This window comes from Curtobacterium sp. MCPF17_003 (assembly GCF_003224385.1).
Lineage (GTDB): Bacteria > Actinomycetota > Actinomycetes > Actinomycetales > Microbacteriaceae > Curtobacterium > Curtobacterium flaccumfaciens.
The window spans coordinates 1-57,671 of the sequence record NZ_QKLC01000010.1; the positions used below are offsets into that span (position 1 = coordinate 1).

A 57,671-nucleotide genomic window follows, 5' to 3' on the forward strand; every position below is an offset into this window, starting at 1 on the left:
CCCCCCCGCCCTCCGGGGGCCCCCCCCCCCCCCCCCCCCCCCCCGCGCAACACTCCGTCGTGTCAGCAAGACGCCGCATGCCCGCCGAGACGCCGCCGAATCCGGCGGCGTCTCGCGCACGTGGCGGCGTCGAACGAAGACGCCGGCGTCTGCGCACCCGATGCACCGCGGCCCGCCCGGTGGAGACGCCGTCAACGCAGGTTGACGAATGTCGGTGCGTCAATGTAGGTTGACAGGCATGGACCGACCGACCATCACGAGCCTCGCGGCCGGAGCATCGGGGGACGACCCGTTCTCCGCCCTCGCCAACGTGCGGGAACTGCGCCGTGAGCTCGACCGGACCGAAGAGCTCGCCGCGCGACGTGCCCGCACCGCCGGCGCCTCGTGGCAGGAGATCGCGACGCTGCTCGGTGTCAGCCGACAGGCAGTGCACAAGAAGTACGGCAGAAACTAGGAACACGATGAGCTTCCCCTTCGCACGCCCGAAGACCTCCGACGGCCCCCGCGCCACGTTCGGCCGCCTGCTGTCCTACCTGTTCGAGAACAAGCCCGCGATGGTCGTGATCATCGTGCTGAGCGTCCTCGGTGCGGGGGCATCGCTCGCGCAGCCACTCCTGGTCAATCAGGTCATCACCGCGGTGCAGCAGGGCAACACCCTCAGCACGCTCGTGTGGCTGCTGGTCGGGCTCGTCATCGTCGCGGGAGTGCTGAACGGCGTGCAGCACTTCCTGCTGCAGCGCGCGGGCGAGGGCGTCGTGCTCTCCACCCGCCGCAAGCTCATCGCCCGCATCCTCAACCTGCCGATCTCGGAGTTCGACACCCGCCGAACCGGCGACCTGGTGTCCCGCGTCGGCAGCGACACCACGCTCCTCCGGGCCGTCCTGACCCAGGGACTGATCGAGTCGATCGGCGGCGCGCTCACGTTCATCGGCGCCATCGTCGCGATGGCGATCATCGATCCACTGCTGCTCGGCATCGTGATCGTCATCGTCCTGATCGCCATCGTCGTCGTCGGCGGACTGAGCCGTCGCATCCGGGTCGCCTCGAAGCGTGCGCAGGAGAAGGTCGGCGACCTCACTGCCGCCGTCGAACGCGGGATCGGCGCGGTCCGGACCATCCGAGCGGCCGGCGCCACCGAGCGCGAGGTGCGCGAGGTCGACGGCCACGCGACCGAGGCCTACAAGCGGGGCCTCGACATCGCGAAGATGTCCGCCTTCGTCGTCCCCGTCGCCAGCATCGTCATGCAGGTCGCGTTCATCGCCGTCCTGGGCGTCGGCGGGGCACAGGTCGCAGCCGGCACCATCACCATCGCGACGCTCATCACGTTCATCCTGCTGCTCTTCATGATGATCATGCCGCTCGGCCAGGCGATGGGCGCGGCCGTCGCCGTCGCCCAGGCGCTCGGCGCGCTCGGCCGGATCGAGGAGATCCTGCACCTGCCGACCGAGTCCCAGGACGACGAGTCGGCCCGGCCGGCCGCAGCCGTCGCCACCGACGACGCCATCGCGTTCGAGCACGTGTCGTTCCGGTACCGCGCCCAGGCGGACGCATCGGGTGCCGACGGCGCGGTCGCGTCCGACCCCGCGGACCGCCCAGGAGGCCCGGATCACGTCGACGACGAGCGCCCGGCCGACGACGTGGTGCTCCACGACGTGTCGTTCCGGGTGCCCCGCGGCTCACGCGTCGCACTCGTGGGCCCGTCCGGCGCCGGCAAGTCGACGACCCTGGCGCTGATCGAGCGGTTCTACGACCCCTCCGACGGCGTCATCCGCCTGGGTGGCATCGACGTGCGCGGCATGGACCGCGACGAGCTCCGTGCCCAGATCGGCTACGTCGAGCAGGACGCGCCCGTGCTCGCCGGCACGATCCGCGCCAACCTGCTGCTCGGGTCGCCGAACGCCACCGAGGACGACTGCGTCCGGGTGCTCGAAGCGGTCAACCTCGGCGAGGTCCTGCACCGCGATCCCCGCGGTCTCGACGCGCAGGTCGGTGAGGACGGCGTCATGCTCTCCGGTGGGGAACGGCAGCGCCTGGCCATCGCCCGCGCGCTGCTCGCCGCTCCCCCGATCCTGCTGCTCGACGAGTCGACGTCGTCACTCGACGGGGTCAACGAGCAGAAGATGCGGCTCGCGATCGACGCCGTCGCCGAGGACCGCACCCTGCTCGTCATCGCCCACCGGTTGTCGACGGTGGTCGACTCCGACGTGATCGTCGTGCTCGAGCACGGCCGCGTCGTCGGCAGCGGCACGCACTCCGAGCTCGTGGAGTCGACGCCGCTCTACCGCGACCTGGCGAAGCACCAGCTGCTCGTGTGAGACCGGGTACGGCCGCGTGCACCGCGGCCGTACCGCCGACTCGGGCTCAGGCGGCGAACGGGTCCGGCGTCAGCACGTAGACGGTCTCGAGGTACTCCTCGATGCCCTCGTGCGATCCCTCGCGGCCCAGGCCCGAGGACTTCACGCCGCCGAACGGGAACGCCGCATTGGACACGACGCCCGTGTTCAGCCCGAGCATGCCCGTCTCCAGGCGCTCGGCGAGCCGCTGGCCGCGCCGGAAGTCGGTTGTGAAGGCGTAGGCGATGAGTCCGTACTCGGTGTCGTTCGCGAGCCGGATCCCCTCGTCCTCGGTGCTGAAGCGCGTGACCGAGGCGACCGGTCCGAAGATCTCCGTCGTCATGATCTCCGAGCCGGGCTGCACGTCGTCGATCACCGTCGCCTCGTAGAACGTGCCCGGGCGGTCGATCCGGTGGCCACCGGTGACGAGCCGGGCACCGCGACCGAGGGCGTCGTCGACGAGCGAGGCGGCCTTGTCCACGGCGCGGTCGTCGATGAGCGGTCCGAGCGTCGTGCCGTCCTCGGTTCCCCGGCCGACGCGCAGGGCGTCCACCTTCGCGGTGAGGGCCGCGACGAACGCGTCGGCGATGCCGTCCTGCACGAAGAACCGGTTCGCCGCGGTGCACGCCTCGCCCGTGTTGCGGAACTTCGCGAGCATCGCCGCGTCCACCGCCTCGTCGAGGTCGGCGTCGTCGAACACGAGCAACGGGGCGTTGCCGCCGAGCTCCATGCTCGTCTTGAGCACGTTGTCCGCCGCCTGCTTGAGGAGCGCCGAACCGACCGGGGTCGAACCGGTGAACGTCAGCTTGCGCAGGCGCGGGTCGGCGATGATCGGCTCGGACAGCCCCTTGGCGTCACTCGACGGGATCACGTTGAGCACACCGTCCGGCAGCCCGGCACGGCGGAACAGCTCGACCAGGAACAGGGTCGTCAGCGGGGTGAGGTCGGCCGGCTTCGCGACCACCGTGCAGCCGGCAGCCAGGGCCGGGCCGATCTTCCGGGTCGCCATCGCGAGCGGGAAGTTCCACGGCGTGATCGCGTAGACGGGGCCGACCGGACGCTTCAGCACGATCGCGCGCCCGGTGCCCTCGGGGTTCGTGCGGTAGTCACCGGTGATGCGGACCGCTTCTTCCGAGAACCAGCGCAGGAACTCGCCGCCGTAGACGACTTCGCCGCGGGCCTCGGCCAGGGGTTTGCCCATCTCGAGCGACATCAGGGCCGCGAGGTCGTCGGCGTGCTCGTGCACCAGGTCGAACGCCCGGCGCAGGATGTCCGACCGTGTGCGCGGGGCCGTGGCTGCCCAGGACTCCTGTGCGGCGGCCGCGGCGTCGAGGGCGGCGATGCCGTCCTCGGGTGTGGCGTCGGCGACCTCGGCCAGGACGGCACCGGTCGACGGGTCGTGCACGGCGAACGTGGACCCGCTCGACGAGGCACGCCAGGTGCCACCGATGAAGAGTCCGGTGGGGACGCCCTCGACGCGGACGTGCTCGTCGGCGACGGTGGTGGTCTCGTTCGTGGTGGTGTCGGTCACAGTCGTGCTCCTCCTGGGTTCGCGAGGCCCTCGTCCATGTCGCTGCGGTCGACGTGTCCGCCGGCCGCCCGGATCTCGTCGAGCGCCCGGGCGCTGCGCTCGGCGTCGACGCCGGCCACCAGGTCCTCGTACACGGCGACGTCGAGTCCAGCGGCACGGGCGTCGAGTGCCGAGGCTCGGACGCAGTGGTCGGTCGCGATGCCGACGACGTCGATCGTGTGCACGCGGCGCTCGGCGAGCAGGTCGGCCAGTGGGACGCCCGCTTCGGTCACGGCCTGGAACGCCGAGTAGTCCGGCGTACCCTGGCCCTTGAGGACGTCGACGTCGATCAGTGCGGTGTCGAGATCAGGGTGGTAGTCGGCGCCGGGCGTCCCGGCGACGCAGTGCACCGGCCACGTGTCGACGAAGTCGGGTCCTTCGGCTCCGGCGAAGTGTCCGCCGTTGTCGTCGTCCCCGTGGTGCCAGTCGCGGGACGCCACGATGAGGTCGTACTCGTCCCCGTGCCGACCGAGGAACGCGGTGATGCGCTTCGCGAGCGCCGCTCCCCCGGTGACCGCGAGCGCACCGCCCTCGGTGAAGTCGTTCTGGACGTCCACGACGAGGAGTGCTCTTGCCATGGGTCCATCCAACACCCGTCGGCTCAGGAGCCGGTGAGCTTGCTCCCGCACGAGTAGGTCGCGGCGGTCACCGCGTCGAGTGCCGGCAGTGCCGCCGCCCGCGGCGAACCGATGGCGTAGAAGGCGAAGGTCAACCGAGACCCGTCGGCGGCGTCGATGTAGCCGCCGAGGGTGTTCGCGCTGTCGATCCAGCCCGTCTTCGCGTGCACCTTGCCACGGGCGACCGCGTTCGCGCCGGTGAACCGGCTCGCGAGCGTGCCGGACTGCCCGGACACCGGCAGGGCGTTCGCGAGCGTCCCGAGGCCCTTCGCGCCGGAGGCGACCTGCACCATCAGGTGGGCGACGAACTCCGGCGACACGGCGTTCGAGGCGCTCTCGCCCGAGCCGTCCTTGATCACGATGCCGGCCGGGTCGAGGCCGTACGAGCGCAGCGCCGACTGGTACACGGACGACAGGGACGCCGCCGAGCCGTTCGACCCGGACTCCTTCGAGGACACCCGGGCGAGCATCTCGGCCAGGGTGTTGTCCGAGTTCGGGATCATCTGCCCGATGAGTGTCGACACCGGCTGCGAGGACACCGTGGCGATCGTCTCGGTGCCCGTCGTCGCCCGCTTGACGATCTGCGCGGAACCGGCGCCCGCGACGCCCGCGTTCGCCAGCGCCGTGCGGAAGGCGACGCCCGCGCGTCCGACCGGGTCCTCCGACCGCGGTGACGTCGCCGCTGCGGGGTTCGCTCGGTCGCCGTCGACCATCAGCGCGGTGACCTCCGGCTGGTACCCGATGGTGCGCTCGGAGACCGGCCACGTGGGGTCCCAGGCGTCGGCATCGCTCCAGTAGGAGTCATCGGTGACGATCGTGGTGACCGGGGTGCCACCCACCTTCGCCTTCACCTGCTGCGCGAGCTGGGCGAGGGTCGGGGCGCCCGGGTACACGGTCCCGCCGCCGGCGGACAGCGTCGCGTCGCCGTGCCCGACCAGGGCGACGGTGTTCGCGGACTCCCGTGTGACGGTCGTCGGGATGCGGTGGTCGCCCCCGAGCACGGAGAGCGCGGTCGCCGAGGTCAGGGTCTTCATGACGCTGCCCGTCTGGGCGGCCCGTTCGCCGTGCTTCGAGAACAGGACCTTGCCCGTCTCGGCGTCCATCACGTACCCCTCGAAGTCGCCGAGGCCGCTCGCCGACGCAGCCGTCGCGATCGAGCAGGTCCGGAGGGCGGACGGGCCGGCGAGGTCGTCCGGCACCGCGCGGGCGTCGGCGGTCGGCGTCGGGGACGGCTTCGCCGTCGGGCGCTTCGTGGTGGTCGTCCGGTCCGGAGCCGAGGACGCGGTCCGGGTCGAGCTCGGCGCGGCGGCCGTCCGGGAGTCCGGGGTCGTGGCTGCTGCGACGGCGACGGCCCCACCGGAGCCGACCACGAGCAGCGCCGCGAGACCACCTGCGATCCAGGGGACCGGGCGTCGTGCGGCGGAGGCGCGCACCGCGGTGACGGCGGCGCGGAACCGCTCCGGGACGGAATGCGGGGTGGGCTGCTGCTCGGACATCGCGACCGATCCTACGGAACTGCGGCAGGAGCCTCCAGGCCGGGGGCGGGATCCGTCGAGGACGGGCGCCGGATCAGGGAGCCGCGACGGGACCGTCGGCGGGGTACCGGACCCCGACCTGGCGACGCGCCTCGTCCAGCACCGCCATGATCGCGACGGTCTCGTCCGGGTCCATCGGGCCGTCGTCGTGGCGGCCCGACGTGATCATCGCCTCGAAGGCACGGGCCTCGTGCTCGTAGCCGGCGAGTTCCTCGCGACCGTCGAACTCCTCGACCACGGCACCGTCGCGGTCGCGGATCCGCCAGGTGGTCGGCGTGTACCAGGTGGAGTCGAGGTCGATGCGGCCGGTCTCGCCGATGATCGACGCCGTGTTCGGACTCCGCAGGTCCATCCCGAAGTGGATCATCGACTGCGCGCCGCCCGTGTGCGTCATGACCAGGCCCATCTGCTCGTCGACGCCCTGCTCGCTCAGCGTGCCCGCTGCGACGAGCGCGGTCGGCACGCCGAGCACGTCCACCGCGAAGGACACCGGGTAGATCCCGAGGTCGAGCATCGCTCCCCCACCGAGTGCCGGGTCGCGCAGCCGGTGACTCGGGTCCGTCGGGAGGGCCTGGTGGTGCGTCGCCTCGACGACCATCGGGCGACCGATCCGACCCTCCGCGACGATCTCGCGGATCATCGCCATCTGCGGCAGGAAGCGGGTCCACATCGCCTCCATCACCGCGACACCCGATCGTCGAGCGGCGTCGACGACCGTACGGGCCTCCTCCGCGGTCATCGTGAAGGCCTTCTCGACCAGGACGTGCTTGCCCGCCCGGATCGCGAGCAGGGCGTCCTCGGCGTGCCGGACGTGCGGGGTCGCGACGTAGACCGCGTCGATGCCCTCGTCCGCCACCAGGTCCTCGTAGGAACCGTGGGACCGCTCGATGCCGAACTCCGCGGCGAAGGCCTCGGCGTGTCCGCGGGTGCGGCTGCCCACGGCGGTGAACACGATGCCGGCCGCGGTGCAGTCACCCACGAAGGACCGTGCGATGCCGCCTGTGCCGATGACTCCCCAGCGAACCGTCATGCGTCCTGTCTACCAGCGCGACGTGGGCTGCGGCGGTGCTGTCAGCGGCGGTGCTTGCCGAGCGCAGCGTCCGGGGCGGCCATCGGGTGGTTCCGGAACCAGCGCAGGAGCTCACGGGCACGGCTCGTGTCGGCGCTCGCGTCGCCCTCGGCGAGGAACGAGTCGAACCCGTCGGGCAGCTCGGCGTCCGGCTCGCGGTGGAACGCCATCTTCCACTCCCCGAAGCGCGGGGTGTGGATGCGCTCCTCGACCAGCAGGCCGACCTCGGTGTGCCGCGGGTCGTCGATGATGCGCTGGTACGTCTGGAGCACGGCTCCTTCCGGACCCTCGAGCAGCTGCATGAACCGGCCGTCCTTGTAGACGAGCAGACCGGACAGGCCGGACGCCGCGTTGCGGAGCCGTGCGTGCTCGAGCAGTGCGTCGAGCCGCTCCTGGTCGAACACCTCTTTCGCTGCGCTCATGTAGACCAGGGACAGCAGCATGACGACCTCTCGGTGACGACGGAACGGGTTCCCTCTCATCGTGGACCGCGCCGACGCCGTCGGGCAGCCCCAGAACGGGGATCGTCCCCGTCCGCGCACCCGCGTCGAGGTTCGGGTCATCGACGCGAGCACACGGGTGTCGGGTCGTACGACCGGACTGATTCGGAGCCCCCGTCCGGGGGGATTGGTCTCTCACCTGTCGTAGGTGCGGACCCAGTCGATCTGGACGTGCCCCGGGTCGCCCCAGTTGCCGATCTGGAACATGTACCGATGCGGAGTGGTGGGCACGTTGCGCGGCACCGTGAACACGAGCTTGCCGTCGAGGTAGTACCGGACGCTCTTCCCCGGCACCCACTCGGTCGTGTACGTGTGCCAGTCGTTCCAGGACACCCGGGTGTTGTAGTGCTCGAAGCGGCGCTCCAGCCCCGGCAGCATCGAGTGGTGGAAGACGCGGGGCGACCCGTCGAACTGTCCCTCCGGGTAGCTCACCTCGCCGTCGGCCCAGACGTTCGACGTCGGCCAGAGCATGACCGCGATCCCGTTGCCGTCTCCGCCGGTCGCCCGCGCACGGATGCTGAAGGTGCCGCCGACGTGTGACCACGCGCCGGTGGGCGTGCCGAACGTTCCGGCAGCACCGTGCTCACCGTCCATCGCGACGTCCAGGTAGCCGTCGTGGGCGCTGACGAGCCCGTTCGAGTAGTACTTGCCGCCGGTGCCGTCGGGGTACGGCTGCCACGAGTTCCGGTACGTCTCGGCGAAGGGGCCGCCGGCTGCGGCGGGGGTGTCGAAGTCCTCGGAGAAGGTCGGCTCGCGGTCCGCCAGGTACGCGGGGCCGGTCGCGGACGCCGTCGGGGTCGCGGACGAACCGGTGCTCGGCGACGAGGTCGACGCCGACGTCGCGCCGGACTCGGGCACTGCTGCCGCGGTCACCGCGAGGGCTCCGGCAGTGGCGGCGACCACGACGATGACCAAGACACGCTTCAGCACGGCGTCATCGCCGGTGGAGCGCTGGGCTGGTGGTCGGTCATCGTGTCCCCCGTATCGCGGACAAGGCTAGCCCGCGATCACGCCGGACGTCTGCCCCTCGGGCGAGGGACACGGATTCGTCCGGAATACGAAAACCCCGGTCAGAGCCACTTCGAGTGGACCTGACCGGGGTGTTCACGGAGCCGCCTGTCGGAATCGAACCGACGACCTATTCATTACGAGTGAATCGCTCTACCGACTGAGCTAAGGCGGCGCACACTCCATGTCCGGAGTGGCACGAGCAATGACTATACAGGTTCAGACGAGTGAACGCGAAACCAGCACGCCGAGCTCGGAGAAGGACCGTTCGAGCTCGTCGACCAGGTGCGTTCCGGCTTCGGAACCCGACCACTCCCACCAGGCGTGGCGCAGAGCGGCGAGGGCGACGATGGCCGCGAGCCCCGCGCGACGACGGAGCGCCTCGGGGTCCGCGGCGAGCTCCGGGTCGGCGTCTTCGAGCCGCCGCGCGATGGCCGCCTGCAGCTCCGCCTGGAACTCCTTCATGGACGCCATCCGACGGCTGAACAGCTCCGGGTTCGCGCGGAGGACCTGCTGCCGCTCCTCGATGAGCCCGCGCTCCTCGATCAGTTCGCGTGTCGAGTGCACGAGCAGCGCGCCGATGTCGGCGAGCAGGTCGCCGCTCGGACCACCGTCGACGAACGCCTGCAACGCCGCGTCGTCGGGCAGCTGCGGGTCGTCCCCGAGGATCGCCTGCTCCTTGCTCGGGAAGTAGTTGAAGAACGTCCGGGGCGAGATGTCGGCCCGCCGGGAGATCTCGTCAACCGTGACCGCGCCGAGGCCGTCCTCGATGGCGATCCGGAGCGCAGCCTGCTGGATGGCGCGCCGGGTGGCGCGGCGCTTCCGTTCGCGCAGGCCGGGTTCAGCGTCGGGCATGCCGTGATTGTCGCACGCCGTGACTCAGCGGCGGGCGCGGGCGATGGTGACGAGCAGTGCTTCGAGCGCCAGGAGTGCCGCCACGTTGGCCGCGATGCGCTGGCGGGCCAGGGCCACGGCGTCGAGGACCTCGAGCGCGGCAGCGGGCGGTATCGTCGGCAGCGCGTGCTCGAGCTGGTCCTGCATCGCCAGGTTGACCGGTTCCGCCGGGGCTCCGAGCCCCAGCAGGAGCAGGTCGCGGTACAGCGAGGAGACGTCCACCAGGATCCGGTCGAGGCCGTCGCGCAGGCTGCGGGTCGCACGGCGTTTCTGGTCGTCCTCGAGGGCGCGGAGCTGCGACCGGAGCGCCGGCGGGATCGTCCCGCCGGGTTCGACCCCGAGCGAGCGCAGGGCTGCGTCGCGCTCTTCGGAGTCCCGCTGCTCGGTGATGGACTTGGCGTCCTCGTCCGCGACGGCGAGGAGTTCGGCGGCCGCCATGACGGCGTCACCCACGCTCCGCACACCGAGCACGGTCGTCAGGGTCCGGCGACGACGGTCACGTGCCGGCTCGCTCGTGGCCAGGCGCTGTGCCATGCCGATGTGGCTCTGCGCCTGACGAGCAGCATCCACGGCGAGGGCGCGGTCGACACCGGTCCGGGCGACGAGCAGGTCGGCGACGGACTCGATGCCGGGCACCCGCAGACGGACCGAGCGGACGCGCGACCGGATCGTCGGCAACAGGTCGGCTTCACTCGGGGCGCAGAGGATCCAGACCGTACGCTCCGGGGGTTCCTCGAGCGCCTTGAGCAGCAGGTTCGAGGTGCGCTCGGTCATGCGGTCGGCATCCTCGATGATGACGACGCGGTAGCGCCCGACCGACGGCGAGTAGTACGACGAGGTGACGAGCTGCCGGATCTCGTCGATCGTGATGATCACGCGCTGGGTCGTGAGCACCGAGACGTCTGGGTGGGTCTTCGCGGTGATCTGCCGCAGTGTGTGGTCGTCGTCGGGGCCGTCGCCCACGAGCGCCGCGGCGAAGGCGGTCGCCACGTTCGACCGTCCCGACCCGGGCGGGCCGGTGATGAGCCACGAATGCGTCATGCCGCCGGTGCCGTCGGTCGACTCGGCTGCGTTGCGCAGCGACGCGACCGCTTCGTCCTGCCCGGTCAGGCCGTCCCACACGCTCACGGGACCATCCTGTCAGTGACCACCGTCATGCCGGGTCGATCCCGACGAGCGGGGCGACCGCTCGACGGATCGCGTCCTGTACGGCGTCGGTCGGGTCCGAGGCGTCGACCACCAGGAAACGTGCCGGCTCGGCCTCCGCCATCGCGAGGAAGGCCTGACGGACGGACTCGTGGAACGCCGCGGCTTCGGACTCGAGGCGGTCGAAGGTGTCCCCCCGCGCCGCGGCCACCCGGGCGCGTCCGACGGTGACGTCGAGGTCGAGCAGGATCGTGAGGTCCGGTGCCAGGCCGTCCGCTGCCCACTCCGAGACGGAGCGGACCTGCTCGGCGCCGAGCCCCCGCGCGACGCCCTGGTAGGCGACGGACGAGTCGATGTAGCGGTCCTGCAGGACGACCTCGCCGCGCGCGATCGCCGGACGGACGATCGTCTCGACGTGCTGGGCACGGTCGGCCGCGTACAGCAGCGCCTCGGCCCGGGGTGCGACGTGGCCCCGCTCGTGCAGGACCATCTGCCGGATCTGGACGCCGAGGTCGGTGCCGCCGGGTTCGCGGGTGCGCACCACGGTTCGACCGTGCGCACCGAGCCACGCCGAGAGCAGCTCCGCCTGGGTCGTCTTTCCCGCGCCGTCGCCGCCCTCGAGCGTGATGAAGCGACCGGTCACTTCTTCTTGGCCGCCGTCCGACGAGCCGGGGTCTTCTTCTTGACCGGCCCCTTGGCACGCTTGTCGGCGATGAGCTGGACCGCGCGGGCGTGGTCGACGGCCTCGACGTCCTCGCCCTTCGGGATGGTCGCGTTCGTCTCGCCGTCGGTGACGTACGGGCCGAATCGGCCGTCCTTCATCTTGATCGGCTTGCCGGACACCGGGTCGGCGTCGAACTCCTTGAGCGCGGCGCTCGCGGTGCGGTTCCCGCCGTACTTCGGCTGCGCGAACAGCTCGAGTGCGCCGGGCAGGTCGATGTCGAAGATCGCGTCCTCGCCGGGCAGGGTCCGGGTGTCGGTCCCCTTCTTCAGGTACGGCCCGTACCGGCCGTTCTGCGCCGTGATGTCGTTGCCCGTCTCCGGGTCCTGGCCCACGACGCGTGGAAGGTCGAGGAGCTTCAGCGCCGTCTCGAGGTCGACGGTCTGCGGATCCATCGACTTGAAGAGCGAGGCGGTGCGTTCCTTCGGCGCCGCGGCCTTCTTCGTCGTCTTCTTCGCAGGCGCCTTCTTTGCGGGGGCCTTCTTCGCCGTCGCCGTCTCGCTCGTCGCGGTCGCAGCAGCTGCCTCGGCCGCCGGGGCCTCCGCCACTGCGGGCGCCTCGACGACCTCGCCGGTCTTCGGGTCCACGGTGGGTTCGGGCTCGGGGGTGCGCTCCGTGACGTAGGGGCCGAAGCGGCCGTCCTTCGCCAGGACTTCCTTGCCCGTCTCCGGGTTGATCCCGACGACGCGATCGCCGATCACCGGGGCGTCGACGAGTTCCTTCGCCTTCTCGACGGTCAGTTCGTCGGGAGCGAGGTCCTCGGGGACGTTGACGCGCCGCGGCTTCTCGGGGTCGTCGCTCGGCACCTCGATGTAGGGGCCGTACCGACCGATCCGGAGTGTGAGGCCCGGAGCGAGCTCGACCGAGTTGATCTCGCGGGCGTCGATCTCACCGAGGTTGTCGATGACGGTCCGCAGGCCGCGCTGGTCGTCGTCGCCGCCACCGAAGTAGAAGCCCTTGAGCCAGTCCACCCGGTCGGCGTCGCCGCGGGCGATGCGGTCGAGGTCTTCTTCCATCTCGGCGGTGAAGTCGTACTCCACGAGCTCGCCGAAGTACTCCTCGAGCAGCCGCACCACGCTGAACGCGATCCAGTTCGGCACCAGCTGCGTACCGCGGAGCGAGACGTAGCCGCGGTCGATGATCGTCGGGCTGATGGTGGGGTAGGTCGACGGACGCCCGATCCCCAGTTCTTCCAGCGTCTTGATGAGGCTCGCCTCGGTGAAGCGCGGCGGCGGGGTGGTGTCGTGCCCCTTCGCCTCGACGTCGCTGACCGCGAGGTGCTCGCCCTGGGCCACGTTCGGCAGGGCGACGTCCTGACCGGCACGCTCGGAGGACTCGTGGCGGTCCTCGTCACGGCCTTCTTCGTAGGCGCTGAGGAAGCCGCGGAACGTGATGACGGTGCCGGAGGCGGTGAACTCCGCGTCGGTGCCGTTCGCGGTTGAGGCGATGCCCTCGACCGACTCGGCGGAGGAGATGCCGAGCACGATCGATGCGGTCGAACCCTTGGCGTCCGCCATCTGGGAAGCGATGGTGCGCTTCCAGATGAGGTCGTAGAGGCGCCACTCCACACCGGTCAGGGTGCCCTGCAGGTCTTGCGGGGTGCGGAAGGAGTCCCCGGCGGGACGGATCGCCTCGTGCGCCTCTTGCGCGTTCTTGCTCTTGCTCGCGTAGAGACGGGGCTTGTCCGGAACGGTGGCCGAACCGTACAGGTCCGCTGCCTGCTTGCGAGCGGCGTCGATGGCCTGCTTCGAGAGCGAGACCGAGTCGGTACGGATGTAGGTGATGTAGCCGTTCTCGTACAGGGTCTGCGCGGCACGAGCGGTCTGTCGCGGGGACAGACGGAGCTTGCGTGCGGCTTCCTGCTGGAGCGTCGACGTGGTGAACGGGGCGGCCGGACGTCGCGTGTACGGCTTCGAGTCGACGCTGCGGACGGTGGCGTCACCGGCGCGCTCGAGGACCGTCGTCAGCGACGCGGCAGCGGCCTGGTCGAGCCGGACGACGTCTCCGCTGAGGGTGCCGCGGTCGTCGAAGTCACGACCGGAGGCGACGCGGGTGCCGTGGATCCGGGCGAGTCGCGCGGAGAAAGAGGACTCGCCGGCCTTCTCGAACCGGGCGGAGAGGTCCCAGTAGTTGGCGGAGACGAAGGCCAGGCGCTCGCGCTCACGGTCGACGACGAGACGGGTGGCGGCGGACTGCACACGACCGGCGGACAGACCGGGCGCGACCTTGCGCCACAGGACCGGGGAGACCTCGTACCCGTAGAGACGATCGAGGATGCGGCGGGTCTCCTGCGCGTCGACGAGGGCGGTGTCGAGCTCACGGGTGGCTTCCTGCGCGCGCTGGATCGCCTCCTTCGTGATCTCGTGGAACACCATCCGCTTGACGGGCACCTTCGGCTTCAGGACCTGCAGCAGGTGCCACGCGATCGCTTCGCCCTCGCGATCTTCATCTGTTGCGAGGTAGAGCTCGTCGGCGTCCTTGAGGGCGCGCTTCAGCTCGGAGACGGTCTTCTTCTTGGCGTCGGACACGACGTAGTACGGCTCGAAGCCGTTGTCGACGTCCACCGAGAACTTGCCGAGGGAGCCCTTCTTGAGCTCGGCCGGCAGGTTCTTCGGCTCGACGAGGTCGCGGATGTGTCCGACCGAGGCCTGGACTTCGTATCCGTCACCGAGGTATTGCGCGATCGTCTTCGCCTTCGCAGGGCTCTCGACGATCACGAGCTTCTTCGTGCCTGGCACGTGTCTCCTTGATCGATGGTGCTGATCGGCCCTGTCCACGAGCGTGTCCGGGTCGACCGGGACATCGGTGACCGCGGGCCGACAGGCACACCATACACATAGTGTTCGGACGGGTCGCCTGCCGGACCGGCCACCGCGAGTGCGCCGACGACGAACGGACCGGTGCCCACGACCACGCGGACCCGGGCCGTGGTGGCGACGAGTTCGCAGGCGTCGAGGGTGGCCCCGTTCGCGGTGGCGATCCGGGTGGCGACGGCGCAGGGCTCCCCCGGCACCAGACCGGTCGCGGACGCCGCGGTGCCCACCGCGGCGGCGTCGGCGGCACCCTGGGCCCGGATGCCCTGCGTGCGGTGACCGGCTGCGGCGAGCGCCGACGACCCGACGAGGACACCCACGCCGAGGACCGCCACGAGCAGCACGGTCGCCGAGCCGCGTTGGCCGTCGAGACTCGTCACGTCAGCCCCCTCGGGCCACGGCGCACCCCGTCGCGGTCAGTGGGAGCGCCGCGAAGGGACCGGTCCCGCCGCGCGTGGCGTCGACGCAGACCAGGTCGCCGTCCGACCGGACGACGACCGAGACCCCCGGGACGATCCGGTCGGCCGCGGACCGGCCCTGGCTCTCGTCGTCGCGCCCGATCGCCCGGGCGGCCGTGGCTGCGGCGAGTTGCAGGCGGCCCTGCGCATCGACGACGAGCACCGCCGCGACGAGGGCGGTCAGCACGAGCGCCACCACGGGGAGCGCCACCGCGAACTCGACGGTCACGGAGCCGCGCTCACAGCGAGAGCGCACCACGGACGAGGTCGGTGAGGATGGTCTGGACCTCGCCGGAGCGCATGACGGCGACGAGCACGCCGGCGAAGGCCACGGCGGCGAGGATGACGACCGCGTACTCGGCGGTCGCCGATCCCCGGTCGTCCCGCAGTCGTGACCGCCACCGGGCGACGAGGGGACGCGGGCGACGGTGGCGGATGGCCCGACGGGTGCGGTTGCCGCGGGATGACGTGGTGCTCATGGTGTCCGTCCTTTCTGTTCGGTGGGTCCAGCCTGTCCGGGCTGCGGTGGCGACGAGGGGTCCCGGTGGCATCTGTGGAGAGGTCACGCGGTACCGCCCACCGTGGAGGAGAGGACCCCCACCACCACGGGCACCACCCCCACGAGCACGAACGCCGGCAGGACGCAGACCCCGAGTGGCAGCACCAGCCGGACGGCCAGGCGTTCCGCAGCCACGAGCCCGTCGGCAGCGGCCTCGTCGCGCACGTCCTCGGCAGCGCGGCGGAGCAACCCCGCGGCGGGGACCCCGGCGCGCCGGGCGAGGTCGAGGACCTCCCGCAGCCGGTCCAGGTCGCCGACGGGCGCGGCGGCTCCCGCGGACGCCTCGGCGACGGCCTGCCCGGCGGTGGTCCACGACCCGCCTCCGGCGACCGCCACGGCCCAGGCGTCGAGGAGCACCCCGGGCACGCGGCCGTCGGGGGTCGCGGAACGGACCAGCCGGGCGGTCCACCCCCGACCTGCCAGGACGAGGGCCGCCGCGGTGCACGAGCACGCCCAACCGGCCGGTGAACCGACCAGGACCTCGACGGCGCCGGCACCCCAGGCCGCGCCGAGGCCCAGCCCGAAGAGCGGCAGCGCGAGCACCACCCGGGCGCTCGTCCGCGGACCGGCCAGGGCGACCCGGATCGCGCGGTCCGAGGCGGCAGCACGGCGGAGCGCCCCGGCGAGCCCGCGGAGGGTCTCCGCGACGGGCGCTCCCGTCCGGTCCGCCACGCGGAGGACGACGGCGATGTCCTGCTGCGCGGGTCCCCCGGCCCCGGGCAGTCCGCCGACGAGCCGCCAGGCCCGCGGCGGCGGGACCCCCGCTGCGACCAGCGTCGCCACCCGGTCGAGCACCCCGGCGACCCGCACCGGACCGTCGGGTGTGGGTCGGCTCACCGCAGCCCGTCCACCGGGCGCACCTCGAGCCTCCTGTCCGGGCCGACGTACAGCGTGCCCACGCCACCGAGCCGCCGCTGTCCTGCCCGTCGCTCCACGTGCAGGACCAGGTCGAAGGCGCTGACGGCCTGCCGGGCGAGCGCCTCGGCACCGAGGCCGGCGAGTGCGCCGAGCGCTTCGAGACGTGCGGCCACGTCGGCGATGCCGTTGGCGTGCACGGTGCCGGCTCCCCCGTCGTGCCCGGTGTTCAGGGCGGAGAGGAGTTCGCGGACCTCGGCGCCGCGACACTCCCCCACGACGATCCGGTCGGGTCGCATCCGCAGCGCCTCGCGCACGAGCCGGTCGAGGCCGAGCGCGCCGACCCCCTCGGCGTTCGCCTGCCGCACCTCGAGCGCGACGACGTGCGGGTGGGCGATCCGGAGCTCGGCGACGTCCTCCACCGTCACGATGCGCTCGTCGACGGGGACGTTCCCGAGCATCGCCGCGAGCAGGGTGGTCTTGCCGCTGCCGGTCGCACCGGTGACCAGGACGTTCCGGCGCGCGGCGACGGCGTCCTCGACGACCGACCGCGGGACGAACGCGAAGGTCCCGCCGCGCTCGAGGGCGGCGAGGGAGGGTCGCTGGACCTGCGGCAGTCGGATCGACACGGCGGTGCCCCCGACGGACACCGGGGCAAGGACGACGTGGACCCGGACGCCGTCGCCGTGCCGGACGTCCGCGCACGGGGTGGTCTCGTCGACGTGTCGGCCGCCGAGCGCGACGAGCCGGGTCGCGAGTTCGCGGGCTCGCGCTTCCGTCAGTCGCGGCTGGACGGCTTCGAGGCCGGTCCCGCGGTCGACCCACGTCCCCACACCGCCGAGCACCAGGACGTCCGTCACGGTGGCATCAGCCACCAGGGCAGCGAGTTCCTCGAACTCGACGACCACGGCGGCCCGGCGGCGAGCCGGCGGCGCGGCCCCGGGCAGGAACGGCGCGGACGGTGCAAGTGGTCGCGACGGCGCGGACGACCGTGACGACGGGCGGGACGAGGGCGAGGGAGGAGCACGGTGCAGGGGCATGCCGCCGACGGTAGGCAGTCGGCACCCGCGCCGATCGGACGGTCCCCACATCTGTGGACAACGTCGGAGTGTCCGACCAACGGACCGATTTGTACCCCGATACGGAAAGCCGTACCCCGGTCGATGATGCGACACCGAATCCGCTCGAGCCACCGATCACCCCTGCACCCCACAGCAGGACTGGGCGGAGCAACTGCTCCGCAGGTACATGCAGAATGCATGCACGAGCATGGACCGGTCTGTCCACGCGACCGGCGTCCCTGCGCGGATCGGGGCACACGACGAAGCCCGACGAAGCACCGTCGCTCGAGGCGGACCCCGGAAAAGAGAAGAGGCGGCACCGGTTGGGGGGAACAGGTGCCGCCTTGACACCGAGGGATTGGGGGGAATCCGATTCGATGCCGCCGGAAACGAGTCCAGCGAGAACCACTGTACCCCACGATCGGCTCTCCAGGGCAACCCCGGACACGACATCCGGGCGTGCCGCGCCCCGACCCGGCCGAGGGGTAGTCTCCGGATGCACGCAGGCACCGGCGACGGATGGACGCACGCAATCGCCCCGGATGCACGCACGCAACCACCCCGGATGCACGCACGCAACCGCCCCGGATGCACGCACGCATCCACGACGGATGCCACCAGAGGCCGCAACGACGCGAAAGGACATCGATGTCCACTCCGACCCAGACCGACCCCCGAGGCGACGACGGAGCGACCTTCGCGCCGCCGCCCGAGTTCGTGGCCGACGCGGTCGCCGGCGAGGACCTCCACCACGCGGCAGCAGCCGACCGCGAGGCCTTCTGGGCCGAGCAGTCCCGCTCCCTGCTCGACTGGCGCACCCCGTTCACGCAGACCCTGGACTGGTCGGGCGCCCCGTTCGCGAAGTGGTTCGCCGACGGAACGCTCAACGTCGCCGAGAACTGCCTCGACCGGCACGTCCGCGCGGGCAACGGCGACCGGGTCGCGATCCACTTCGAGGGTGCACCAGGCGACACGCGTCGGATCACCTACGCCGAGCTGACCGCCGAGGTGCAGCGCGCCGCGAACATGCTCACCGACCTCGGCGTGGGCCAGGGCGACCGGGTGGTCGTGTACCTGCCGCTCATCCCCGAGGCCGTCGTGACGATGCTCGCCGTCGCCCGCATCGGTGCCGTGCACTCGGTCGTCTTCGGGGGGTTCAGCGCGGAGAGCGTCCGCGCCCGCATCGAGGACGCCGGCGCGAAGCTCGTCGTGACAGCGGACGGTGGGTGGCGGCGCGGCGCCGTCTCACCGCTCAAGCCCGCCGTCGACGAGGCACTGACCGGCGAGGGCACCGACACGGTCGAGCACGTCCTGGTCGTCAAGCGCGGCGGCAACGACATCGCGTGGAACGACCGTGACGTCTGGTGGCACGACGAGCTGGCGAAGGCGGCACCGACCCACGAGGCCCAGGCGTTCCCGGCCGAGACCCCGCTGTTCATCCTGTACACCTCGGGCACGACCGGGAAGCCGAAGGGCATCGTGCACACCTCCGGTGGCTACCTGACGCAGGCGGCCTACACGCACAAGAACGTCTTCGACATGCACCCGGAGAAGGACGTCTACTGGTGCACCGCCGACATCGGCTGGATCACCGGCCACTCCTACGTCGTCTACGGCCCGCTCGCCAACGGCGTCACCCAGGTGCTCTACGAGGGCACCCCCGACGAGCCGAAGCCCGGCCGCTGGTGGGACCTCGTCGACGCCTACGGTGTCACCGTCCTCTACACCGCACCCACCGCGGTCCGCGCGGCGATGAAGGCCGGCCGCGAGATCCCGGAGGCCCGCAGTCTCGAGACCCTCCGCCTGCTCGGCAGCGTCGGCGAACCGATCAACCCCGAGGCGTGGCAGTGGTACCGGCAGGTCATCGGCCACGACCGCACGCCGATCGTCGACACGTGGTGGCAGACCGAGACCGGCGCGATCATGATCTCCGCGCTGCCCGGCGTCACGAAGCTCAAGCCCGGCGCCGCGCAGACGCCCCTGCCGGGCATCGTCGCCGAGATCGTCGACGACGACGGCCGCCGCGCCGACCCCGGCGAGAGCGGCTACCTGACGATCACCGAGCCGTGGCCGTCGATGGCCCGCGGCATCTGGAACGACCCGGACCGGTTCGTCGAGACGTACTGGTCGCGGTTCCCCGGCCGCTACTTCGCCGGCGACGGTGCGCGGCTCGACGGGCAGGGCGACATCTGGGTCCAGGGCCGCGTCGACGACGTCATGAACGTCTCGGGCCACCGCCTGTCGACGGCCGAGATCGAGTCCGCCCTGGTCGGCCACGAGGGCGTCGCCGAGGCCGCCGTGGTCGGTGCCGCCGACGAGACCACCGGGCAGGCGGTCGTCGCGTTCGTCATCCTGACGGCCGAGGCCGCCGCCGACGTCGACCGCGACGCTGCCTCCGCGGAACTCCGCAACTGGGTCGGCAAGCGGATCGGCGCGATCGCGAAGCCGCGCCAGGTCGTCATCGTGCCGGAGCTGCCGAAGACACGCTCCGGCAAGATCATGCGGCGGCTGCTCCGCGACGCGGCCGAGGGCCGCCGCATCGGCGACACGACGACGCTCGCCGACCCGACGATCATGGCGACCATCGCGGAACTCATGTAGTCCCGGGAACGGAAGCAGGGCCTCCAGTCAGATTCAAACTGGAGGCCCTGCTCGCGTACTGCGTTCGGCTGACGGTCCGTCAGGCGGTGAGCTCCACCACCAGCTCGACCTCGACCGGTGCGTCCAGCGGGAGCACCGCGACGCCCACCGCGCTCCGCGCGTGGACGCCGGCGTCCCCGAAGACGTCGCCGACCAGGGTCGACGCCCCGTTCGCGACCCCGGGCTGACCGGTGAACGACGGGTCCGAGGCGACGAAGACCGTGACCTTGACGACACGCGCCACGCGGTCGAGCGAACCGGCGACCGACTGCACGGCGGCCAGGGCGTTCAGCGCGGCCACACGAGCCTGGGCCGCGGCGGTCTCGGCGTCGACGTCGGTGCCGACCTTGCCGGTCACGGGCAGGGCACCGTCGACGAACGGCAGCTGACCAGCCGTGTAGACGTACTGCCCCGTCACGACGGCGGGCACGTAGGCGGCGACGGGAGCGGCGACCGCGGGGATCGTCAGGCCGAGTCCGGCGAGCCGGTCGGAGACGCTCATGAGTCGGCCTTGGGGCGCTTCAGGTAGGCGACGAGTCCGCCCTCGGGCCCGGTGACGATCTGGACCAGCTCCCAGCCCTCGTCCCCGTAGTTGTTGAGGATCGCGGTGGTGTTGTGGATCATCAGCGGCGTGGTGAAGTACTCCCAGCGAGTCATGCGGTTCCTTGCCAGCCTTTCAGTCGGGGGTGTCGTTTAGGCTGCATCCTATGTCTGCCCAGAAGACGTCTGCATCGCGGACCAAGCCCGTCTCAGCAGTCGGCGCCTTCATCGGATTCGTCGGGTTCAGTGCCCTCGCCGGCCTGCTCGTCACGATCGGTGTCACCCCGGCCATCGCGGTCGCCGGTGTCACGACGACGTCCACGATCGGCGTGTTCGAGTCCCTGCCGGAGTACATCGAGATCGGTGACCTCCCGCAGCGCAACGAGGTGTACGCGTACTCGGGCGGCAAGTCCGTGCACTTCGCGACGGTCTACGACCAGAACCGCGAAGAGCTGAAGTTCGACCAGATCAGCGAGCAGCTCAAGAACGCCGCGATCGACGGCGAGGACAAGCGCTTCTACGACCACGGCGGCGTCGACATGACGTCCCTGGTCCGCGCCGGCGTCGGCAGCCTCGCGGGCGGTCTCGGCGAGTCCGGCGGTGGCTCCACGCTGACGATGCAGCTCGTCCGCAACATCAAGATGCAGCAGGCCCTCGAGCTCCCCACGAAGAAGGAGCAGGTCAAGGCCTACAACGAGGCAGTCGAGCAGACCATCCCCCGCAAGCTCGAGGAGATGAAGCTCGCGATCGGGCTGGCGAAGAAGTACTCCAAGAAGGAGATCCTCACCGCCTACCTGAACATCGCCTACTTCGGCGACCAGACGTACGGCGTGCAGGCCGCGGCGCAGCACTACTACAACAAGAGCGCGACCGACCTGACCCCGGCCGAGGCGGCGTCGCTGCTCGCCATCGTGCAGTACCCCGAGGCGCGCAACCTGTCGAACCCGAAGAAGTACGAGGCGAACGTCGCCCGGCGCGACGTCATCCTGAGGTCGATGTACGCCCAGAAGAACCTGACGAAGGCCGAGTACGACCAGGCCGTCGCCTCGAACCCGAAGGACTACGTCCGCCTGACCCAGCCCTCACAGGGGTGCCGGGCGTCGGTCGGCGACGGATCGCAGTTCTTCTGCGACTACGCCGTCAAGGTCGTCAAGGAGATGTCGCAGCTCGGATCGTCGCAGAAGGCCCGTGACGCCGCGTGGCGCAACGGCGGCTACAAGATCCAGACGACGCTGAACATCGACCTGAACGCCGAGCAGAAGCAACTCGTCAACACCTACGACAACAAGGCCGAGACCGGCCTGGCGCTCGGGGCCACGCTCAACTCGATCGAGGCGGGCACCGGTCGCATCCTGACGATGGCGCAGAACAAGGACTACGACCAGTCACTGAAGTCCGCGCCGACGTCGACCTCGATCAACTACAGCGTCGACTACAAGTACGGCAACTCCGGCGGCTTCCAGACCGGCTCGACCTACAAGCTGTTCACGCTCCTCGCCTGGCTCAAGGCTGGTCACGGTCTCAACGAGGTCGTCAGCGGCGCACCGCGGAACATGTCGTCCGGCTGGACCGCCTGCGGGTCACCGATCACCGCGGGCAACTACAACCCGAAGAACGACAGCCCCGGTGAGAGCGGCAACTACACGGTGGCCGCCGCGACCGCCGGCTCCATCAACCTGGCGTTCCTGAACATGGCCCAGAAGCTCGACCTCTGCGACATCCGCGACACGGCGGAGTCCCTCGGCGTGCACCGTGCCGACGGCGGCGAACTGCAGTACACCCCGTCGTCCGTCCTCGGCGTCAACGAGATCGCGCCGATGACGATGGCCGCCGCCTACGCCGCCATCGCGAACAACGGCATCTACTGCAAGCCGATCGCCATCGAGCAGGTCACCTCCCCCAGCGGCAAGCAGCTCGGCGGACAGACCAAGGACTGCAAGCAGGTGCTCGACCCCGAGGTCGCCCACGCCGCTGTCTACGCCATGAAGGGCACGATCGCCAGCGGTACCGCCCGCGGCGCGCAGACCCCGGACGGTACCCAGCTGTTCGCCAAGACGGGTACCACCGACACCGCGAACCAGATCTGGCTCGTCGGGTCGAGCTCGCGGGTCGCGACGGCGTACTGGCAGGGCAACACCGACGGCAAGCTCAACAACCTGCGGCACTACAGCAACGGCGTCAACGGCACGTACGCCGGTGTCCGAGCGAGCGTGTGGCAGCAGGCGATGACCCCGGTCAACGCCGCCTACCCCGCTGGCGCCTTCACCGACCCGAACACCTCCGCCCTCCGCGGCAACAGCAAGGCGCTGCCGGACCTCCGCGGCAAGACGGCCGACGAGGCCCGCGCCGCGATCTCGGGTGCCGGCTTCACCTACGTCGACGGCGGTGCGCAGCCGGGCGCCGGCAAGGCCGGAACCGTGACGTCGACCTCGCCGTCGGCCGGTTCGCTGCTGTCGTCCGGGTCGAGCGTCACCGTCTACACCTCCGACGGGTCGCAGATCACCGTGCCGTCGGTGACGGGCAAGCCCCTCTCCGACGCTCGCGCCCAGCTGAACCAGGTCGGGCTGACGAACGTCGCCATCGCCGAGCAGTACGCGAAGGGCGGCGGCGACAAGGAGTGCCGTGTCGCCTCGGTCGAGCCCGGCGTGCACACCGACGCCAGCAAGGACTCGACGGTCACGCTGACCCTGTACGGCGACAAGAACGGCAAGGCGCCCAAGGACTGCAAGTGACCCGCGGTCGCGCGGCACTCGGAGTCCTCGCAGCCGGTGCGGCCGTCGGTGCCGCTTCGGCAGCGTGGGGCTCGCTCGTCGAGCGCCGTCGTTTCGGGATCCGGTGGGAGACCGTCCCGGTGCTCCCGCCGGGTTCCCGTGACGTGACCGTCCTGCACCTGTCCGACATCCACATGGCCCCGTGGCAGGCCGACAAGCAGCAGTGGCTGCGCGACCTGAGCCTGGTCGAGCCGGACTTCATCGTGAACACCGGGGACAACCTCGGCCACGCGACCGCGAACGCCGCCGTGGAGTACGCGCTCGAGCCGTTCCGCGGGGTGCCCGGGGTCTTCGCCTACGGGTCGAACGACTTCTTCGGGCCCTCCCCGCGCAACCCGCTCAAGTACTTCTCCGGGCCGAGCCGGATGCACAAGGCGGCGGAGCCCGTCGGTCTCGACATCGATCGGCAGACGGCGTTCTTCGAGTCGCTCGGCTGGCTCGACCTGAACGACCAGGCGCACGCGATCGAACTCCGGGGTTCCCGGTTCGAGCTGTTCGGCACCTCGGACGCGCACCGCGACTGGGACCGCCTCGACCTGCTCCCCACCAACGTCGACGAGATGCGCGGTGACGTGCCGTGGTCCGAGGACGAGGACGGCCCCGCACCGGTCGCCATCGGCGTCACGCACGCCCCCTACCGTCGCGTGCTCGATGCCTTCGTGACCCAGGGCGCCGATGTCATCTTCGCCGGGCACACCCACGGCGGTCAGGTGGCGGTCCCCGGGGTCGGTGCGCTCGTCACGAACAGCGACCTCCCCCGTCGGTACGCCAGCGGCCTGCACAAGTGGGAGCACCGCAACCACTGGTCGTGGCTCGAGGTCTCCGCGGGCCTCGGCACCTCGATCTACGCGCCCGTCCGGTTCGCCTGCCGGCCCGAGGCCGTCGTGGTCACTCTCACCGCACGAGCTTCCTGAGCCGACGCGCCCGGGAGTTCGCCGGATGGTCGTGAGCATCCCCGATCATCGGATAGTATTGTCGGGTTGCTCCGGTACGGAGTGATCACACCGCGGGGTGTGGCGCAGCTTGGTAGCGCGCCTCGTTCGGGACGAGGAGGTCGCAGGTTCAAATCCTGTCACCCCGACACTGTGTTGAGACAGTACGAAGAAGGCCCTGGTTCTCCGGAACCAGGGCCTTCTGCTTTCCCGGGTGCAGCTCGACCGTCGGATGGGTCGCACGACCCACGCGGTCCGTTCCTCCCCCGCTGCGAGCACCACCTCCCGCTACGCTCGCAAGCGCCATGCAGAACGACCATCCCCTCGCCGCCGTGCTCACCACGATCGCCGCGGAGTTCCCCGCCATCGCGGACGACCCGGTGCTCGCGGAGAGCCTGACGGAGAACGTCACGTCGATGATCGCCGAGGCCCACGAGCGCTACGCGGCGGGAACCGACGGCAGCGTGGTGAGCCACGCGTTCCTCGACCCCGAGCACCTGGCGACCGGCAGTCTGCACGCCGAGCACGCCCAGCACCCAGCGGGCGCCATGCTCGCGGCGGAGATGCTGTTCGACGCCTACCTGCCGGTCTTCGTCGACGAGGTCGGCGCGGAGTCCACCGCCGAGGTCCTGCGGGCCACCAGGGCCCTGCACGCCGGCATCTGGAGCCGGTTCCCGGCCGGGGCGGTCGCGTACACGGAGGCACTGCGCCAGCGTGTCACCTCGGCGCACCTGGACTCCCGCACGCAGATCGCGCGAGACCTGCACGACCGCGTGGCACACGGCATCCTCGCCGGCTTGCAGCGCCTCGACCTCGTCCTGCTGACGGACCCGCCCTCGGACGAGCGCGCCGCACAGCTCGACGACGCGGCACGGTTGCTCCGGAGTGCGCTCGGCGACGTGCAGGACCTCGCAGTGAGCCTGCACGCCCGGGTCGGGGACGCGCTGCTCGACGACGCGCTCCGCCGGCACATCCACGACCTGTTCCCCGACGACGACCGCCTGTCCGTCGAGTCGATGGGCAATTCCGGTCCTCTGCCGAACTGGCAGGCCGAGGAAGCGCTGACGATCCTGCTCGAGGCGCTCACGAACCGCAGCAAGCACGCCCCGGGTTCGTCGACCTCGGTGCGCTTCGCGTGGTCCCCCGCCGCCGTGGTCGCGACGGTGACCGACGACGGCCCGGGCTTCGACGTGCAGAGCGACGCCGACGGTCGCCTCGGACAGCAGACGATGCGCGAGCGCGCCGCGGTGATCGGCGCTCGGCTCGACGTCGAGAGCACCCGCGGCCGCCGACAGCACGGCACCACCGTCCGCCTGACCATCCCGAGGGGCACCCTGTGACCGTCACCCACGTCGCCATCGTCGACGATCACCGGCTGTTCCGTGAAGGGCTCGCCACCATCCTGGCCGCGGTCCCCACGATCCGCGTCGTCGCACACGGCGAGCGACCGGCCGAGGTGCTCGGCTCCCCCGAGGCCGCCGCGATCGACGTCCTGCTGCTCGACGTCGAGCTCGACGGCCCGCCGGCACGGACGACGATCGCCACGATCAGCCGCACCCGCCCGGACATCCGGGTGGTGGTGCTCACGATGCACCGGGACGCGGTCCTCCGCCGCACCCTGCTCGACGCCGGCGCGGTCGACTTCGTCACGAAGGACACCCCGAGCCGCGAACTCGTCGACCGGATCGCGCGGGCGGCACATGCCGATGCGGCGCCGGTCACGTTCCCCGTCGACCTGGTGACCGAGGCCCGTGCCGGCTCACCGCTGAGCGACCGCGAGCTCGAGGTCCTGCGACTCATCGCCGCCGCTCGCACCAACGCCGAGATCGCCGCCGACCTGCAGCTCGCGACCGGCACGGTCAAGCGGCACGTCTACAACGTGTTCCGCAAGCTCGACGTCGGCTCCCGCGTCGGCGCGGTCGCCGCTGCCACGCGCCTGGGCTTGCTCACCTGAGGCGCCGCGGAACCTCGTGAGCAGCAATGCTCACGAAGCGAACGAACTCGACGGAGTGAACGAACTCGACGAGCTAGCCGACGGACGACGCCCCGGCACCAGCAGCCGCACCCGCGGGCACGAGCTTGCCGGCCGCGTGCAGCCCGGCCACGACGTCGAGCGCCTGGTGCCGGTACCGCGCCTGCGCAGCACCGGGCGACACGATCACGCCGTTCGCCCCCGTCGACGCCACGAGCGCGTTGATCTTCTCCGCGACCTGCTCGGCGTTGCCGTAGGCCTGACGCTCGGTGCGGGCCGCGATGAACCGACGCTCGAGGTCGTTGAACTCGTACGCACGCGCCTCGTCCATCGACACCGGCTCGGGCTTCCGGCCCGAGCGCATCCGGATGAACGAGATCATGCCCGGGGCGCTCTGCTCGTCGATGACGGCGGGGTCCTCGTCGGTGACGACCTGCACGCCGATCAGCGCGTTCGGCGTCTGCCGGAAGCGCGACGGACGGAACGAGTCGCGGTACAGGGCGAGTGCGGCCTCGGTGTTGTCCGACGCGAAGTGGTGGGCGAAGGCGAACGAGATGCCGAGCGCGCCGGCGACCTGGGCGCTGTACCCGGAGGACCCGAGCAGCCAGAACTCCGGCACGTCGCCGTAGCCCGGCACGGCGCGGATGCCGGCCAGCGGGTTCTCCGCGCCCATGCCGGTGAAGAACCCGATCAGGTCGGCCAGGCGGTCCGGGAAGTCGTCGACGTCGAGTCGGTCCGTGCGGCGGAGTGCCATCGCCGTCGCGCCGTCGGTGCCGGGAGCGCGCCCGAGCCCGAGGTCGACCCGGTCGCCGTACAGGGCACGGAGCGTGCCGAACTGCTCGGCGACGACGAGGGGCGCGTGGTTCGGCAGCATGACGCCACCCGAACCGATGCGGATGGTCGAGGTGGCAGCGCCCACGGCGCTCAGCAGCACCGCCGGGGCCGAGGACGTGATGCCCGGCATCCCGTGGTGCTCGGCGACCCAGAACCGCTCGTACCCGAGCTGCTCGGCGTGCACAGCCATGTCGATGGACCCCTGCAGGGCCTCGGTGTTGGACTGGCCGTACTCGCGGGTGGCCAGGTCGAGGACGGACAGGTGCAGGGTGTCGTCGGTCATGTGGTCACCAACGCGCTCCGGCACATCCGCATTCCACCCGGGACCGGGACATCGACCGGTCAGGACGTCCCGTCGTCCCGCCGCCGCCCGGTCACCGGGCGTCGCCCGGAAGTCGCGGCAGCGACGGTCCGCGACCACTCGACTGACGCATGCGGCCCGCCCCGGACGTGCGGCGCGACGGCCGGGAGGCACGTGGCGGGGCCGCGCCGCGCCTCCAGGCCGTCTGTCGGTTCCGTCTCGGACGTCGGGCGGTCACGACGTGCCGCGCGCACCGCGCGGACCGGTCACGTCCGGTCGGCCGACAGGCGCGCCGCCGACGCGACGTGACCGCACGGCGAACCCGAGCGGGGTGTCGTGACCGCTCGACGAACCGAGCGAGTGGCGTGTCCGCCCGGCAGAGGGGTCAGGCGCCGTCGAGGCGGCCGCCGGACTCCGTCAGGTAGCAGTTGGCGCAGAGCGACTCGTAGGCGACGTAGACGCCGTCGATCGCGACCTGCGAGCCGTCGAAGACGAACCGACCGTCGATCGTGCGGGCGTTGAAGACCGCCTTGCGGCCGCAGCGGCAGATCGTCTTCAGTTCTTCGAGGGAGTGCGCGACCTCGAGCAGGCGGGCGCTGCCGGGGAACGCCTCGGTGCGGAAGTCCGTGCGGATGCCGTACGTGATGACCGGGATCTCGTCGAGCACCGCGATGCGCAGCAGGTCGTCGACCTGACGCGGGCTGAGGAACTGCGCCTCGTCGACGAGCACGCAGCTGACGGGCCGCACCATGCCGTCCAGGCGGTCCGACTCGGGGTCGACGGCGCCGGCGGCGGTGACGGCCTGGCGCACGTCGGCGTCCGGGGAGAAGACGATGTCGACGGTCCGGGTGACGCCCAGGCGGGAGACGATCTCACGGTCGCCCTTCGTGTCCACAGCGGGCTTGGCGAGCAGCACCCGGTGCCCGCGCTCCTCGTAGTTGTAGGCGGCCTGCAGCAAGCCCGTGCTCTTGCCGCTGTTCATCGCGCCGTAGCGGAAGTAGAGCTTCGCCACTACGCGAGGAACCCGTCCTCGGCGGCCCGACGGATGAGGTCGGACTTCTTCGAGGCGGGGCGGCCCACCTTGCTGTACTTCTCGCGCACTCGACGCAGGTAGGTCTTGGCGGTTTCGTACTGCACGTTCATCTGCGCGGCGACCTCGTTCGTCGAGTAGCCGGACACGTAGAGCCGCAGCGCCTCTTCTTCACCGGCGCTGAGCTTCGGCCGTTGGTGCGCCGCGGCGCCCGTCGGCAGCGGACGCCATTCCCGGGGCTGCGGGGTCTCGCGGGCGACGCCCATGATCTCGCGGGCGACGTCCATGACCTCGCGCATCGGGAGCGACTTCGACAGGAACGCCGCGGCGCCGGCGGCCAGGGCACGGTCGCGGGACTCACGGCTGTCGACGCTCGAGAGCACGATCACCTTCGCGCCGGCAGCACGGCAGGTGCGGACACGGGCCTCGATCGAGACGGGTTCCTTGAGCTGGAAGTCGAGGAACACCAGGTCGGTCGGGAAGCTGTCGCTGTGGACCATCTCGAGCCAGGTGTGCGCGGTCAGGGCCAGGTCGAAGTCGAACGCGTTCACTGCGATCCAGCTCGACAGGCTGTCCAGCAGCACCTCGTGGTCGTCGAGGATGGCCAGCCGCACACGTCGTGCTCCCGGGTTCGGGAGGGACGGCGACCCCTCCGAGAGCCTGTTCGGGTCAGTGCTGGTCATAGGAGAACCTTAGTGCGAGGGCGGAAGGGCGGACCGCGACGTCGAGGTCGGGGAACGTCACGCGGAGGACTGCGAAGTAGGGGTCGAAGGTGCGGTGGATGCCGATGTCGGAGTCCGCGACGGCGAGCTCCATGTCCACGGACACACGAGCGGGTGCGGGCGACCGTTCGGGCCCGGCGGCCGGGGCTGCCGGGCCCGCCACGGTGTCGACTCGTCGCACCGTCGCGCGGAACCCGGCCGGGTCGACGGTCGACGCGCGGAGGGCCGCACGGACGAAGGTGCGGACGACCGCCCGCTGGTCGGTGTCGAGCGTCGCGATGAGGCCGTCGGGGTCGTCGACCACCGGCGCCTGCCCGCCGTCGACCCGGACGGCGTGCTCGAACCAGGTGCGGTCGGCGTCGGCGACCATCGACGCCCGGATGCCGTCGGCGATCGCGCGGGCACGGGCACGGTCGGCGTCGGTGATGACGTCGCGTGTGCGGAGCTCGGCGAAGAACGGGGCGACGTCGCGGGACAGGATCGTCGAGCGGTCCTGCTGCACGCTCGCCGCGATGCCGTCCCGCTCGGCGCGTGCGACCGAGTACGACCCGGCACGGATCTGCACCCGTTCGGCGAGCCCCGCGAAGGTCCAGGCGAACACCGCGGACGCGGCGGTCAGCACGAGCGTCGGGGCCGCGGCCAGGAACGCCGCGACGGCGACCGGCACCTCGTGCGGGAACTCGGCTGCCCCCGCGCCCCAGGTCACGGCGTTCACCGCGGCCAGGACGACCCCGCCGATCGTCAGGTCGGTCCACGGGCGGTACGGCGCGACCATGACGATGCCGGTCGCGGTGATCAGGGACATGAAGTCGTTCAGGGCACTGCGGTCCGGCCCCCACTGCGCCGCGACGCTCGTGACCGACGCCAGGCCGAGCAACCCGACGTGCGCGACGAACGCCGAGCGCGGGAACGGCGCACGGAACGGGCTCGAGGCAGCGAGCACCACCACCGCCGAGGCGGCGACGAGCAGCACCGTGAGGGCGCTGAGCGTGGGGCTGCCCACGACGTCGCGGTCGAAGATCGACACGAGCAGGGCCCAGACGACGCTGCCGGCCCCGAGCACGAGGGCCAGGGGCCGCGATCCCATCGCGCCGAGCGGGTCGTACTGCTGCGCGGTGCGGCGGGACCCCGATCCGGACCCGACGCGCTGCCGGGCCGCCGTCATCGCTCGGTCCCCCGGTCGTCGCCGACCACCGGCACGGTGACCGCGCCGGTGACCGGTCCGTACGGCACGGTCATCATGACGCTCGTGCCGGAACCGGGCGACGACCAGATCTGGACGTCACCGCCGACCCGGCCGATCCGCTCACGCACCGAACCGCGGAGGCCCATCCGGTCGGCTCCGGTGGCGTCCTCGTCGAACCCACGACCGTCGTCGACGACCATGACGGTGCAGGACGCGCTGTCGTCGAACACGCTCACCTCGGCGGCGTCGGTACCCGCGTGCTTCCGCACGTTGGCCAGGCACTGGCCGACCGCCCGGACGACCGCCGACAGTGCACGCTGGTCCAGGCGCTCGAGCGCCGAGGTGTCACCGGAGACGGTCACGTCCAGCCCGAGCGTCCGGTGCTCGTCGACCATGACACCGAACGCCTCGGCCGCCGCACCGGGACGCGGGCGGGCGGCCGGCGCGAGCCACCCCTTGCCGGTGAGCACCGCGACGTCGGCGTCGACCGTCTCGGCGAGGTGCGGGTCCATCGGGCCGTCCGGCGCGAGGGCGATCGCACCCAGGTGGTTGAGCACGGTGTCGTGCAGGATCGCGGACGCCTCGGCCTCGACCCCGGCGCGGTAGGCGGACACGTGTTCTTCGCGCGCAGAGCGCAGGAGTTCGGGCTGCACCCGTTCGCTCCGCCCCGTGCTGCGGGTCGTGAAGAGCACGAGCGCGACCACGAATCCCAGGGTGACCCAGGCCAGGATGAGCGGACGGGGCGACTGGTCGGCCTGCACGATGGCGATCCAGGTCGCGAGTCGTCCGGTCAGGAAGCCCACGAAGGACCACAGCACGACGCGGCTCGGCACGGCCCCGGCTCCCCCGACCAGGATGAGCGGGATCACGACGAGGGACATCAGGTACGAGGTCACCCAGCCGGTCGGCACCTGCTGCTGGACCCCGACGGCGAACCACCAGGCGCAGACACCACCGACGGCCAGGAACGCGATCGCCGAGACCGGGGTGCCGAACTGCACGTGCACGCCGATCATGGCGAGCATCGGGACGACCGCCAGCGCGGTGCCGACGACCTGCACCCCGGGCTCGGACAGGCCGTAGAGCACGAGCGTGATGGCCGCGGCCAACAGGGACCCGATGGCACCGGCGTGGAATGCGCGCACGGTCGACCACGCGTTCACTCGCGGTGCGAGGTGCGTGGGGATGCCGAGCACGAGGTGGATCCTTCCGGGTGGCGAGGGCGCCGCCCACGATCCAACCACCGGAGCAGCGGCCGTGTACCCCGAATCCGGGGCCGTGCGGCGACCCGCACGATGATAGCGGCCCGGACCGGGGTCTTGCTGTCCCCCGAACGTGGACAGGACACGCCGCGGAGGGACACCCTTCAGAACAGCGTCTGCGCCGCGGCCGGCCGGAGCAGCCGCTGGTCGAACCCGGGGTCGGCGCGCTTCAGCGGTGACACTGCCGGCGCCGACTGCTCCTGCGGTAGCGCCTGTGGGACTCCGTGCCGCGGCCCCTGCGGCACGCCCGGCTGCAGGGTTCGCGGTTCGGAGAAGCCCATCGACCCCGTCGCCGGGTCCACGCGCCCCAGTCCGACCCCGTGCGCCGCCAGGATCGGGCGGATGCGCTCCGACAGCCACCGTCGGTAGTCCTTCGGCGCGTAGGTGTTGTCGAGGTACATCGCGCGGTACCGCTGCACCAGGTCGGGTCGCTCGCGGCCGAGCCACTCGAACCACCACGGCTTGACGCCGGGCCGCAGGTGCAGCGCCGAGTACATGATGCTCGTCGCGCCGGCCGCGGTCGCCCGACCGACGGCGTCGTCGAGGTGCGCCCGGGTGTCGGTGATGTACGGCAGCACCGGCATCAGGAACACCGCACAGTCGAGCCCGGCGTCGCGGATGGCGCGCACGGTCGCCAGCCGGGCCGACGTCGTCGGTGTGCCGGACTCCACCGACTGCTGCAGCGAGTCGTCGTACACGGCGATCGACATCGCGAGGTCGACCGGCACCACCTTCGCCGCCTCGGCCAGCAGTGGCAGGTCACGGCGCAGCAGGGTGCCCTTCGTCAGGATGCTGAACGGGGTGCGCGACTCCGCCAACGCCTCGATCACGCCGGGCATCAGCCGGTACCGCCCCTCGGCCCGCTGGTACGGGTCGGTGTTCGTGCCGAGCGCCACCGGGTGGCGGTCCCAGGACGGCTTGCCGAGCTCACGACGCAGCACGTCGGCGACGTTCGTCTTGACCACGATCTGCTGGTCGAAGTCGGCGCCGCCGTCGAACTCCAGGTACGTGTGGGTCGGGCGGGCGAAGCAGTACACGCAGGCGTGGCTGCACCCGCGGTAGGGGTTGATCGTCCAGCCGTACGTGCCCGAGCCGTCCGCGCTCGGCACCCGGTTCAGGGCGCTCTTCGCCAGGACCTCATGGAAGGTCACCCCGGCGAACTCGGGCGTCGTGACGCTCCGGACGAACCCGCTGTTCGACTCCATACCGGGCAGCGCGTCGCTCTGCTCGGCATCGATCGCCTGTCCACTCCACCGCATGCCGTCATTCGAACACACGTTCGAACCGACCGCAAGCCGGAGCGGTCCGGTGCAGGCCTCAGTGGTGCAGGCCGAGCACCTTCGCGGTGCGCTCGAGCGTGGCGTCCGCCAGCTCCGGGTCGTCGCCGAGGTCCTGACCGTAGGTCGGCACCATCGCGCGGACGTCGTCCTGCCAGGCGTCCCACCGGTCCGGGAAGCACCGGCGCAGCATCGTGAGCATGATCGGCACGGCCGTCGAGGCGCCCGGCGACGCTCCGAGCAGCCCCGCGATCGAACCGTCGGCTGCGGTGATGACCTCGGTGCCGAACTGCAGCACACCGCCCTTGTCCTTGTCGGGTTTGATCACCTGGACGCGCTGCCCGGCGGTGATCCGGTGCCAGTGCTCGGGCTCGGCGCTCGGCATGAAGTCGCGGAGCGCCTCGAATTTCGTGTGCTTCGATGCGAGGAGCTGGCCGACCAGGTAGCGGACCAGGTCGAAGTTCGAGAACGCGACGCTCAGCATCGGGCGGAGGTTGTGCGGCCGGATCGAGCGGAACAGGTCGAGGACCGAGCCCTGCTTCAGGAACTTCGGGCTGAACCCGGCGTACGGCCCGAACATCAGCGACGAACCACCGTCGACGATGCGGGTGTCGAGGTGCGGCACCGACATCGGCGGGGCACCGACACTGGCCTTGCCGTAGACCTTGGCGGAGTGCTTCTGCACCACCTCGGGGTCGTCGGTGCGTAGGAACTCACCCGACACCGGGAAGCCGCCGTAGCCGCGGATCTCCGGGATGCCGGACTTCTGCAGCAGGTGCAGGGCTCCGCCGCCGGCACCGACGAAGACGAACTTCGCGGCGATGCGCTGCGTCGACCGGCCGATCTCGTTGCGGACGTTGAGCACCCAGCCCTCGGACACCTTCGAGCGGGTCAGGTTGGTGACCTGGTGCGAGGGCTCGAACTCGACGCCGTCGATCTCGAGCTGGTCGAAGAGCTGGCGGGTGAGCGACCCGAAGTCGACGTCCGAGCCGGCCGCCGAGTACGTCGCCGCGATCGGCTGGTCCTTCTTGCGGCCGGGGATCAGCGCCGGCGCCCACTTCCGGATCTGCGCCGGGTCGTCCGAGAACTCGATGCCCGCGAAGAGCGGGTGGTCACGCATGGCCTCGTACCGGGCACGCATGTAGGCGACGTTGGCCTCGCCCCACACGAAGGAGATGTGCGGCGTGGGGTTGATGAAGTTCGACGGCTCCGGCAGCACGCCGGTCTCGACCAGGTGTGCCCAGAACTGCCGCGAGACCTGGAACTGCTCGTTGACCGTGACGGCCTTCGCGATGTCGACACGGCCGTCCGGCAGTTCCGGCGTGTAGTTCAGCTCGCACAGTGCAGAATGCCCGGTACCCGCGTTGTTCCAGGGGTTCGAGGACTCCTGCGCAACCGTGCCGAGCCGCTCGTACACGCGGATCTTCCAGCTGGGCTCGAGCTTGTGGATGATGGCCCCGAGCGTGGCACTCATGATGCCTCCGCCGATCAGGACGACGTCGATGGGATCCACCTGCTGCTCTGCCACCCGTCGATCCTACCGGCGGCATCCGACAGACGGACAGGAGGCCCGTGGCGGTGTCGCCACGGGCCTCCTGTCCGTCTGCTGGTCGCGCTCGGCGCGCTACGCGTCGACGGAGCGGCGCGCGACGATCGTCTCGGCGATCTGCACCGCGTTGAGCGCGGCACCCTTCCGCAGGTTGTCGTTGCTGACGAACAGGACGAGACCGCGTCCCTCGGGCGCGGACTGGTCGGCGCGGATGCGGCCGACGAACGCCGGGTCCTGGCCGGCGGCCTGCAGCGGCGTCGGGACGTCGGAGAGCTCGACTCCGGGTGCGCTCGACAGGATCTCGGTCGCACGCTCGGGCGACAGCGGGCGCTCGAACTCGGCGTGCACCGAGATGGAGTGGCCGGTGAACACGGGGACGCGCACGCACGTGCCGGCGACGAGCAGGTCGGGGAGCTCGAGGATCTTCCGGCTCTCGTTCCGGAGCTTCTTCTCCTCGTCGGTCTCGCCCAGGCCGTCCTCGACGAGGCTGCCAGCGAGCGGCACGACGTCGAAGGCGATCGGGCGGACGTACTTGACCGGCTCGGGGAACGTCACGGCGGATCCGTCGTGCGTCAGCGCAGCGGTGTCCTGCTCGAGCGCGGCCTTCGCCTGGCCCAGGAGCTCCTCGACCCCGGCGAGCCCGGAACCCGAGACCGCCTGGTAGGTCGTCGCGACCAGGCGGCGGAGCCCGGACTCGGTGTCGAGCACCTTGAGCACCGGCATGATCGCCATGGTCGTGCAGTTCGGGTTCGCGATGATCCCCTTCGGCGCCTGGTCGATGGCGTGCGGGTTCACCTCGCTCACGACGAGCGGGACGTCGGGGTCCATGCGCCAGGCGCTCGAGTTGTCGACGACGAGCGCTCCGGCGGCGGCGAACTTCGGCGCGAGGGCCCGCGAGGCGGTGGCCCCGGCGGAGAACAGCGCGATGTCGATGCCGGACGGGTCGGCGAGCTCGGAGTCCTCGACCACGATCTGCTCGCCCCGGAACGGCAGCGTCGTGCCGGCGGAACGGGCGCTCGCGAAGAAGCGGACCCGGTCGGCCGGGAACGCGCGCTCTTCGAGCAGGCGACGCATCACGGCGCCGACCTGGCCGGTGGCGCCGACGACGGCGACGGTGAGGGTGCTCATGCGGTGCTCCTGGTGGTTCAGCGGATCAACGGGTCGGCGGGCGTCAGCGGCCGGTGCCGGCGTAGACGACTGCCTCGGCATCGGCATCGAGGCCGAACGCGCTGTGCACGACGCGCATCGCCTCGTTCAGGGTGTCGGCGCGGGTCACGACCGAGATGCGGATCTCGGACGTGGAGATCATCTCGATGTTGATCGACGCGTCGTGCAGGGCGCGGAAGAGCTGCGCCGAGACACCGGCGTTCGTGCGCATCCCGGCGCCGACCAGGGCGAGCTTGCCGATCTGGTCGTCGTACTGGATGCTCTCGTAGCCGATGTCGGCCTTCGCGACCTCGAGCGCCGTGAGCACGGTCTGGCCCTGGTCCTTCGGCAGGGTGAACGAGATGTCCGTCCGCCCGGTCGACGCCGCCGACACGTTCTGGACGATCATGTCGATGTTCGCCCCGGCGCGCGCGACGTTCGTGAAGATCTCGGCGGCCTTGCCCGGCTGGTCCGGGACCCCCACGACGGTGATCTTGCCCTCGGAGAGGTCTCCGGCGATCCCGGTGATGATCGGTTCTTCCACGGTTTCCCCCTCGGCAGGGTTGTAGACGATGGTGCCCTCGTTGTTGTTGAACGAGGACCGGACGTGCAGGGTGACGCCGTGCCGCCGGGCGTACTCGACGGCGCGGATGTACAGGACCTTGGCACCCGAGGCTGCGAGCTCGAGCATCTCTTCGCTGGTGACGCGGTCGACCTTGCGGGCCTTCGGCACGACGCGGGGGTCGGCGGTGAAGATGCCGTCGACGTCGGTGTAGATCTCGCAGACGTCGGCGTCGAGTGCTGCGGCGAGGGCGACGGCCGTGGTGTCCGAACCACCGCGGCCGAGCGTGGTGATCTCGCCCGTGGTGCGGTTGAAGCCCTGGAACCCGGCGACGATCGCGACGTGGCCGGAGTCGAGCGCCTCACGCACGCGCTTCGGGGTGACGTCGACGATGCGGGCCTTGCCGTGCTGGGCGTCGGTGAGCATGCCGGCCTGGCTGCCGGTGTAGGAGGACGCTTCGACCCCGAGGCTCTTGATCGCCATCGCGAGCAGCGCCATCGAGATGCGCTCCCCCGCGGTCAGCAGCATGTCGAGCTCACGGCCGGCGGGGATCGGCGTGACCGAGTGCGCCAGGTCGACGAGTTCGTCGGTGGTGTCGCCCATCGCCGACACCGCCACGACCACGTCGTTGCCGGCCTTCTTCGTCTCGACGATCCGCTTCGCCACGCGCTTGATGCTCTCGGCGTCCGCGACGGATGAACCACCGAACTTCTGCACGATCAAGGCCACTGGCTGGTACTCCCGGGGACGGCGACACCGCGAGGTCACGCGGTCTCACAATGGTAGTCGGTGTTTCGGGGATGTTGCGTGCGAGCGGGCCCGCACGCAAGGATCCTGCGTGGGGGTCAGCCCCCGACGACGCGGCGACCCTCGAAGGCACGACCGAGCGTGACCTCGTCGGCGTACTCCAGGTCGCCGCCGACCGGCAACCCCGACGCGAGCCGTGTGGTGCGGATGCCCATCGGGACGAGCAGCCGGCTGAGGTAGGTCGCCGTCGCCTCGCCCTCGAGGTTGGGGTCGGTCGCGATGATGACCTCGGCCACGGTGCCGTCGGCCAGGCGCGTCATGAGCTGCTGGATGCGGAGGTCGTCCGGTCCGATGCCGTCGATCGGGCTGATCGCCCCGCCGAGCACGTGGTACAGCCCACGGAACTCCCGGGTGCGCTCGATCGCCGCGACGTCCTTCGCTTCTTCCACCACGCAGATCGTGGCCGGCGAGCGGCGGGGGTCACGGCAGATGCTGCACTGGACGTTCTCGGTGACGTTGCCGCAGATCTCGCAGAAGCGGACCCGCTCCTTGACGTCGGCGAGCAGCTCGGACAGCCGGCTCGGGTCGAACGACTCGGTCTGCAGGATGTGGAAGGCGATGCGCTGCGCCGACTTCGGGCCGATGCCGGGCAGTCGGCCGAACTCGTCGATGAGGTCCTGGACGATCCCGTCGTACATCAGGCACCGTCCTGGTGGAGAGCGGTCTCCTCGATGAACTGGGCGTTGAGGATCTCACGCACGACGGCCTCGCCGTACCGGCCGGCGACCGGGGCACGGCGCGCGGGCGGTGCGGTGCGCGCGGGAGCGGCGGCGGGCTGGGCCGCGCGCTGCGGTGCGGCCTGCTGCGCCGGGGCCGCCGGCGCCGCGACTGCGGGCGCTGCGGTTGCGGGCGCGGAGCCGCGTCCGATCCCAGGGTCGGGGAACGGTGCTCCGTCGTCGTACGGTTCGTCGTCGAGCGGGTAGTCGTCGACCGGTACGCCCGGCACGACAGGACCGCCGGGAGGCACGACTCCGGCTCCGGACGCCGCCTGCGGACCCGGGGCGGTCGGCTGGTCGGGCTGCCCGGCCGTGGCACCGGCCGGTCGCGCGGGTGCGGCCGACGGTGCCGGCTCGGTCGGCTGGGGCGTGCTCGTCTCGGCGGGGGCGACCGGCGCGGACGCCGGCACGGTGCCGAAGGGTGCTGCCCAGCTGGGCTCGACGGACTCCGGGACGGCGTCGACGGTGGGGTCGCTGGCCGGGATCGTCGCGACCGCCCAGTCCGTCACCGGTGCACCGGAGGGAGCGGGGGTCGGCTCGGCCGATGCCTGGTCGCGCTGCGGTGCGGACGCGGTCGACGCTGCCTTCGGCTCCGGCGCTGCCTTCGGCGCCGGGTCTGCCGTCGACCGGGGTGTTGCCGACGCGACCTTCGGCTCCGTGGCAGGGGCGGCCGTCGGCGTCGGGACGGCAGCGGACGCCGGCGCCTCCGGTGCTGCAGGTTCCGATGCCGGTGCCGGTGCCGGTGCCGCGGTCGGGGCGGCGGCGGGCACCTGCGCAGCGGGCGCCGGACGCTTCGCAGGCGCGGCCTGCTGTGCCGGAGCCGACTGCTGCTGCTGCTGCTGCTGCTGCTGCTGCTGCTGGGGACGCTGCTGCTGTCCGGGCCCGCGGGCGACGAACTTCACGCGGAGCCCGAGGACGTCCACGATGGCGGCACGGAGCAGTTCGCTGACGCTGGCCGAGGGGTCGGACATCTCCTTGAACGAGGCGACGTCCTGCTGGCTCGGGAACGTCAGCGTCAGCACGTCGTCGCGGAGCGCGGTGACCTGCGCCGTGACGACCACCGACCACGCCGAACGCTTGGCGTGCTGCACGTGCTCGACGATCTGCGGCCAGGAGTCGCGCATCTGCTGGAAGCCGACGGCACCGACGGTCCGGACGGCGGGCTCGTCACCGATCGTCGTGCCCTGACCGGTGGACGACGGACTGACCGGCTCGGCCGCGGGCTTCGCGGGCGAGGGCTCGGGCTTCGCGGGCTCGGGCTTCGCGGGCTCGGTCGAGGTCTGCGCGGGCGCTCCAGGAGTGCTCGGAGCGACCGCTGCCCACGACGCTGCGGCGTCACGAGCCACGGCTCCGGAGCCGGCCTGCGGCGCGACGGGCTGCTCGACGGGACGCTCGGTCGTCGTGCGAGCCGCTGCCGGAGCGGGCGTCGGGGCGAGGGAGGGAGCAGGAGCTGCGGGAGCCGCGGCCGTCGGCTGCTCACGACGGGGTGCAGCGGCGACTGCGGGAGCGGACTGCTCGCCGGCGCCGGCCTGGTGTCCACCGGCGTCGCCCACACCGACACGACGTTCCAGCCGCTCCACCCGGGCGAGGGCCCCGCGCTGGGTGTCGTCGGCCTCGGGCACGAGCATCCGGGCCGTCATGAGTTCGAGGTGCAACCGGGGCGAGGTCGCGCCGGTCATCTCGGTGAGCGCCCGGTTCGCGATGTCGGCGGAACGGGAGAGCCCCGTCGCGCCGAAGACCCCGGCCTGGCGGCTCATGGTGTCGAGCTCTTCCGGTGAGACCCCGCGCAGGACGGCAGCGGCGCTCTCGTTGGTCGCCGCGACGACGATCAGGTCGCGCAGGCGCTCGAGCAGGTCCTCGACGAAGCGGCGGGGGTCCTGTCCGGTCTGCACGACACGGTCGATCGCGGCGAACGCGGACGCCGGGTCGGCGACGGCCAGGGCGTCGACGACGTCGTCGAGCAGGGCGGCGTCGGTGTAACCGAGCAGGGCCACGGCACGCTCGTAGGCGATCGCACCGTCTTCGCTGCCGGCCATCAGCTGGTCGAGCAGCGACAGGGTGTCACGGACGGATCCGCCGCCGGCACGCACCACCAGGGGCAGGACGCCGGGGGCCACCGACACGGACTCCTGCGTGCAGAGCTGCTCGATGTACTCGAGCATGACCGCGGGCGGGACGAGCCGGAACGGGTAGTGGTGGGTGCGCGACCGGATGGTGCCGATGACCTTCTCGGGCTCGGTCGTCGCGAAGATGAACTTGACGTGCTCCGGCGGTTCCTCGACCAGCTTGAGCAGCGCGTTGAACCCCTGCGGCGTCACCATGTGCGCTTCGTCGAGGATGAAGATCTTGTAGCGGTCGCGAGCCGGGGCGAACACGGCCCGGTCGCGCAGGTCACGCGCGTCGTCGACACCGTTGTGGCTCGCGGCGTCGATCTCGATGACGTCGAGCGAGCCGCTGCCGTCGCGGGCGAGTTCCACGCAGCTCGGGCAGACACCGCAGGGGGTGTCGGTCGGGCCCTCGGCGCAGTTCAGGCAGCGCGCGAGGATGCGGGCCGAGGTCGTCTTCCCGCAACCACGCGGGCCGCTGAACAGGTAGGCGTGGTTGACGCGGTTCATGCGGAGCGCCGTGCGGAGCGGGTCGGTGACCTGCGACTGCCCGATCAGCTCGGCGAAGTTCTCGGGCCGGTAACGGCGATACAGGGCGGTGACCACGCGACAAGGGTAGCCGTCACGACCGACAACCCGCGTGCCCGTCCACAGGTCGTCCCACCGGGCCGGATGACCCGCCGGCGGTGGGCCGAGCGCCCGGACGGCACCGCGCCTCCCGTCCGTCTGGTCGACGGGCGGGAGGCGCGGTGTGTGACGCTGGTGCGGACTCAGCCGCGGGTGCGGCGACGGAACCCGCCGGCGAGGCGGGAGAGCCCCAGCAGCAGGAACCCGAGGGCCACCAGGCCCGCCGCGGTGCCGGCGATCGGGACGACGTCCGCGCCGGTCCAGGCGAGGTCACCGTTGCCGTTGCCGGAGCCACCGGTCCCGGTGCCCGAGCCGTTCGCGGAGCCACCGTCGGTGCCGATGCCGGTCCCGGTGCCGGTTCCGGAACCACCGCCGGTCCCCGGCGTGCCGGGCAGACCGGGCGCACCCGGCGTTCCGGGGGTGCCGGGCGTTCCGGGCGTCCCCGGGTTCCCGGGCGTGCCCGGCTCCTCCGGGTCCACCGCGTCGTCCATCACCATGACGCGGAGCATCTGCGCCTGCGAGGTGAACCCGCCGACCGACTGGGTGACTCGCAGCACGTGGCCGCCGACGGGCAGCCCCACCATGACCCACCACGTGCCGTCCTCGTCGGCCGTCGTGGCGACCGCGTCGCGGCCCATCGGCTGCACGGTGACCGTCGCGCCGGGCTCGGCGGTGCCCGTCACCATCAGGTCGTGGTCACCGTCCTCGTCCGCGATGTACTGCGAGCCCGGCGTCGGCGAGGTGACCGCGAGCGGCTCCAGGGTGTCGACCACGACCGGCACCCGGGGCGCCGTCGAGGTCGTGCCGTTCACCGACTGGGTGGCACCGATCGTCCACTCACCCTCGGGCACGCGATCGAACACGACGCTCCACGCGCCCTCGTCGTCGGCGGTGGTGGTGCGGACCTGCCCGGTGGACAGGGTCACCGTCACCGCGGCGCCCGGGGTGGCCTGACCGGTCACCGTGAACGAGCCGGTGTCGCCGAAGCCGTCCGCCGGGATCAGCTGCCCGGGGTCGGGGCTCGTGATGACGATGCCCGTCTCCTGCGCGGCCACGACCGTGACGTCGACCGTCACCGGGTCGGAGGTCCGACCGCCGGCCGTCTCCGTCACCGACACCGTGTGGTCCCCGACGGGGACCCCACCGATCGTGACCGTCCACGAGCCGTCGTCGCCGGCGGTCGTCGTGGCGGTCCGGCCGTCGACGTCGACCGTGACGGTCGCACCGGGCTCGGCGGTGCCGCTCACCGGGACCGAGGTCGTCGACCCCGTGGTCGGGAACGCCTGGCCGTCGGTCGGGCTCGAGATGACGACCGGCGTCGCGGCCGTCACGGTGAAGCCGACCTGGGGAGCGTCGGTGGTGGCACCGTCGACCGTCTGGCTGGCGGCGACCGTGTGCGATCCCTCGGCGACGTCCGGCACCGTCACGGACCACGCACCGTCGTCGTCCGCGGTCGTGGTGACCGCGGTGCCGTCGTCGATGCGGACCGAGACGGCGGCGTTCGGTGCGGAGGTACCGGTCACGCGGACGTCGGTCGAACCGCCGAGCACGCGGACGTCGGCGCCGTCGGCCGGGCTGGTCACGACGATCGCGTCCGCAGCGGCGACCACGACGGTCACGTCGCGCTCGATCGCATCGGACGTCGTGCCGTTCACGACCTGGGTGACGACGAGCGTGTGCTCGCCCGCCGGCACGTCGACGAGGGCGGTCTCCCACCGTCCGTCGGTGCCGACACGGACCACGACCGGGTCGGCGTCGTCGAGGACGACGCGGACCGTCGCACCGGGCTGGCCCACGCCGCCGACCGGGACGGTCGCGGTGGGGTCGGTGCTCGGCACGGTGAACGTGGTGTCGTCCGCCGGGGCGGTGACCGTCAGCGCGGCACCGGGTGCCACGGTGAAGGTGCTGCCCACCGCTGCGGACGTCGAGCCGTCCACCGTCTGGGTCGCACGGATCGTGTGCTCACCGACGGCGGTGTCCGGCAGTTCGACGCTCCAGGTGCCGGCGTCGGTCGCGGTCACGGTCCGGGCGTCGCCGCCGTCGATCGTGACGCGGACCTCGGCACCGGGCTCGGCGGCCCCCGCGGCGGTGAGGGTCGCGACCGAGTCGCGCTGGGCGACCCGGATCGTGGTCCCGTCCGCCGGGGTGGCGATCGTGATCGGGTCGGCGACGAGGACGCGGACGTCCACCGTCACCGGCGCGGACTCGGTGTCGCCGATGCGCTGCGTGACACTGACGGTCGTGGTGCCGGCCGGCACCCCGGGGACCGAGACGCTCCACGCGCCCTCGTCGTCCGCGGTGGTCGACTCGGTGCGACCGTCGCCCAGGTCGACCACGATGGTCGCGCCCGGCTCGGCGGTGCCGGCGACGTCGACCGTCGTCGTGCCGTCGCCGTCGGCGACCGTGTACTCCTGGTCGGCCGTCGGCTCCGTGATGACGACGGGTGCGCCAGCCTCGATCTCGAACGTCGTCTCGACCGGGGTGGTCGAGGTCGAGCCGTCCACGGTCTGCGTCACCTCGACGGCGTGCTCGCCGACACCGAGGTCCGGCACGTCGACGCTCCACGAGCCGTCGTCACCGGCGGTGACCTCGACGGGGTCGCGGTCGTCGACGGTGACCGTCACCGTGGCGCCGGGCTGGGCGTCACCGGCGACCGTCACGGTCGTCGTCGCGTCGCCGTCGGCCACCGTGATGGGGTCGTCGCCGGGCTCACGGATGACCAGGGCCGCAGCGGCGACCACGGACACCGGTCGTTCGACCGCCGCGCTCGTGGTGCCGTTCACGGCCTGCGTGACCGAGGCCGTGAACGAGCCGGTCGGCACGTCCTCGACCGTGGTCGCCCAGCGGCCGTCCTCGTCCACGGTCGCCGTGGCGCTCCCGCCGTCGCCGAGGTCGACCGTGACGGTCGCGCCCGGCTCACCGGTGCCGGCGAAGTCGACCCCGGTGGTGGCGTCGTCGTCCGCCACCGTGACGGTGGTGGCACCCCGCGGCGTGGACACGACGAGCGGGGCTCCGGCACGGACCGACACCGCGGCCGTCACCGGCGTCGAGGTCTGCCCGCCGACGACCTGCGTCGCGGTGACGCGGTGGTCGCCGACCGGGACGTCCTGGAAGGTGGTCTCCCACCGGCCGTCCTCGTCCGCGGTCACCGTCTCGGCCTCGCCGGTCGAGAGCCGGACCGTCACCTCGGCGTCGGGCTGCGCCCGACCGGTCACCTCGACGTCGGCGGTGCCGGACGTGTCGGCGACCGTCAGGACGTCGCCGTCCTCCGGGGTCACGATGGCGAGCGCGGTTCCGGCCCGCACCGTGACGGTCTGGTCCGGACTGGAGGCGGTGGTCCCGCCGACCGTCTGGCTGGCGGTGAGCGTCGGGGTGCCGACACCGACCCCACCGAACGTGACCGTCCAGTCGCCGTCCGCGTCCGCGGTGGTGGTCGCCTCGTCGTCGCCGAGTCGCACCGTCACCGGCGCGCCCGGCTCCGCCGAACCCGTGACCACGACGTCGCGCGTGGCGTCGGCGTCCGGCACGAGGAGGACCACGTCGGTCCCCGGTGCGGTGATCGTGACCGCTTCGGCGGCCTCGATCGTGACGGCGCGCTCGACCGGGTCGGAGGTGCGCGGGTCGGAGACGGTGCCGGCCAGGGTCTGGGTGACCGTGACCTGGTGCACGTCGACGCCGAGGTCGGGGAACGTGACCGACCACGTGCCGTCGGCACCGATCGTCGTCTCCCGGTCGTCGGACCCGGCGAGGGTCGCCGTGACCGTGGCGCCGGGCTGGCCGGTGCCGGTGACCGTGACGTCGCGCTCGACACCGGGGCCGGCGACCGTGATCGGGTCCGTGTCCGGACCGGTGATCGTCAGCGCGTTGGCCGTGACGACCTCGAAGGTGATCGGGACGGCGCTCGTCACGACGTCCTCCACCTCCTGGCTGGCCGACGCCGTGTAGACGCCGGTCGGGGCGAGACCGGTCGCGTCGACCGCCCACCGCCCGTCGTCGTCAGCCGTGGTGGTGAACCGGGTGCCGGGTCCGACCGAGACGGTCACCGCGGCACCGGGCTCGGCCGTGCCGGTGATCCGGACGGTCGCGGTGGCGTCGGCGTCGACCACGACGAAGCGTGCGCCGCTCGCCGGGGTGTCGATGACGATGGCGTTGCCGGGGATCACGGTGAAGTCACGCGTGACCACCGGGCCGTCGGTGCCGTTCACGGTCTGCACGGCCTCGACGGTGTGCTCGCCGATGCCGAGCTGCGTGGTCGGGAGCTCCCAGTTGCCGGCCGTGTCCGTGACGACCTCGACGGAGTCGCCCTCGTCGATCGTGACGGCGACGGTCGCGCCGGGCTCCGCGGTGCCGCGGACGACCACGTTGGCCTGCCCGCCGGTGCCGGCGGGGACCTGCTGGGCGTCACCCGGTGCCACGATGACGAGCTCGTCGCCGGCCCCGACCGCGAAGTCACGGTCGACCGGTGCCGAGGTCGCACCGTCGACGGTCTGGGTGACCGTCGCGGTGTGGTCGCCGGTGCCGACGTCGGTGAGGACCACCGACCAGGCACCCTGCGGGTCCGCCGTCGTGGACACCGCGTCGCCGTCGTCCAGGACGACCTCGAGGCGGGCGCCGGGCTGCGCGGTGCCCCGCACGGTGACGTCGACGACGGAGTCGTCGGTGGCGACCGTGACGGTGGCGTCCTGCGCCGGAGCGGTGACGGCGAGCGGGGCGCCCGCCTGCACCGTGACGACCTGGCGGACGGCCGGCGAGGTGGTCCCGCCGACGGTCTGCGTCGCTGAGATCGTGTACCGACCGACCGGGACGTCGGTGACGGTCAGCGTCCACGTGCCGTCGTCGTCGGCCGTCGTGGTGGCGGTCAGCCCGTCGCCGAGCGAGACCCGCACCTCGGCGCCGGCCTCGGCCGTGCCGGCCAGGTCGAGGTCGGTGGTGGTGTCGACGTCGAGGACGGTGACCACGTCGCCGTCCTCGGGCGAGGTGATCGCGAGCGGGTCGCCCGCCTCGACGGTGAAGGTGGTCTCGACCGGGCCGGACGTGGTGCCGTCGACGCTCTGACGCGCCGTGACGGTGCGCTCCCCGACCGGGACGTCGGCGAAGGTCGTCGTCCAGGCGCCGTCCTCGTCGGCGGTGACCGCGGCGGCGAAGGAACCACCGATGCCGACGGTGACCCGGGCGTTCGGGGCGGCCGAGCCGGACACCGTCACCGGGGTGGTCGAGCTCTCGTCGGCGACGGTGATGGTGCTGCCGTCGGCGGGCTCGTCGATGGTGAGCGCGGGGGCCGCCGTCACGGTGAAGTCCCGGGTGACCGGGGCGCTCGTGGTGCCGCCGACGGTCTGGGTGACCTCGGCCGAGTACTCCCCGGCCGGGACGTCCGTGACGCTCGTCGACCAGGTGCCGTCGGCGTTCGCGCGGGTGGTGGCGGTCAGGCCGTCACCGAGGTCGACGTCCACGCGGGCACCGGCCTGTGCGCTGCCGGAGAACGGGACGGACCGGGTGTCGCCGGCGAGCGGGAAGTCCTGGTCCGCCGTGGGGGTGTCGACGGTCAGGCCGGCCGCGGCCACGACCCGGAAGGACCGGGTCACGGGTGCCGAGGTCGTGTCGCCGACCGTCTGCGTGGCGCTCGCCGTCTGCTCGCCGACCGGGACCTCGGGGACGGTGATGCTCCAGGCGCCGGCGTCGTCGGCCGTGCCCGTCGCGGTCACGCCGCCGCCCAGGTCGACGCTGATGCGCGCGTTCGCCGTCGCGGTGCCCGTCAGGGTGACGGGGGCGGTCTCCCCCGTCGTGGTGAAGGTCTGACCGGCCGTGGGCGTGGTGATCGTCAGGGCTCGCTGGGCGACGACGGAGAAGTCCTGCGTCGCGGTGCCGGCCGCGGTGCCGCCGACCGTCTGGGTCGCGGTCGCGGTGTACGAACCGGTGGGGACGTCGGGGATGGTCGTCGTCCAGGTCCCGTCGGCAGCGACGGTCGCGGTGCCGGTCCGGTCCCCGCCGAGGCTGACGGCCACGGAGGCGCCGGGCTCGCCGGCCCCGCTCACGACGACGCTGCGGGTCGAGGTCGCCGATGGCACGGTGAACTGCTGTCCGGCCGTGGGCGCCGTGATGGTCGGGGCCGCGAAGGCCGTGGCACGCACGGTCGAGGTGGCGAGGTCCACGGTGGCGACGTTCACCCCGGGGAGCACGGAGAGCCGCAGGGCGTGCACGCTCCGCGATCCGGTGTCGAACCCGCGGGGGTCGCGGAAGCCCGTGGTGTCCTGCGCGTTCACGGTGAGGTCGACGACCTGACGGAGCAGCAGCACGACGGGGCTCAGCAGGGTGGAGACGGCCGAGGTCGTCGCCGTGAGCGTCGTGCCGAGGTTCGTCAGGGCCGTGCCCGTCACCAGGGGACGCACGATGGTCTGCAGTGCCGGGATGACGACGGTGTTGACCGCCGGGGCGAGCAGGGTGCCGAGCACGTTCAGGCCGAGGGGCCCGCCCGTCGCCGTCACCGTGGCTGTGGCGGGCGACGTGCCGGCGAGGGCGCCGAGCGTGGTGTCCGCCCGGAGGGCCAGTGCGGTGAGCGGGATGCCCGCGAGGTTGACGTTCGCGGTGACGTTCACCCGCACGGCGGTCGAGTTGATCGTGTTGACGACCGCGGTCTGCAGTGCGGTCGGCAGCTGCGTGCCGAGGATCGTCGTGATGCTCCGGTTGATCGAGCTCACGGCAGCCTCGGTCAGCACCGACGTGTTCGCCGGCTGACCGTTCAGCGTGGTGAGCCGGTCGAGGTCGACGGTGATCGCGCCGGTCGACGGGGTGATCGTCACCGCACCGTCCGTGAGCGGCTGCTGCAGCACCCGGGTCAGGGTGTCGTCGAGGTTCAGGTCGACGGTCGCGGTGACGGTCGTGCCGTTGAGGTTCACGAGTCCGAGGCTCGTCGTGCGGAGGAGCCGCTGCAGCTCGCTCGTCAGCGCCGTGGTCGTGCCGGACAGCGCCCCGTCCGCCCCGACCGCGGAGTTCACCGTGCCCGAGAAGGTGCGCAGGTCGTTCCGGAGCGCCGTGCTGAGTCCGGCGACCGCGGGGCTCGTCAGGTTCAGGTCCGCGCCGGCGATCCGGTAGTCCGTCGTCGTCCCGACCGTGGTGCCGCGCGTCGCCTGGATCCGGGACGCCAGCGCCCCGACCCGCAGCTGTGCGTTCGACAGCACCCTGGTGTCGGCGCCGACGCGTGAGAACAGCGGGTTGAGGTCCACCGTCGCAGCGCCGGTGCCGGACCCGGTGCCGACCCCGATGCCGCCGTCGTTCGTCAGGAGCCCCGACGAGGCGGTCGCGCCCGTGGCCGAGGTCGTGGCGTACTGGCCGTCGACACCGAGGGTCAGGATGCCGTTCGGGCCGAGCAGGTCGATGTCGTTGCCGAGGTCGACCCCCACGGCGTTGAGCGCCGTCAGGTTGAGCGGCTGATTCGTGGTGCCGCCGCCGGAGCTCGCCCCACGCGCGGAGTACGCGCCGCCGAGCTGGGCGACCGCGTCGGCGTTGACGATGCCGGAGCCGCTGAGCAGCAGCCCCTCGGCCTCGGCGACGTCGGTCTGGGCGGCCGCAGCGGGTTGGATCGCCACGGTGGCGGCGATGAGCGCCGTCACCGTGGCGACGACGCCGCCGCGCAGGAGGAGCCGCCGACCGTCCGTCGCTCGTCCTCGAGCTCGGCCGTCGGCGCGGGTGATCCGTCGTGTCCGTTCGTCCGCTGCGGAGGGTACGGGGGTACCGGGCAGCGACGCGTGCCTGCGCATGCGTGTCTCTTTTCCTGGCGGGCGCGCCCGCCACCTGATCCTCGGAATCCACCGCTGGTGAGGCGGTGGAGGCTCCTCCGCTGGTGAGGCGGTGGAGGGTCGGAACCCTGGTTGGGGATTCCTGAGGCAGATCTTTACACATGATCAGGTTCGTGTCCGCACGTGCCGCCGAAAAAGTGCGCCGGCCCTCCCGAACGGGGGTGGCGTCGGCCCGGAACAGACCCGGCGGAAACGAAGAAGACTCCTCACGCACCCGCCAGAGCCCGGTTACCCTTGCTGCGTTTCCGCCCTGGGGGAGTTGGCCTGGATGGCGTCACGTGAGGAGCCGCCGAGAAGTCTACCGGACGCGACGGGCAGACTCGAACACATGAAGATCGCCATCGCCGGAGGACACGGCCAGATCGCCCTGCTCCTCGCCCGCCAGATCACCGACGCCGGCCACGACGCCGTCGCGATCGTCCGCAACCCCGCGCACGTGGCCGACGTCGAGCAACAGGGGGCGCGTGCGATCGTCGCCGACCTGGAGCAGCTCGGCGACGACGACCTGGCGCTCCGCCTGCGCGGTGTCGATGCCGTGGTGTTCGCCGCCGGTGCCGGGCCGAACAGCGGCGCCGAACGGAAGCTCACCGTCGACCGTGACGGTGCGATCCTGCTCGCCGACGCCGCCGAGCGTGCCGGCATCGAGCGCTACGTGATGATCTCCGCGATGGCAGCCGACACCTACGACCCCGAGCTCGCCGTCGTGCCCGCGCAGGACGACGCCGCGGTGTTCCAGGTCTACCTGCGGGCGAAGGCCGAGGCGGACGCGAACCTGCGGGCCCGACGCCTCCGCTGGACGATCGTGCGTCCCGGCGGCCTGCTCGACACGCCGCCGCAGGGCACCGTCCACGTCGGCCGGACGGTGCCGCGCGGCTCGATCCCCCGCGCGGACGTCGCGACCGTCGTCCTGCACGCCCTGCTCGACGACGCCGCGGTCGGCGTGCAGTTCGAGGTGACCAGCGGCGACACCCCGATCCCCGCGGCGCTGGACGCCCTCACCTGACCGGTCCGCACGGCCCGCACGGTGCACTGGACGCGGCCCACGGACGGCCGGGAGGCGCGGTGCCAGCCCGCACCGCGCCTCCCGGCCGCACCGTGCCAGCGCGACGACGCGAGGCGGCACGCGCGCTGCGCGTCAGAGCGCGACCGCAGCCGACTGCCGGGCGATCTCGAGCTCCTCGTTCGTCGGGATGACGAGCACCGCGACCCGTGAGCCGTCGGTGGAGATGCGGCGGGCATCGCGCGAGGCCAGCTCGTTGCGGTCCGGGTCGATCTCGATGCCCAGGTGCTCGAGCCCCGCGAGCACGCGCCGCCGCAGCAGCGCGTTGTTCTCGCCGACCCCCGCGGTGAACACGACCGCGTCGAGCCCCCCGAGCTGTGCGGTGTAGGCGCCCACGTAGCGACGGATGCGGTGGCGGTACACGGCGAGCGCCGCCTCGGCCTGCTCGTCGCCCTTGGTGGCGGCGTCCTGCACGTCCCGCATGTCGCCGTTGCCGGTCAGGCCGAGCAGACCGGACCGCTTGTTGAGCATGGTGTCGAGCTCGTCGAAGGTCATCCCGGCCTCGCGGTGCAGGTGGATGAGCACCGCGGGGTCGAGGTCGCCGGAGCGGGTGCCCATGACGAGCCCCTCGAGCGGGGTGAGCCCCATCGAGGTCTCGATGGACTTCCCGCCGTCGATCGCCGCGACCGAGGCGCCGTTGCCCAGGTGCAGCACGATCGTCTTGAGCTCGGCGAGCGGCCGGTCGAGGAACTCCGCGGCCTGCTCGGAGACGTACTTGTGGCTGGTGCCGTGCATGCCGTAGCGGCGGATCCCGTACTCGGCGGCCAGGTCGGCGGGGATCGCGTACGTGTACGCGTGCGGCGGCATCGTCTGGTGGAACGCGGTGTCGAACACGGCGACGTGCGGGACGTCCGAGAAGACCTGCTTCGCGGCGCGGATCCCCTCGAGGTTCGCGGGGTTGTGCAGCGGTGCGAGGCTGTTGAGGTCCTCGATCTGCTGCTCGACCTGGTCCGTGACGACCGTCGCACGGTCGAAGGTGGTGCCGCCGTGCACGACACGGTGGCCGACGACGGCGGGCGGGTGTTCGTCGAACGACGGCCCGACCTTCGCGAACGCGTCGATCATCGCCTGGAACCCGGCCGCGTGGTCGGGCACCGACGCGGCGTCGTTCGACGACGACTCCCCCGTCAGCGCGTTGGTGTGCTTCCAGGCCCCGGCGGACTCACCGATGCGCTCGACGAGCCCGGAGGCGAGCGTGTGCTCGCCCTCGAGTTCGATGAGCTGGTACTTGAACGAACTCGAGCCGGAGTTGACGACGAGGGCTGCGGTCACGGGGTGGTCACTTTCTGTCGGGTCTGGAGGCGCGGTGCGGGTCGGGCGGTCAGGCCGCGTCGGTCGCGGTGCCGGCCTGGATCGCGGTGATCGCGACGGTGTTCACGATGTCGCCCACCAGGGCGCCCCGAGACAGGTCGTTGATCGGCTTGCGCAGACCCTGCAGGACCGGGCCGATCGCCACGGCGCCGGCCGAGCGTTGCACGGCCTTGTACGTGTTGTTGCCGGTGTTGAGGTCGGGGAAGATGAACACCGTCGCGCGGCCGGCGACCGGGGAGTCCGGCATCTTGGTCGACGCGACCGTGGGGTCGGCTGCGGCGTCGTACTGGATCGGGCCCTCGACGAGCAGGTCGGGCCGGCGTTCCCGCACGAACGCGGTGCCGGCGCGCACCTTGTCGACGTCGGCGCCGGAGCCGCTGTCGCCGGTGGAGTAGCTGAGCATCGCGACGCGGGGGTCGATGCCGAACTGGGTCGCGGTCTCGGCGGACGAGATCGCGATGTCCGCGAGCTGCTCGCTCGTCGGGTCCGGGATCACCGCGCAGTCGCCGTAGACGAGCACGCGGTCGGCGAGCGCCATCAGGAACACGCTCGACACGATCGAGGTGTCCGGACGGGTCTTGATGATCTCGAACGACGGCCGGATGGTGTGCGCCGTGGTGTGCTTCGCGCCGGAGACCATGCCGTCGGCGAGCCCGAGCTGCACCATCATCGTGCCGAAGTACGAGACGTCGGTGACGGTGTCGCGGGCGAGCTCGATCGACATCCCCTTGTGGGCGCGGAGCCGGGTGTACTCCTCGGCGAAGCGTTCCCGCAGCTCGGGGTCGAACGGCGAGACGAGCTGCGCGGCCTCGAGGTCGAGGCCGAGCTCGGTCGCCCGCGTGCGGATGGCGGCGGGGTCGCCGAGGATCGTGAGCTCGCAGACCTGGCGCTGCAGCAGGGTGGAGGCGGCGCGGAGGATGCGGTCGTCCTCGCCCTCGGGCAGGACGATGCGCTTGCCGTAGCTGCGCGCCCGGTCGAGCAGGCCGTGCTCGAACATGAGCGGGGTGACGACCCCGGACGGGGCGAGCTGCAGGCGGTCGCGCAGGGCCTCGGCGTCGACGTGCTGCTCGAACAGGGCGAGCGCCAGGTCGGCCTTCCGGGGCGAGTCTGCGGCCAGGCGGCCACGGGTCTGGGTGATCCGGAGGGCGGTGTCGTACGTGCCGAGGTCGTTCTGCGCGATCGGCAGCGAGCTCGACAGGCCCTCGAGCAGCCGGGACACCTGCGGGGCGATCTCGAACCCGCCGTTCAGGATGACGCCGGCCAGGCTCGGGAACGTCTCGGACTGGTTGGCGAGCAGCGTGGCGATCAGGACGTCGCTCCGGTCACCGGGGACGACGACGATGCCGCCCTCGATGAGCCGGGGCAGGACGTTCTCCATGCTCATGCCCGCGACGACGGTGCCGAGGGCCTCGCGGTCGAGCAGGGCGTCGTCACCGCGGACCAGGGTGGCGCCGGTGGCCTGCAGCAGGGCGCGGACCGTCGGGGCGACGAGGACGCGGTCCTCGGGGATCGCCCACACCGGGACGTCGGGGTGGTCGTCGTGCACGGCCCGCTCGACGCTCGTCACGATGGCGGCCAGGGCGTCCGGGTCGGCGCGGTTCACCACGACGCCGAACAGCTGCGCGTGTGCCGCCCGCAACTCGCTCGTCGTGACGTCCGCCACCTGCGCCATGCCCTCGGGAGTGCGGGCCGCACGTTCGGCGGCGTCGCGGCCACCCAGCACGAGGAGCACCGGGGCGCCGAGGTTCGCGGCGACCTTCGCGTTGAAGGACAGCTCGGTGGGGCTGCCCACGTCGGTGTAGTCGGACCCGAGCACCACGACGGCGTCGCACTGCCGCTCGACCTGGGCGAACCGGGTGACGATGGTGCCGAGCGCCGCCTCGGGGTCGGCGTGCACGTCGTCGTAGGTGACCCCGACCGCGTCGTCGTACGAGATGCCGACGGCCGTGTGCTGCAGCAGCAGCTCGAGCACGTAGTCGGGTTCGACGACCGAGCGGGCGACGGGCCGGAACACGCCGACGCGGCCGACGGACCGGGCGAGGGTCTCGAGGACACCGAGGGCGACGGTGCTCTTGCCCGTGTGCCCTTCTGCTGACGTGATGTAGATGCGGGTCGACACGACGCCCAGGGTAGTCGCCGCACATGTCACGACATCTGGGAGCACCGTCGCCGACGACACGCGGTCGTGAGCACCTCGGAGAACCTGTACCATTGGGTGTCGCCGTCGCGAGACGGCGTCAGGAGAATTCGCCTAGTGGCCTATGGCGCACGCTTGGAAAGCGTGTTGGGTGCAAGCCCTCGGGGGTTCGAATCCCCCATTCTCCGCAGCGAGCAAGGCCGAACCACGACGAAGGACCCGCACCGATCGGTGCGGGTCCTTCGTCGTTCCACGGGCGATCGGTCCCCCACCCTGCGGACGAGCGCGTGCCCTGTTCACCCTCGGTTGGCCGGGAAACGCCCACCAGGGGTGGAACGGGCTGTCCCCGGTACCCGTCGGTCGCCTATGCTGGCGGAGCGAACGGCTCCGGGACGAGCCGACCGCGGTGCATCGAGCGGCAGGGGCGTCGCTCGGAGGGCGTGCTGGTCAGCGTGCCCGGAACACCCGAGGGGACGAGGAGACGCGCCATGGGGGACACCACCGTGCCCGCAGTGCCCGTGCGACCCGCCGTCTTCGACACGGTCCTCCGTCCGCGCCGGTCCCTCGTCCGTTCCACCGCGCTGAGCATCGCCTTCTCGGCCGTGCCGCTCGCCGTCGCCCTGGTCTGGGTCTCGTTCCCGTTCCGCACGTGGGCCGTGTTCGCCGGCGTCGTCGTCGCGATGGCCGCGGCCGTCGGCATCGTGTTCGTCCGGCTGCACACCGCGTTCATCGGGATCGACGACGACGGCCTGACGATCCGTGGTGTCCTCACGGCGCACCGCCGGGTCCCCCGCGACCGCGTGCACAGCCTGGTGCTCGCCACGACCTTCGGCTCGTCCGTGGACCGGACCGTGCGGGAACTCGTCGCGTTCGACCGGACCGGCGCCCACCTCTTCCGGCTCCGTGCCGATGTGTGGGGCGACGACGGGCTCGACCGGGTGGTCGACGCGCTCGGCGTGCAGGTCGTCGAGGAGGCCCGACCGGTCTCCGCCCGCACCTTCGCGAAGCGCTACCCGACGAGCCGCGCCTGGTACGAGCAGCGGTCGGCGTTCCTGCTCGTCGGCGGCCTCGTCGTGCTGGTCGTCGGCGGGTTGCTCGCCGTCGAGTTCGCCGGCCTCAACGCCCGCTGACCGACCGGCGAGACCTTCTGCCGTCGCCACCGGGTCCGGGGCGGTCGCCTCGACCGCCCCGGCAGGGGCGGTGGGAGCCGGTGCTGCCGGAGAGGCGGGCTCCGCGTCGGGCGCGAGCCGCGCCTCCAGGCCGGTGGGTGGCGGGGACCCGACGACCGCGGGTTCCGCGTCGGCGGTGCGTCCCGCTGCTCCTCCGCCGCCGGCGCTGCGGCGAGCTCCTCGGCTCGCCGCGCCGCCTCGCCGGCGGCCCGGCGGTCCGGGTCGTCAGTGCGACAGCGCGGGCACCGTCCGGGGGCGGACCACGAACCAGAGCATCAGGATCGCGACGGCGGCGGTCGACGCCATCACCATCGCCATCGGGGTGGCCGTCGTGATGCCGAGCCAGCCGACCACCGGCGAGATGAGACCGGCGACGCCGAAGTTCAGGGCACCGAGCACCGAGGCCGCGGTCCCCGCTTCCTTCCCGTGGGCAGCGAGACCGATGACCTGGACCAGCGGGAACGAGAACCCGCACGCGGCGATGAAGAACCACAGCGGCACCAGCACGCCGACCAGACCGGCACCGAGCTGGTCGAGGACGATGATCGCGAGCGACGCCAGCAGCAGGGTCGCGGTCGAGCACGCGAGGATCCACTGCGGACCGACCCGCTGGGCGAGCCGCGACGAGATCTGCACGCCGAGGACGACCCCGACCGAGTTGACGGCGAAGAGCAGCCCGTACTGCTGCGCGTCGAGCCCGTAGACCTGCTGGAACAGGAACGGCGACGCGCTGAGGTACGAGAACAGACCGCTGAACACCATGGCGCCGATGAGCGCGACACCGACGAAGATCCGGTCGGAGAACAGCGCCTTGTAGCGCTGGCCGATGGTGGAGTGCCCGGCCTCGTGCCGGCGGGCCGGCGGCAGGGTCTCGACGATGAGCAGGATCGACGCGATCACCACCGCCAGGCCGTAGCAGGCGAGGAAGACGAAGATGCCGCGCCAGCTGGTGAACTGCAGCATCTGCGAACCGATGAGCGGCGCGAGGATCGGCGCCAGGCCGTTCACCATCGCCAGGCGGGACAGCATCCGCACGAGCGGCTTGCCGCCGAACAGGTCGCGCACCGTCGCCATCGCGACGACACCACCGGCTGCGGCGCCCATGCCCTGCAGCACGCGGAACACCGCGAGCAGCTCGATGTCCGGCGCGGTGGCGGCACCGATCGACGCGGCGATGTGCACCGTCGTCGCGATGATCAGCGGTAGTCGGCGGCCCACCTTGTCGCTCCACGGGCCGACCAGGAGCTGCCCGATGGCGAAGCCGAGCGTCGTGGCGGTGAGCGTCAGCTGGACCGCGCCGTCGGTGACGCTGAACTGGTCCTTGATCGCCGGGAACGTCGGCAGGTACAGGTCGATCGTGAACGGACCGAGCGCCGTGAGGGCGCCCAGGACGAAGACGTAGACGAGTCGCTGCCCGCGGGAGAGCGAGTCTCCCGGGTGCAGGACGACCCGGAGCGAACCGGTGGTGGCGGGCGCGGTCACGAGACAGGAGTCCTTCGACGATGAGGGGGCGGGGGTGATCGCGGGTCGATCGAATCGATTCGTCCGCGGAACCATCCTACGGTCGCCGGTGCGTGCTCGGCGCCGCCCGTGCCGGCCGCCCGCGTGAAGCGGCTCGTGCTGCCACTCGGCCGCGCGGGGACCATGCGGTACCGTCGGACTGCTCGGGGGCCTTCCGGGTGAAGCGGATCAGAAGGGGGTGGGCGTCATGGTGGATGCCCGGATCCTGCACACCACTGCAGCGCTGCGCGAGGCGATCCTGCGACTCGCCGCGGACCGACCGGTCTCGGAGATCACCGTCGCCGACGTCACGCGTGCCGCCGGCATCAACCGGGCCACGTTCTACTCGCACGCCGTCTCCCCCGGGTCGCTGCTCGCCGACGTCCTGACGCCGGAACTCGACCGCATCCGGCAGGACGACGCCGACGAGCGCCGAGCCGCGGCCGACCGGGGCGCCGGAGCCGACGAGCTCGCAGCCATCACCCGGCGCGGCATCAACGCCGTGGTCGAGCACGTGACGACACACCGCGACATCTACGGCAAGGCGCTGCCGGACCCGAACGACGCGTCACTGCACCGGCTGCTCGTCGAGCACTTCACGGTGTCGAGCGCCCTGCACATCCGCGAGCTCGACCCCGCACGCCGGCCCGACCTGCTCGACGACGTCGCCGCGGGGTTCGTGGCGCAGGGCTTCGTCGGGGCGATCGAGGCTTGGCTCGCCGGGCCACGTCGGTCGCGGAAGGCGCTGGTGGAGACGATCACGCTGTCGTTCCCGGCGTGGTGGAGCTGAGCGGACCGTTGCACCCGATCGTGTGATCGCCTGCGCGCCCGTGCTCCCGTGGGTGCTGGCTTCCGGCCGTGCTCGTGCTGCGCGTGCCTACTCGGCGTCGGTCGTGTCGCCGTCCGCCGGGTCGGCCTCCGGCTTCTCGCCGCGCTGCAGGGACTGCACGACCTCGACCGCCGTCGCCGCGACGTCCGCGTCGTCGCCCACCGACGGCACGCGGTAGTCGGCGGACACCCCGTCGCCACCGGTGCCGGTCGCGGGCAGCGGATCGCCGAGGGAGACCACGACGACCCCGGCGTCGTGGGCCGTCTGGATCACACCGGTCAGCGCGGACGGTCGAGCGGCGTGCACGAGCAGGGCCTTGGCCCCCTTGCGCACGAGCTGAGCCACCGCGGTCTGCTGTGACGCCGCCGCGCCCGATGCCGGAGCGACCCGGACGTCGGGTCGGAACCCGGCGTCGGTCAGGTCGGTACGGAGTCGGGCGGCGAGGGCCGCGTCGTCGTGGAGCAGGACGACGCCGATCACGGCCTGCTTGTCGAAACCGCCGTCGGAGCTCGTCAGGTCGGTGCTCTGCACCGGCGTGGGGGCAGCCGACGTCGTGCCTTGGCACCCTGCCAGGGTCAGGGCCGCCGCCAGGGCGACGGTCACGGCGACGATGCGCAGCACGGTGGTCTCCTCTTCGGTCCGGTCTGCCACGCTACCCGGCAGCCGGCCCGTGCGACGACGGATTCGGCGACGGGACGGATCCGCCCGAGCCTGCCGCGACCGTCGTCGCCGGCGCGGGCACGGGGCCGAGCCGTCGGACGGCCGCGATCGCCAGAGCAGCGAAACCGATCATCGCCGCGAAGACCAGGGGGAACGACACCGTGCCGTCGGCGCCACCGGTCGCGGTGAAGAGCAGGCCGGTCACCGCGAGACCGATCACGCTGCCCGCGGCGTCCGCGATCGTCAGGGCCGAACTCGCGAAGCCGTCGTCGCCCTCGCGGGAGAACCGCAGGGTCAGCATCGAGGCGCGCGGGTAGATCGCGCCCATGCCCGCGCCACCGACGAACCAGCCGGCGACCAGCACCCACCACGACAGGTCGAACGTCGCGACCGCGAGCGCGGTCACCAGGCTGACGAGCACCAGCGTGAGCCCGACCCCGAAGGTGCGACGGGCGGTGAGCCGCTGCTCCCCCAGACGACCGTGCGCCCAACTCGACGCTGCCCAGCTGAGTGCCGCCACCGTCAGGGCCAGCCCCGCAGCCGACGGCGACAACCCGTGTTCGGCCTGCAGCAGGAACGGCACGTACGCCTCGCTGCCGAAGAACGACGCCGCGACGAGCCCGCGCAGCAGCACGACCGACGGCAGCCCGGCCGCGGCCCGGAACGTCCCGGTCGGCAGCAGCGGCCGCAGGGCGAACCAGGTGCCGACCAGCCCGACGAGCACCGCCGCGACCATGCCCCACGGGGTCAGGTCGGGCGCGACGTTGAGCAGCAGGATCGACACGGCAGCGGCCACCGACCAGCCGATCCTGACCCGCTGCCACGGCGGGCGGAGCGACGCGACCGGGGCGTGCACCCGGCCGAGGGTCGGCACGAGCAGGGCGAAGGCGACCAGCGCGATCGCCAGCGCCCCGGCGAACACCCAGTGCCAGTCCCAGGTGTCGGTGACGATGCCGGCCAGGGCGGGGCCGATCAACGCCGGCACGACCCAGGCGGCGGCGAACCCGGCGAACACCGGCCCGTGCAGCTCGGCGGGGAAGATCCGGGCGACCAGCACGTACAGCACCACGTCGATGGCCCCGGCACCGAACCCC

Annotated in this window: 44 protein-coding genes, 3 tRNA genes and 1 other RNA gene (1 of these 48 running past the window's edge); 12 read left to right on the plus strand and 36 right to left on the minus strand. The window is 71.9% G+C overall.

Going from position 1 to position 57,671, the window contains the following annotated elements; genetic code table 11:
* The first annotated feature begins 238 nt into the window (after positions 1-238).
* Together DEJ30_RS11095 and DEJ30_RS11100 are read left to right on the plus strand one after the other, a co-directional pair.
* Positions 239-454 (plus strand): hypothetical protein, encoded by a 216-nt coding sequence (locus DEJ30_RS11095; RefSeq protein WP_027466417.1) that lies wholly within the window; start codon positions 239-241, stop codon positions 452-454.
* 7 nt (positions 455-461) lie between these two features.
* The gene (locus DEJ30_RS11100; protein WP_110861399.1) at positions 462-2,315 is read left to right on the plus strand and encodes an ABC transporter ATP-binding protein; all 1,854 of its coding nucleotides are present in this window, start codon (positions 462-464) and stop codon (positions 2,313-2,315) included.
* A 46-nt stretch (positions 2,316-2,361) separates the two neighbouring features.
* On the opposite strand, the gene DEJ30_RS11105 is transcribed toward DEJ30_RS11100, so the two are convergent.
* The 16 genes from DEJ30_RS11105 to DEJ30_RS11180 form a co-directional block, all read right to left on the minus strand.
* Positions 2,362-3,864: an NAD-dependent succinate-semialdehyde dehydrogenase gene (locus tag DEJ30_RS11105; RefSeq protein WP_110861401.1), complete on the minus strand. Its 1,503-nt coding sequence runs from the start codon at positions 3,862-3,864 to the stop codon at positions 2,362-2,364.
* Positions 3,861-4,481 (minus strand): isochorismatase family protein, encoded by a 621-nt coding sequence (locus DEJ30_RS11110; RefSeq protein ID WP_181420107.1) that lies wholly within the window; start codon positions 4,479-4,481, stop codon positions 3,861-3,863. The genes DEJ30_RS11105 and DEJ30_RS11110 overlap by 4 nt, the downstream gene beginning before the upstream one ends.
* Positions 4,482-4,504: 23 nt before the next feature.
* Positions 4,505-6,016, minus strand: coding sequence for a D-alanyl-D-alanine carboxypeptidase/D-alanyl-D-alanine-endopeptidase (gene dacB, locus DEJ30_RS11115; RefSeq protein WP_110861406.1), 1,512 nt, complete (start codon positions 6,014-6,016; stop codon positions 4,505-4,507).
* Positions 6,017-6,089: 73 nt separating this feature from the next.
* Positions 6,090-7,085 carry a Gfo/Idh/MocA family protein gene (locus tag DEJ30_RS11120; RefSeq protein WP_110861408.1) on the minus strand — a complete coding sequence of 332 codons (996 nt, stop codon included), beginning with the start codon at positions 7,083-7,085 and terminating at the stop codon, positions 6,090-6,092.
* Positions 7,086-7,126: 41 nt separating this feature from the next.
* Positions 7,127-7,567, minus strand: a complete 441-nt coding sequence (locus DEJ30_RS11125; protein WP_181420108.1) for a BLUF domain-containing protein — start codon at positions 7,565-7,567, stop codon at positions 7,127-7,129.
* A gap of 192 nt (positions 7,568-7,759) precedes the next feature.
* On the minus strand, positions 7,760-8,554 hold the full coding sequence (locus DEJ30_RS11130; RefSeq protein ID WP_110861412.1) for a glycoside hydrolase family 16 protein: 795 nt from the start codon (positions 8,552-8,554) through the stop codon (positions 7,760-7,762).
* Positions 8,555-8,734: 180 nt separating this feature from the next.
* Positions 8,735-8,807, minus strand: a tRNA-Thr gene (locus tag DEJ30_RS11135).
* 44 nt (positions 8,808-8,851) lie between these two features.
* Positions 8,852-9,487, minus strand: a complete 636-nt coding sequence (locus tag DEJ30_RS11140) for a TetR/AcrR family transcriptional regulator (protein ID WP_110861414.1) — start codon at positions 9,485-9,487, stop codon at positions 8,852-8,854.
* Between the two features lie 24 nt (positions 9,488-9,511).
* Entirely contained in the window at positions 9,512-10,654 is a 1,143-nt protein-coding gene (locus DEJ30_RS11145; RefSeq protein WP_110861416.1) for a DNA polymerase III subunit delta', read from the minus strand.
* 25 nt (positions 10,655-10,679) lie between these two features.
* Complete coding sequence (gene tmk / locus DEJ30_RS11150; RefSeq protein WP_110861418.1) at positions 10,680-11,315, minus strand: dTMP kinase; 636 nt, start codon at positions 11,313-11,315, stop codon at positions 10,680-10,682.
* Positions 11,312-14,131, minus strand: a complete 2,820-nt coding sequence (gene topA / locus DEJ30_RS11155) for a type I DNA topoisomerase (RefSeq protein WP_110861420.1) — start codon at positions 14,129-14,131, stop codon at positions 11,312-11,314. Before topA ends, tmk begins: the two co-directional genes overlap by 4 nt.
* Positions 14,107-14,586: a hypothetical protein gene (locus tag DEJ30_RS11160; protein WP_181420109.1), complete on the minus strand. Its 480-nt coding sequence runs from the start codon at positions 14,584-14,586 to the stop codon at positions 14,107-14,109. Before DEJ30_RS11160 ends, topA begins: the two co-directional genes overlap by 25 nt.
* A gap of 1 nt (position 14,587) precedes the next feature.
* Positions 14,588-14,893 carry a TadE family type IV pilus minor pilin gene (locus DEJ30_RS11165; RefSeq protein WP_181420110.1) on the minus strand — a complete coding sequence of 102 codons (306 nt, stop codon included), beginning with the start codon at positions 14,891-14,893 and terminating at the stop codon, positions 14,588-14,590.
* Positions 14,894-14,903: 10 nt separating this feature from the next.
* Complete coding sequence (locus tag DEJ30_RS11170) at positions 14,904-15,143, minus strand: DUF4244 domain-containing protein (protein ID WP_110861424.1); 240 nt, start codon at positions 15,141-15,143, stop codon at positions 14,904-14,906.
* 83 nt (positions 15,144-15,226) lie between these two features.
* Complete coding sequence (locus tag DEJ30_RS11175; RefSeq protein ID WP_110861426.1) at positions 15,227-16,060, minus strand: type II secretion system F family protein; 834 nt, start codon at positions 16,058-16,060, stop codon at positions 15,227-15,229.
* A complete protein-coding gene (locus tag DEJ30_RS11180) occupies positions 16,057-16,986 on the minus strand; it encodes a CpaF family protein (RefSeq protein WP_110861429.1) in 930 nt (309 codons plus the stop codon). Before DEJ30_RS11180 ends, DEJ30_RS11175 begins: the two co-directional genes overlap by 4 nt.
* Before the next feature lie 801 nt (positions 16,987-17,787).
* Between DEJ30_RS11180 and acs the strand changes: the two genes are divergently transcribed.
* The gene (acs, locus tag DEJ30_RS11185; protein ID WP_110861430.1) at positions 17,788-19,740 is read left to right on the plus strand and encodes an acetate--CoA ligase; all 1,953 of its coding nucleotides are present in this window, start codon (positions 17,788-17,790) and stop codon (positions 19,738-19,740) included.
* A gap of 79 nt (positions 19,741-19,819) precedes the next feature.
* Here acs and DEJ30_RS11190 read toward each other — a convergent pair whose 3' ends face one another.
* The gene (locus tag DEJ30_RS11190) at positions 19,820-20,281 is read right to left on the minus strand and encodes a RidA family protein (protein WP_110861432.1); all 462 of its coding nucleotides are present in this window, start codon (positions 20,279-20,281) and stop codon (positions 19,820-19,822) included.
* Positions 20,278-20,436 carry a DUF4177 domain-containing protein gene (locus tag DEJ30_RS11195; RefSeq protein ID WP_110861434.1) on the minus strand — a complete coding sequence of 53 codons (159 nt, stop codon included), beginning with the start codon at positions 20,434-20,436 and terminating at the stop codon, positions 20,278-20,280. The genes DEJ30_RS11190 and DEJ30_RS11195 overlap by 4 nt, the downstream gene beginning before the upstream one ends.
* 50 nt (positions 20,437-20,486) lie before the next feature.
* Between DEJ30_RS11195 and DEJ30_RS11200 the strand changes: the two genes are divergently transcribed.
* The 5 genes from DEJ30_RS11200 (at position 20,487) to DEJ30_RS11220 (ending at position 25,976) form a co-directional block, all read left to right on the plus strand.
* A complete protein-coding gene (locus DEJ30_RS11200; protein ID WP_110861436.1) occupies positions 20,487-23,051 on the plus strand; it encodes a transglycosylase domain-containing protein in 2,565 nt (854 codons plus the stop codon).
* Positions 23,048-24,004, plus strand: a complete 957-nt coding sequence (locus DEJ30_RS11205) for a metallophosphoesterase (RefSeq protein WP_110861438.1) — start codon at positions 23,048-23,050, stop codon at positions 24,002-24,004. The genes DEJ30_RS11200 and DEJ30_RS11205 overlap by 4 nt, the downstream gene beginning before the upstream one ends.
* A 93-nt stretch (positions 24,005-24,097) precedes the next feature.
* Positions 24,098-24,171: transfer RNA gene (locus DEJ30_RS11210), tRNA-Pro, on the plus strand.
* Positions 24,172-24,327: 156 nt separating this feature from the next.
* Positions 24,328-25,362 (plus strand): sensor histidine kinase, encoded by a 1,035-nt coding sequence (locus DEJ30_RS11215; RefSeq protein WP_110861440.1) that lies wholly within the window; start codon positions 24,328-24,330, stop codon positions 25,360-25,362.
* A complete protein-coding gene (locus DEJ30_RS11220; protein ID WP_110861443.1) occupies positions 25,359-25,976 on the plus strand; it encodes a response regulator transcription factor in 618 nt (205 codons plus the stop codon). Before DEJ30_RS11215 ends, DEJ30_RS11220 begins: the two co-directional genes overlap by 4 nt.
* 73 nt (positions 25,977-26,049) lie before the next feature.
* On the opposite strand, the gene DEJ30_RS11225 is transcribed toward DEJ30_RS11220, so the two are convergent.
* The 13 genes from DEJ30_RS11225 to ffs all read right to left on the minus strand — a co-directional run bounded on the left by DEJ30_RS11225 (position 26,050) and on the right by ffs (position 48,202).
* The gene (locus DEJ30_RS11225) at positions 26,050-27,111 is read right to left on the minus strand and encodes an LLM class flavin-dependent oxidoreductase (RefSeq protein ID WP_110861445.1); all 1,062 of its coding nucleotides are present in this window, start codon (positions 27,109-27,111) and stop codon (positions 26,050-26,052) included.
* Positions 27,112-27,514: 403 nt separating this feature from the next.
* On the minus strand, positions 27,515-28,141 hold the full coding sequence (locus DEJ30_RS11230; protein ID WP_110861446.1) for a thymidine kinase: 627 nt from the start codon (positions 28,139-28,141) through the stop codon (positions 27,515-27,517).
* Positions 28,141-28,842, minus strand: a complete 702-nt coding sequence (locus DEJ30_RS11235) for a response regulator transcription factor (RefSeq protein ID WP_035808846.1) — start codon at positions 28,840-28,842, stop codon at positions 28,141-28,143. The genes DEJ30_RS11230 and DEJ30_RS11235 overlap by 1 nt, the downstream gene beginning before the upstream one ends.
* The gene (locus DEJ30_RS11240) at positions 28,829-30,046 is read right to left on the minus strand and encodes a hypothetical protein (RefSeq protein WP_110861472.1); all 1,218 of its coding nucleotides are present in this window, start codon (positions 30,044-30,046) and stop codon (positions 28,829-28,831) included. The genes DEJ30_RS11235 and DEJ30_RS11240 overlap by 14 nt, the downstream gene beginning before the upstream one ends.
* The gene (locus tag DEJ30_RS11245; RefSeq protein WP_110861474.1) at positions 30,043-31,263 is read right to left on the minus strand and encodes a sensor histidine kinase; all 1,221 of its coding nucleotides are present in this window, start codon (positions 31,261-31,263) and stop codon (positions 30,043-30,045) included. The genes DEJ30_RS11240 and DEJ30_RS11245 overlap by 4 nt, the downstream gene beginning before the upstream one ends.
* Positions 31,264-31,433: 170 nt before the next feature.
* A complete protein-coding gene (locus tag DEJ30_RS11250) occupies positions 31,434-32,588 on the minus strand; it encodes an Rv2578c family radical SAM protein (RefSeq protein WP_110861476.1) in 1,155 nt (384 codons plus the stop codon).
* A gap of 58 nt (positions 32,589-32,646) precedes the next feature.
* Positions 32,647-34,134, minus strand: coding sequence for a malate:quinone oxidoreductase (locus DEJ30_RS11255; RefSeq protein ID WP_110861478.1), 1,488 nt, complete (start codon positions 34,132-34,134; stop codon positions 32,647-32,649).
* Between the two features lie 96 nt (positions 34,135-34,230).
* Positions 34,231-35,283, minus strand: coding sequence for an aspartate-semialdehyde dehydrogenase (locus DEJ30_RS11260; RefSeq protein WP_110861480.1), 1,053 nt, complete (start codon positions 35,281-35,283; stop codon positions 34,231-34,233).
* Between the two features lie 43 nt (positions 35,284-35,326).
* Positions 35,327-36,592: an aspartate kinase gene (locus DEJ30_RS11265; protein WP_017888681.1), complete on the minus strand. Its 1,266-nt coding sequence runs from the start codon at positions 36,590-36,592 to the stop codon at positions 35,327-35,329.
* Positions 36,593-36,708: 116 nt separating this feature from the next.
* On the minus strand, positions 36,709-37,308 hold the full coding sequence (recR, locus tag DEJ30_RS11270) for a recombination mediator RecR (RefSeq protein ID WP_017888680.1): 600 nt from the start codon (positions 37,306-37,308) through the stop codon (positions 36,709-36,711).
* Positions 37,308-40,097 carry a DNA polymerase III subunit gamma and tau gene (locus DEJ30_RS11275; RefSeq protein ID WP_110861481.1) on the minus strand — a complete coding sequence of 930 codons (2,790 nt, stop codon included), beginning with the start codon at positions 40,095-40,097 and terminating at the stop codon, positions 37,308-37,310. Before DEJ30_RS11275 ends, recR begins: the two co-directional genes overlap by 1 nt.
* 164 nt (positions 40,098-40,261) lie before the next feature.
* Positions 40,262-47,872: a choice-of-anchor G family protein gene (locus DEJ30_RS11280; RefSeq protein ID WP_110861484.1), complete on the minus strand. Its 7,611-nt coding sequence runs from the start codon at positions 47,870-47,872 to the stop codon at positions 40,262-40,264.
* 233 nt (positions 47,873-48,105) lie between these two features.
* Positions 48,106-48,202, minus strand: an RNA gene (gene ffs / locus DEJ30_RS11285) — signal recognition particle sRNA small type.
* Positions 48,203-48,239: 37 nt separating this feature from the next.
* On the opposite strand from ffs, the gene DEJ30_RS11290 reads away from it, so the two are divergent.
* Positions 48,240-48,914, plus strand: a complete 675-nt coding sequence (locus DEJ30_RS11290; protein WP_110861486.1) for an SDR family oxidoreductase — start codon at positions 48,240-48,242, stop codon at positions 48,912-48,914.
* Between the two features lie 132 nt (positions 48,915-49,046).
* On the opposite strand, the gene DEJ30_RS11295 is transcribed toward DEJ30_RS11290, so the two are convergent.
* Positions 49,047-50,243, minus strand: a complete 1,197-nt coding sequence (locus tag DEJ30_RS11295; protein ID WP_110861488.1) for an acetate/propionate family kinase — start codon at positions 50,241-50,243, stop codon at positions 49,047-49,049.
* A gap of 49 nt (positions 50,244-50,292) precedes the next feature.
* Complete coding sequence (pta, locus tag DEJ30_RS11300) at positions 50,293-52,401, minus strand: phosphate acetyltransferase (protein ID WP_110861490.1); 2,109 nt, start codon at positions 52,399-52,401, stop codon at positions 50,293-50,295.
* A gap of 121 nt (positions 52,402-52,522) precedes the next feature.
* Here pta and DEJ30_RS11305 point away from each other — a divergent pair.
* A tRNA-Ser gene (locus tag DEJ30_RS11305) sits at positions 52,523-52,607 on the plus strand.
* A 300-nt stretch (positions 52,608-52,907) separates the two neighbouring features.
* Complete coding sequence (locus DEJ30_RS11310; protein WP_110861492.1) at positions 52,908-53,549, plus strand: hypothetical protein; 642 nt, start codon at positions 52,908-52,910, stop codon at positions 53,547-53,549.
* Between the two features lie 264 nt (positions 53,550-53,813).
* Here the strand turns inward: DEJ30_RS11310 and DEJ30_RS11315 are convergent, their stop codons facing one another.
* Positions 53,814-55,070: a multidrug effflux MFS transporter gene (locus tag DEJ30_RS11315; RefSeq protein WP_110861494.1), complete on the minus strand. Its 1,257-nt coding sequence runs from the start codon at positions 55,068-55,070 to the stop codon at positions 53,814-53,816.
* A gap of 226 nt (positions 55,071-55,296) precedes the next feature.
* Here DEJ30_RS11315 and DEJ30_RS11320 point away from each other — a divergent pair, with 226 nt between their 5' ends.
* Complete coding sequence (locus DEJ30_RS11320; RefSeq protein WP_146238569.1) at positions 55,297-55,878, plus strand: TetR/AcrR family transcriptional regulator; 582 nt, start codon at positions 55,297-55,299, stop codon at positions 55,876-55,878.
* An 87-nt stretch (positions 55,879-55,965) separates the two neighbouring features.
* On the opposite strand, the gene DEJ30_RS17865 is transcribed toward DEJ30_RS11320, so the two are convergent.
* Together DEJ30_RS17865 and DEJ30_RS11330 are read right to left on the minus strand one after the other, a co-directional pair.
* Positions 55,966-56,568 (minus strand): substrate-binding domain-containing protein, encoded by a 603-nt coding sequence (locus DEJ30_RS17865; protein WP_146238570.1) that lies wholly within the window; start codon positions 56,566-56,568, stop codon positions 55,966-55,968.
* Between the two features lies 1 nt (position 56,569).
* Positions 56,570-57,671, minus strand: partial view of an MFS transporter gene (locus DEJ30_RS11330; protein WP_181420111.1) — the 3' portion only. The gene runs 341 nt beyond the window's last position; only the last 1,102 of its 1,443 coding nucleotides appear in the window; the start codon falls outside the window, past its right edge — the gene reads right to left on this strand; the stop codon is at positions 56,570-56,572.

Bases quoted from the DNA above. Each gene is read 5' to 3' on its own strand.
- DEJ30_RS11290 (WP_110861486.1), top strand. From the start codon at position 48,240: ATGAAGATCGCCATCGCCGGAGGACACGGCCAGATCGCCCTGCTCCTC.
- DEJ30_RS11320 (WP_146238569.1), top strand. From the start codon at position 55,297: ATGGTGGATGCCCGGATCCTGCACACCACTGCAGCGCTGCGCGAGGCG.
- DEJ30_RS11195 (WP_110861434.1), bottom strand. From the start codon at position 20,436: ATGACTCGCTGGGAGTACTTCACCACGCCGCTGATGATCCACAACACC.
- DEJ30_RS11310 (WP_110861492.1), top strand. From the start codon at position 52,908: ATGGGGGACACCACCGTGCCCGCAGTGCCCGTGCGACCCGCCGTCTTC.
- DEJ30_RS11235 (WP_035808846.1), bottom strand. From the start codon at position 28,842: ATGACCAGCACTGACCCGAACAGGCTCTCGGAGGGGTCGCCGTCCCTC.
- DEJ30_RS11200 (WP_110861436.1), top strand. From the start codon at position 20,487: ATGTCTGCCCAGAAGACGTCTGCATCGCGGACCAAGCCCGTCTCAGCA.
- DEJ30_RS11140 (WP_110861414.1), bottom strand. From the start codon at position 9,487: ATGCCCGACGCTGAACCCGGCCTGCGCGAACGGAAGCGCCGCGCCACC.
- DEJ30_RS11190 (WP_110861432.1), bottom strand. From the start codon at position 20,281: ATGAGCGTCTCCGACCGGCTCGCCGGACTCGGCCTGACGATCCCCGCG.
- dacB (WP_110861406.1), bottom strand. From the start codon at position 6,016: ATGTCCGAGCAGCAGCCCACCCCGCATTCCGTCCCGGAGCGGTTCCGC.
- DEJ30_RS11100 (WP_110861399.1), top strand. From the start codon at position 462: ATGAGCTTCCCCTTCGCACGCCCGAAGACCTCCGACGGCCCCCGCGCC.
- DEJ30_RS11110 (WP_181420107.1), bottom strand. From the start codon at position 4,481: ATGGCAAGAGCACTCCTCGTCGTGGACGTCCAGAACGACTTCACCGAG.
- DEJ30_RS11250 (WP_110861476.1), bottom strand. From the start codon at position 32,588: ATGCGGTGGAGTGGACAGGCGATCGATGCCGAGCAGAGCGACGCGCTG.
- recR (WP_017888680.1), bottom strand. From the start codon at position 37,308: ATGTACGACGGGATCGTCCAGGACCTCATCGACGAGTTCGGCCGACTG.
- DEJ30_RS11280 (WP_110861484.1), bottom strand. From the start codon at position 47,872: ATGCGCAGGCACGCGTCGCTGCCCGGTACCCCCGTACCCTCCGCAGCG.
- DEJ30_RS11215 (WP_110861440.1), top strand. From the start codon at position 24,328: ATGCAGAACGACCATCCCCTCGCCGCCGTGCTCACCACGATCGCCGCG.
- DEJ30_RS11120 (WP_110861408.1), bottom strand. From the start codon at position 7,085: ATGACGGTTCGCTGGGGAGTCATCGGCACAGGCGGCATCGCACGGTCC.
- DEJ30_RS11125 (WP_181420108.1), bottom strand. From the start codon at position 7,567: ATGCTGCTGTCCCTGGTCTACATGAGCGCAGCGAAAGAGGTGTTCGAC.
- DEJ30_RS11225 (WP_110861445.1), bottom strand. From the start codon at position 27,111: ATGACCGACGACACCCTGCACCTGTCCGTCCTCGACCTGGCCACCCGC.
- DEJ30_RS11170 (WP_110861424.1), bottom strand. From the start codon at position 15,143: ATGAGCACCACGTCATCCCGCGGCAACCGCACCCGTCGGGCCATCCGC.
- DEJ30_RS11240 (WP_110861472.1), bottom strand. From the start codon at position 30,046: ATGACGGCGGCCCGGCAGCGCGTCGGGTCCGGATCGGGGTCCCGCCGC.
- DEJ30_RS11260 (WP_110861480.1), bottom strand. From the start codon at position 35,283: ATGAGCACCCTCACCGTCGCCGTCGTCGGCGCCACCGGCCAGGTCGGC.
- DEJ30_RS11095 (WP_027466417.1), top strand. From the start codon at position 239: ATGGACCGACCGACCATCACGAGCCTCGCGGCCGGAGCATCGGGGGAC.
- acs (WP_110861430.1), top strand. From the start codon at position 17,788: ATGTCCACTCCGACCCAGACCGACCCCCGAGGCGACGACGGAGCGACC.